The sequence below is a fragment of the Muricauda brasiliensis genome (assembly GCF_003057865.1).
GTDB classification, from domain to species: domain Bacteria; phylum Bacteroidota; class Bacteroidia; order Flavobacteriales; family Flavobacteriaceae; genus Flagellimonas; species Flagellimonas chongwuensis.
The window spans coordinates 1-57,671 of the sequence record NZ_QBTW01000032.1; the positions used below are offsets into that span (position 1 = coordinate 1).

The window sequence follows — 57,671 nt, forward strand, 5'->3', positions numbered from 1 at the left end:
TTTTTAACTCAGTTCTTTGTTGTAGTGCGTTTTTAAAAATCAAAAAACTCTACATATGTTTTATATTCTTCCAGTTCAGCTAAATTAATTACGCTAAGTCTTGGTTCAGATTTTGCATAATAAACTTTGAATTTCATTTTTAGCTTTTCTCCAGCTTTTTTGTCGGTGTTACGAGAGACTCCAACACTATTTTGGTATTTTTTTCCATTCACAGTGTATTCATAGAGTAGTGCATCATTTTGCCAGCCAGCTTCAAGATATTCAGTTACAATTCCTGTTGTTGTGCCTCTATCCTCAAATATTTGTTTCTGTTCCCAATATTGTTTTCCAATTCCGATTAGAATAATAACTGAGATTAAGCCAACAAATACCTTTCCAGATTTTTGTTCATTTTTAATGAAATCTATTATTTTTCTATAATTCATATGGTACTCGGAATGGATTTTAAATGCACTACAACTTGTTTATATAAGCATAAAATACATCTATATACACCCAATAGAGCTTATAATCGATGTATTGGATTATCCATTATTTTAAATTGAGTTATTCAATTTCAATCATCCAAAAGCTAATTTCACCGAAAATTCCCTCAAAATCAATAAGTTAATTTGCCGAGTTGTAAAAAAGTTATCAACCAGTCCCTGTTTTCGGTTTCGGGATAAAATGTATATTTGAAGCGTCAACACATTTTAATAATCTCGCAATGCGAAAATTTCAAAATCGGTTTAAACAGAAAAAACTGGGAAGGCATACGGGTGCAAGTCCCGAGACCTATCTGAGCATTGCTTGGAATGTGTTGACGGTGACCTTCCCTTTTTGTTTCATTAATAACCTACTTACTTATGTCAACACAAGATGGTCAAAAAAGCTGCCCTAATTGCGGTAACGCGAATGCGCAAAGCGTCCCCAAAATTTCCCAAATGCTCAGCCCGGCACAAACCCAATTATTGGACTACACCGATGCCTTGGATGGCCCCGATCTGGTACAATCTCTAAAACTGCTGCACAATATTGCGGTGTACCATTCCTCCGAACCTTTGGATGAGGCGGAAAAAGATGCACTCTACAGTATAAAAGTCCTGTGGGAGTGTATTGAGCGGATTATTGGTGATGGGGGTGAAGGGTTAAGGTGAAAGGTTAAGGGTGGGAGGGCCTTTATGGCCCTCCTTTCTTTTGTTTTATGCTGTGATTATTCTGTAATTGTCTTTAAATGCGTATTGGAGCCCGTCATTTGCCAATGTCCCAACGAAATAGGGATGTTGCCAATGCTGTTCAGCGTATCAAAAAAGTCCTTTGGGGCAAAGGGTTCGCCCTCCAGTTCTTGCAGTCGGGCATAATCGGCCAAGGCGGCTTCCAACAAATATTTACCGGTAATATAGCTAGATCCATACCCGGGTTGGCGCAAATAGAGGTGTTGCTCAAAAATGAGCAGTTCCTTTTCGGTCTTCATCCAACCACGCGGCGTATACTCGCTGTGGATGCCTCCGGCTTCTTCCATGGTCATTTCATTGGCGTGGGCGTACAATGAGCCCAAACCTCTGGCCGCACGCTGCGCGATCATAATGTATACGATCTCCTTGGTCCGTGGACTATCGTTGTACAGTCCGGCCTGCATAAACATTTCTTCCACGGCCGTGGCGGTTCCTTCGTTCCGGGAATCCCAAATGTTGTACAACAATGGGCCTTTCCGTATTTCACTTTGGTGGGGCTCCAAATCCATGCGCGCCAGTTCAAACCAATGGTAAAAATGGGAGTAGAGGGGCCGGGCATCGTAATGCTCTCCAATGGCGAAGAAATTACGTTTTTCCTTGGGGATAAATTCCCCTAAATGCTCGCGTAGGGCAGGGTCAAAATACGGTTTTACAGTAACGATGTTCTGTTGCTCCAAAAAGTTCATCAAGCTTTTCGCGGATGCATCGGCCATTTTATCATAGGTTTCCGGAGAGTCGGCATCCACCAGTTCCGGCAGGTTCCTGTTATTGTGCTCCACTAATTTTAAGGCGGTCCATGCACGGGCAAGTTCCCTTTTTAGGATCATTACCTCATCTTCCCATGTCAACGGCACCAGGTGTACATTTTGAATATACCAAGTGTAATTATCCTTGCCAATGCCCGAAGGGCCGGTTTTTGATTCGGATTCGGTCTCCAACCAACTAACAAGGTCGTCGGTGGCGGTTATGGCTTCATCAATAACTTTGACCAATTCGGCATCGTTGGTAACGGCATCGTTTTCTTTTAACTCGGTAAGCACTTCGCTCTGGTTTTGGATATCCCGAATACCTGTGATCCATAACTCACGAGCATTCCCTGTCAAGTTTTGCTTGGCTTGCGTGTAGAACGGGGCAATCACTTTTAAGTCGGACAGAAGCTTGGAACGTTCCTCTGTGGATAAAGGAAAAGTATAGGTCCAGAGTTCCGTAGTCCGATGATTGGTGGGTCCCTCGTGGGCGGGCACATCGCTTTTTGCGGTCCAAACCACTTTGTAATAGGCGGGATCGCGCACCCAAGGTTGTAAAACGCGCTGGTTGAAGTCGTAGCCGTTCATTTCGGCCCAAACGATCATCCAATCCACTTGGTTTTCCACGGACCAATTGGTGGTGTCGATGGCCTGTAGTTTGGATTGTAATTCTTTGAATGTTGGCCAGCGTTTCTCAAAGGTTGCTGCCCTGTAATCGGGAGCTCCATCCAACAGCGGAGGATTTTCGAACGTTCTCCATTCCTTGAACAAGGCCACAAGGTCTTGATAATCGTTAGAGGTGAAATTTTGAGTTGTGGTCGGGGATTCTGTGGCACCTTCTTTTTTATCGGTTTTGCAGCTCAGCAAGAGCACGAACAAAAAAGAAAGAATAAGGTTGGTTGTTTTCAAGGAGTTGAGTTTTTAATTGGCGTCCAATTTCGTTGAAATATCCTTGAAAAGCAAAAGTTACGGTGGGACTCAAACAAGTTTTGAAGAATAAAGTTAGTTTGGTTGCGGTGGAGGTGATATACAATCGTTTTTTTACAGTTTGACACGAATTTCCCGAACTCTCACGAATTATTGTAGCGCTGTCATGTCGAGCGCAGTCGAGACATCTGTTTTCTTGATTTCTCAATCCTCACTTCAATCCTCACTTCGTTCCTCATATCGAAATGACCATGATATTGTTTTGGTTATTCTGTAATGAAAAATGGTTTAGAAAAGTCTTCACGATATAGAACCCACTAACATTTATCGTTACGAAGCTGTAAACTTCAATACAATCCAAACAGCCAAGCAAACATGGCAAATCATCGCTATCCATTTCAATATTTTTCCATCAACAGGCTTTTAGGGGGCATTTCCCTGTGGTGCTTCACACTTTTCCCAAAGTAGCCACCATTCCAGATATGGCTACAAGGCCAAGTTTAGGAAGAAGGTGTAATCAATAGAAAAATCAATACTGTACATGGATAAGGGTTAGGTTGAACACCCAGTTGCACAGGTTTTTTGGTAATTGATTACGATGTTTGTTTAAAAGAGTATAAAAAAAAGACCGCGATAAGCGGTCTTTTGATTTCTAATGGGATGTATATTCTAAACATCCTGCATTTCCCAGCCTTCACGATAGGTGCGGGTAACAAACTGGTTGGCATCATCAAAATTGGTGATTTTCATGTTGTCACCGTCCCAGAGCAACTTTTTACGGCCATAAAATTCCATATTGCCCTCGGCATTTTCCTTGCGCAACATATAACTGCGTATCGCCAGGTTACCCATGAGAACGGTTTCCGTCATAGGTCCGGCGTAATCAAAAGAAGACGTAAGATCTAGATGTTCTGTACTTCCGAAACCGGCTTTACAGGCATCTACCCATTTGCGTTGGTGACCGTATTCAGGTTCTGGCATTTCCTCTACCTCTGGTCCAAATTCGGTAACGCCATTGTTCATGTATAATTTTGGAGTCAATGGCGAACTATCGTTGATGTTCGTGGAAATTACCCCATGCTCTCCATGGATCAACACACCGTTTTGACTTCCTGGCCCACCGATATCGCTATCCGCAGGTATGATCTCTGGGTGCGAAGGTCGGATTCCGCCATCGCTCCAAGTCATGGTCAACGGAGCTCCTCCGGTCTTGTCGGTAGCTTCGTAGTTCAGTGTAATAAACGATGATGGTGGACAGCCTTCCGGATGGTAATCAGGGTTCCACATTTGGGAGAATACGGTACCTACGCTACATTCGGCCGCGGTTGGATACTTAAGTTTCAGGGTTCGGTAAGGAATGTCTATTAAATGGCATCCTACATCGCCCAAAGCTCCGGTTCCATAATCCCACCAACCTCTCCAGTTGAACGGGTGCAGGTTCGGTGTATACGGTTTCATGGGGGCTGGGCCTAACCATAGGTCCCAGTTCAAATCTTTCGGTTTGCTAGAGGCGTCCGGTTCTGGCATGGCATTTCCTTGTGGCCAAACAGGACGGTTGGTCCAAATCTCAACCTTGGTGATTCTGCCCAGTGCTCCGGAATCTACCCATTTTTGCACCATGCCCAATAACGGGTTGGACGCTCCTTGGTTCCCCATTTGGGTCACTATTTTTTTATCACGGGCCATTTGAGTCAGCATACGTGCCTCTCGAATGTTGTGCGTCATCGGTTTTTGTACATACACGTGCTTGCCGCGCTGCATGGCATAAGCTGCTGCCGGACCGTGAACATGGTCTGGCGTACTGATGGTAACCGCATCGATATCCTTCATGGTATCGAGCATTTCGCGATAATCGCTAAAGAGCTTTGCCTTGGGAAAACGCTCCACGGATTTTTTGGCCGATCCGGAAAAATCGACATCACAAAGGGCCACTACATTTTCACGCCCGTTTACGGAGGCGTTGGCAATATCGCTGGCTCCTTTGCCACCGGCACCAATGGCAGCGATGTTCAAACGGTCGCTCGGGGCGAAAAAGCCCGGACCGCCCAGCACATGGCGGGGCACAATAAAAATACTGGACGCCAGCGCAGTGTTTTTCACAAAATTTCTTCTGCTTTGGGAATTGGTTGTTTTTTTCATTTTTCGTTATACGATGTTTAGTTTCTAATTGCTAAACAAGATAGGAAAAAATGAACTGAACGCTCGGAGGGATTTTGTGATATGTGTAAAATGGGGAGGGTTTGTTGGTCTAGGATATGAGTAGTTGCGTGGTTTACCGGTTAACTTTGCAAGTACATACCAAACTGAAAATCCGCGAGGGCTATAAAGAATCAGTGAGCACTACTGCTTATATAGAGCCATCTTTGTTATCAATAGCTATTTATCTTCTTCTGTTTGATTTGGCGATATTAATTTTATTATTTCTTTTTCCAACAAACTAGATTTCTCCTCATCAGGGAAATTCTCCACTATTTCAGCTCCCATTTTAGGTGAAGGCAAAAATTTTATTTCTTTTCGCAATAATTCCGAGATTGTCGTTACTGCTAATTTTAGTCTACCAACTTTTGTAATATCATTAGAAGTATCGATATCCTTTTTTGCCTCTTCTATTTCCTTTTCAATTATTTCATCTATTAATTTCTTTTGAGCCTCCAAAATTGTCTGATTCATTTCGTTACTTAATTTTAAACTCTTAGCATAATTGGCAAAAATTTTTCCTTTTTGAATTTCAATATTTGCTTTGGTAGCAATCCTTATTATTTTTCCAATTATTGAAATTGCTGCGCTTGTCGTAAATGCGACTATAAGCCAAATTGAACCTGGTTCAGCTGAAATAATTCTCGATGAACCACCAACGTCTAGGGCTGGAAGTTCGATAGCTTTTTTTAAGTCCTTCGACAAGGATTCAAAATCTGAAAAGGTGTATTGATTCGGCAAATATATATTTAAGACAAATTCCTCATTTGTCTCGCTCTTCAAGTTTATATATTCATTAATTCCTTGGCTAGCGGTTCTGATAAAATCAATAAATTGAGTTATCTGAGAGTTCTCGGTACTAGAAATGTTCAATTGGTCTTCGAATCCAGAAAACCAACTTGAATTTTTAAGTCGATCTATTTGATTTTGAAATAATTTTGTTTTGTCTAATTCTTTTACTGACTTTCTAAGATTGGTCAAACCACTCACAGAATATTTGGTATAATCACTATGTGCCTTTGATTCAAAAGTAAATAGGTTTTTAGCAATTTCAAGCTGTTTGATTATTTCTACTGAGTTCATTGTTTGTATTTAATTATTGCTAATATTTAAAATATATAAATCGTTTTAAATGGCTTTATATCAAGCGACAACGAAGTTCGTAGAAAAAACCTTTGAACACAATAGGCTAAGTTATTGACTTATGAGGAGTTGTCAACACTAAAAATAATAGCAGCGTGTCATTTCGAACGAATGTGAGAAATCTAAAGATGGTAAAGAGATTTCTCAATCGTCGGTGCTCTCCTCATTTCGAAATGACAATCGGATTACTTTTTGGCCTCCACCAATTCCAATTGGTCCACGCTCACATTGGTGGTGAACATACCGTAGTTGACCACCGCTTTGCCCTTTTCCAGTATATCGATGCTGCCCACGGCCTTACCATCCATCAAACGGACACGGTCACCGATTTTAAAAACAGGTCTGGGTTTGTTCTTTTCGGCCTGGATTTCTTTTTTCTTTTGGATTTTCTTCTCGACCCGTACCTTTTTGATTTTTTGTTCCAGCTCTTCAGCCACTTGTTTTTTCTCTTGCTGTTTGGCCTTGGCCTTTTTTGCAGTGGTCTTTTTGCGCTTGCTGTTCTCGGTTTCCACAATACGCAGCATTTCGGAGATCAAAGGACGCTTTTTCTTGTCCATGAAGTATTTTTCCGCAGCCGTGTTCACCTTGTTGCCCAATTGGATCATACGCTGGTTGTGGTCGTACATTTCTTGGTAGCTCTCCAGTTTGGATTTGATCTTGGAATTCAGTTGTTCCAAACGTTCATTTTCCTCACGTGCCTTATTTTCCTCCTCTTTAAGTTTGGAGCCGGTCTCTACCATTTTGCTGCGCTCTTTCTGCAGCTTGGCAATCGTGGCATCAAAACGGACCTTACCGCGTTCAATCTTTTTCTTGGCCTTATTGATCAAGGAGTAGGGGATGCCGTTCTTTTGGGCGACCTCAAATGTAAAGGAGCTTCCCGCTTCGCCCAATACCAATTGAAAGGTGGGTTCCAGCGTTTTGGAATTGAACAGCATGTTGGCGTTGGTGGCATGCGGCAATTCATTGGCCAAAGCCTTCAAATTGGCGTAGTGCGTTGTGATGACCCCATAAGCTTCTCGTTCGTAGAACACTTCCAAGAAAGCTTCGGCCAGGGCACCGCCCAATTCGGGGTCACTTCCCGTTCCAAATTCATCAATTAAGAACAATGTTTTGTCGTTGCACTTTTTAAGAAAGTGGTTCATGTTCTTCAATCGATAACTGTACGTACTTAAATGATTTTCAATGGATTGATTATCTCCTATGTCCGTCAAAATCTTATCAAAAAAGCAAACGGAACTACGCTCGTGCACAGGAATCAACATACCACTTTGAAGCATTACTTGAAGCAGTCCAATGGTCTTTAACGTGATACTTTTACCCCCTGCATTGGGTCCAGAAATCACAATAATCCGATTCTCCCGATGCAGTTTTATGGTCTGCGGCCATGTTTTTTCGTTCTTTCGCTTGTTGGATAAGTAGAGTAGTGGATGAAAGGCATCTCGGAGAAACATCTCACGCTCATCATTGATTTCTGGCAATATGCCGTTCATATCGTTGGCATAACGTGCCTTTGCTGCCGTAATATCGGTTTCGGCCAAATACGTTTGATACGATTTCAACACTTCCAAGTAAGGACGGATTTGGTCCGTCAACTTGTTCAAAATACGTTGTACCTCTTCTTTCTCGTCAAATTCCAGATTGCTCAACTCTCTGGTGTAGGCCAGCGTAGCTTCCGGCACAATGTAAACGATACTTCCTGTCTTGGAAGTGCCCATCACGGTGCCCTTTACTTTTTTGCGGTGCATGGCCTTAACAGCCAAAACCCGACGGTTTTCAACCACGGATTCACGGATTTCATCCAAAAAATCGGACGATTGATAACGCCCCAATGCAACACTAAAACTCTGGTTTATCTTGCTACGTACTTCGTTGATTTGATTCCTGATGTACCGAAGTTCATCCGACGCGGAATCCTTGATTTCCCCAAACTTATCGATAACATCATCAATGGCATCGGGAATTTCAGGATGTAGCTCCAAAGCATCCACTTTAATAAAAAGTAAGGGATAATACTCCTTAAACTTTTTGAAGAATTTATGATGAATGGCAACCGTTTTGCAAATCCCGCCAATTTTTCGAAAACCGCTAATCTCCAAGGTGCTGTTGTCAATCTTGAGCAGTCCGAGTTCACTATTGATGTGGTCGAAACCGTGATTGGGAATACGGTTATCGTTGGAAAACGAAGCCAGATACTCCGAAGTCTGTCCCAAAACACCCATCAATTCATCTTTGTGGCGGTATGGCTGAATGGTCAATGCCTTTTCCTTTCCCAGCGCCGTATTGCATCGTGCAGCAATCTGCGTCAATACGGTTGGAAACTCTAGGTCTTGAAGTGTTTTGGGGTGAATGTTTCGCATCTTTTTCGACTAGCAGGGCAAATATAGGATTTTGAAGTCTTTTAGCAGATGTGCTGTCTAGTAAAAACTGTCTGCATTATGTACTTTTGGGTGAAACTTGAAATTCCCATCAAAACCATCATATGGAGGTAAACATTGAACCCAGTTGGAAAACGCAATTATCTGACGAATTTGAAAAACCCTATTTCCAACAATTAGCCGCTTTTGTGAAGCAGGAATATCAACAACATACCTGCTATCCCAAAGGAACGGATATTTTTTCGGCGTTCGACCATTGCCCTTTTCAAGAAACCAAAGTGGTAATTATTGGACAAGACCCGTACCACGGCCCAAACCAGGCCAACGGATTGTGCTTTTCCGTAAAAGATGGGATTCCACATCCACCATCCTTGGTCAATATTTTTAAAGAAATTAAAACGGATGTTGAAAAGCCTTACCCTAAAAGCGGTAATCTTGAGCGTTGGGCCGACCAAGGCGTACTCTTGTTGAACGCGACGCTGACGGTTCGGGCACATCAGGCCGGAAGCCATCAGAAAAAGGGTTGGGAGCAATTTACGGATGCGGTGATCCAAACAGTTTCCAACGAATTGGAAGGTGTGGTTTTTCTGCTTTGGGGCGGATTCGCCAAAAAAAAATCATCTTTGATTGATAAAACCAAGCACCATATTCTTACCTCTGGGCATCCTTCGCCCTTGAGTGCCAATAGAGGACTGTGGTTTGGCAATCAGCATTTCAGCAAAACAAATGATTTGTTGAACCGCATGGGTAAAGAGGCTATTGACTGGTAGGTTGAATTCGAATGTTGGATTATTGGATTTTTTTGATTCGCGGACTTTGGTTTATTTCCAAAGAAAGGTTTCAATAGACTTGACTTCATCGACTAAGTTAAGGTCGTGCAATCTCGATTGGACTTCGTTCACGGTTGCTGAGGAAAGTTGTTCCTGTCCCCAAGTTGTTTTGGATAACCATGCTTTTATGTCCTCCAGTTTTTGCTCATATCTGTTGGACAGGGTTCTGTCAATACTTGGAATTTGTTTGAATTCCGATGTATAAGTGTTGATAACCTCCAAAACATGTTTGAGCACGCCTTCGTTATCCTGAATAAATGAGTCTGAAACAGTAATCACAAAACAAGGCCAAGGGGTAGGGCAGTCGCCCACTCTTTTAAAAGTACCGTTGTCGACCAAAGGTTTAGTAGTGAAATGCTCCCACATAAAATAGGCGCCGGAACCGCCAGTTAGACTTTCGATGGCGCCATCCAAATTGTTGATGATCTCAAATTCCAGTTTTTCCGTGTCCCACCCTTGGTTTTGCGCATTAACGTAGGCCATTAAGTGGCTTCCACTTCCCATTCGGCTAATGGCTACTTTATCATCCCTAAGGTCGGAAATAGATGTGCGGCTACTGTTAGCGTCCACATGAATGCCCCAAAGCAACGGAGAGGAAATGAATCCCTGAACAATTTTACTAGAATTTCCCTGCGATATGCTTTTGATAATGCCTTCGGTAAGAATAATGCCCATATCCGCTTCTCCATCTTGTAGCATTTGTGTCATTTTACCGGTTCCTTCTGGAACATCGGTCCATTCCAATTGAATGCCCCTGTCTTCAAAAGCACCATCTTCCATGGCCAGATGCCAAGGGAGGTTAAAATGTTCTGGGACACCAATTATTTTTACCGTTTTCATAGGACTTGTTGCTTTGTGGTATTAAAATTATGATTCCGTTCGGTATCCGTCAAAAAAAGTAGCGTAAAATTATGACAGGTCACTACTTGCGATAGCATTTAAAGTGTACTTGATCAGTTCTTCGACGGTTTTATGTCCTTGCTCGGAAAACTCTCCGGTGGCCCTGTTCGCCAATATCGCATTGAGCGAAACCGCTCGATGTCCAAGGAGTTTGGCAAGACCATAAATACCTGCGGTTTCCATTTCCAGATTTGTTATCCTTGTATTTTGATGGGAAAAACCGGCTAATTTGTGGTTAAAATCTTGAATGGATGGCGCTAATCTCAACGTTCTTCCTTGTGGCCCATAAAAACCTGAATTTGTTCCTGTTACGCCATATCGTATACGATTTGATTCAAAAATTTTAGCTAATGACTCGTCAAAATCGATAACGTAGGGATGTATATGGTGGTCTGACCAACCCAAATAAGATGTAAGGGCAGATTCGAGTTCATGGTTCTTTACGTGCCCATGCTCATAAAAATGGAGTAAGTTGTCAAAACCTATTCCAGAACTGCTGATCAAAAACGAATCAACGGGAATATCTGGTTGTATGGAACCGGATGTACCAATCCGTATAAAACTGAGCTGTTTTTTTTTGAATTTAATTTCTCGGGAAACAAAATCGATGTTGGCAAGGGCGTCCAATTCATTAAAAACAATGTCGATATTGTCCGTTCCGATGCCTGTTGAGATAACTGTTATTCGTTTATGGGCATATTTACCTGTATGGGTGACAAATTCGCGTTTCCCTTTCTTTAATTCAATAGAATCAAAGTGTTTGGAAACTTCGGAAACACGTTCTGGGTCACCTACAGTTATAATACTATTGGCAAGATCTTCTGGAAGAAGGTTGAGATGGTAAATGCTCCCATCAGCATTCAGAATAAGCTCTGAATTGCTCAAAGAGGCTTTCATGTATTACAATTTCAGAATTCGTTCGGTATCCGTATTGTATAAAAAGTTATACTTTAAGGAACCTCCCAGATACATTTGACTATCACGTAGTTCTGAATAATAGTTAGCTTCTTGCTTTAGCACATGCAACCCTTTTTTGGTCAGTTTGACCGGGTCAAAAGAACTGAACAAAGGTTTTAGGGACGAAATCATTCGGTCATATTGCGTATCGCCAAAACCATAATAACCTTGATTGGTCAATAGTTTGCCCATAAGCTCATTTCTGGATTGTGGCTTTTCTTCTTTGGCTACTTCCAAAATATGGTTCTCCAAGTCGTTAAGACCATTTTTAATGGTAGGGTAGCGCTTCAAATGGGTTTTGAGTGCATCCGAAAGATATTCGAACTGGAAATCGTTATTGGCAATCTGGTTTTCCAAACGAATGGGATTGTCACTGCAATATAACTGCCAGATGTAATCCGCGTATTCAATATCGTCCTGTGAAAGGACTTTTTTATTGTCGTAAAGCTCAAGAAGTTTTTCGTCGTTGAGCTCGTTTAGGCCATAAAGCTTATTGGAGCCTTCAACTTTGCCACTACATACCAAATAAATTTCGGCATGTCTTCTGTGGGTTTTTAACCAGCTAAGTACGGCCAGCATATTTATTTGGCAAAATAGGTCATATTCAAACCATAGCACTATCTGGTCCTGCTGTTTGTGGTTACAAAGGGACCTATACTCTTTCAGGGTTTTTTCAATGAACCAAGATTTGGATACTTTGTAGTTCTTGTTAAGGAACTCGAACCTTGTTTTCCAAAAAGATTCGCTTCCCACGGAAGAGAGAGTTTTGCCTTCGCAAAGCATTTCTCTCCATGTAATTACGTCTCCTTTTAATTGCAAAGATTGTAATCTGGACGTGAAACTGTCCCCGTTGGTTATGTGCAACAGTGATTTCATTTTCAGCTCAGTTTTCGTTGGTTAGGAATAATAAAAGTACGGTTTAAAGCAGGAACACAAAAATTTTTTCACTAAACATTGCTTTAAACATCAAGTTTTTAACATCAATTAAAAACAGAATCGATTTTTTGTTAAATTTTATATTATCCACCAACACGCTTTACGGAAAATCCATTTTCCTTTAGGAAATCCATGATTTTATCGCGATAATCTCCCTGAATAATGATGGCTTCGTTCTTAAAACTGCCCCCGACACCCAAGAGTGTCTTTAAATCTTTGGCCAGTTTTTTGAAGTCACTGTCTGCGCCGTTGTATCCTTCAATTATAGTAACAGGTTTGCCTTTTCGCTTTTCGTATTTGCATATAATGGGGTCGTCCTGTAACCAGTAAGACGGTTCTTTTCCTTCATTGTCAGGCTCATCTTCCGGTTCATGGTCCGGGAACAGGTTTTTAAGTTGGTCTTTTAAGTCCATCTTTATTTTTTTACAAGCCCTAGCTCAATAAGTCTTTCATGCAGGTATTCTCCCGCGGTAATATCCTCAAATGCCTTGGGATTGTCCTCATCGATACAGTTTTCAAGGCAATTCAATGGCATATCGCTTACCGGGTGCATAAAGAAGGGAATGGAATAGCGAGATGTTCCCCATAGCTCTTTTGGCGGGTTCACTACTTGGTGAATGGTCGACTTTAACTTGTTATTGGACAAGCGGGACAACATATCGCCGACATTGATCATTAATTGATCGGGTTGGGCAATGGCGTCCACCCAATTACCTTGGTGGTCTTTTACTTGAAGTCCTTTACCGTGGGCCCCCATAAGCAATGTAATCAAATTGATATCGCCATGGGCAGCGGCTCTCACTGCGTTTTTTGGCTCTTCGGTAATGGGCGGATAGTGGATGGGCCTTAAAATGGAATTTCCATTTTTGATATAATCATCAAAATAGGTTTCTTCAAGGTTTAGATGCAATGCCAGGGCCCGTAGCACATATTTAGCGGTTTTCTCCAACATTTTATAGGTTTCTTCTCCAACGCGATTAAAGTCAGGGAGCTCATCAACGGTAACATTATCCGGGTATTCGGCCTGCAATTTTGGATTGTCCTCCACATATTGGCCAAAATGCCAAAACTCTTTTAGGTCGCCTTCCTTTTTTCCTTTGGCATGTTCTTTTCCAAAGGAAGTATATCCCCTTTGGCCACCTATACCTTCAATTTCGTATTTATCTTTCACCTCTTGCGGAAGGTTGAAGAACTTTTTAATCTCACTATAAAGGTCACCCACCAATTCATCAGACAAAAAATGTCCGCTCAGTGCCACAAAGCCAATATCTTCAAAGGCGGCACCTATTTCATTGACAAATTTTTCTTTTCTTTTTGCATCGCCCGAAACAAAGTCGTTCAGGTCCACACTTGGAATCGCACTCATATTGTCATCTTTGATATAAAACCAAAAATAAGGAAATAAGCTGAAGGTTTTTGAATTTTAAAGTGTTTTGAAGGGCTTTTTACTACTTTTAGCCAACAGAATTTTTACGATATGAGGTATCATGTTGGCAGCTTGGAACGCGAAAAGTTGCTGGAGTTGTACAAGGGCATGTTGAAGCCAAGGATGATAGAGGAAAAAATGCTGATTCTTCTTCGGCAGGGCAAAATTTCCAAGTGGTTTAGTGGAATTGGTCAGGAAGCTATTTCTGTCGGCGTTACACAGGCACTCAAGGAAAGTGAGTACATTCTCCCTATGCATAGAAATCTTGGAGTTTTTACCTCCAGGAACATTCCATTGAATCGTCTTTTCTCCCAATGGCAAGGAAAGCAAAGTGGTTTTACGCAGGGAAGGGACCGTAGTTTTCATTTTGGGACCCAAGAATATAAAATAATCGGTATGATTTCGCATCTGGGCCCCCAATTAGGGGTGGCAGATGGGATTGCCCTTGCGGACATGCTGCGCAGAAAAAAACGGGTTACCGCAGTTTTTACAGGGGAAGGAGCGACGAGCGAAGGGGATTTTCATGAAGCCTTGAACGTGGCTTCCGTTTGGAACCTTCCAGTGTTGTTCTGTATTGAAAACAACGGTTATGGGCTATCTACACCGACCAATGAACAATACCGATGTGAGAATTTAGCTGACCGTGCCAAGGGATATGGCATGGAATCGAGGATAATCGACGGCAACAATATTCTAGAGGTCTACACAAAAGTTGATGAATTGTGCAAGGCTATACGAAGGCGTCCAAGACCCGTTTTGTTGGAATTTAAGACCTTCCGCATGCGAGGACATGAAGAGGCAAGCGGCACCAAATATGTTCCAGAAAAGTTAATGAGGGAATGGGGCAAAAAAGACCCTATTTCCAATTATGAAGACTTTCTGCTGGCGGAAGGAGTGCTGACCCAAGCGTACATTGAGACCCTCAAAGAAGAAATCACCGAGGAAATCAACTCGAATTTACAGTTGGCTTTTGATGAAGATGAAGTGAGTTCAGTTGAAAGTAAAGAATTAAAAGAGGTATATCATGGTTTTGATTACCAACATATTGAAACAAAATTAGAGTCAAAAGAGAATATACGGTTTGTCGATGCCATCTCCCAAGGTTTAGAGCAATCTATGTATCGTCACAACGAACTCATCATTATGGGGCAAGATGTAGCAGATTATGGCGGAGTGTTTAAAATCACCGAAGGTTTTGTGCCCAAATTTGGCAAGAGCAGGGTTCGAAACACGCCTATTTGCGAATCGGCCATTGTCTCCACGGCTATGGGACTATCCATCAATGGCATGAAAGCAGTGGTTGAAATGCAGTTTGCCGATTTTGTGAGCTCCGGTTTCAACCCAATCGTAAATTATTTGGCGAAAGTAAATTATAGGTGGAACGAGAAAGCCGATGTCGTTATACGCATGCCCTGCGGTGGGGGTGTAGGGGCGGGGCCGTTCCATTCCCAGACCAACGAGGCCTGGTTTACGAAAACGCCCGGTTTAAAAGTCGTGTACCCAGCGTTCCCAGATGATGCCAAGGGATTATTGAACACGGCCATAAACGACCCTAATCCGGTTTTGTTTTTTGAACATAAAGGACTCTATCGAAGTATAAAAGGTGATGTTCCAACCGATTATTACACAGTGCCTTTTGGCAAGGCTAAGCTGTTAAAGGAAGGAAAAGCTTTGACCGTGGTCACCTACGGCGCTGGTGTTCACTGGGCTTTGGAAGTTTTGGAAAAACACCCGGAGATTGATGCCGATGTACTGGACTTAAGAACCCTCCAACCATTGGATTTGGAATCTATCTGCCAATCGGTGAAGAAAACAGGTAAATTGATTGTGCTGCAAGAAGATACTTTGTTCGGAGGTATTGCCAGCGATATTTCGGCCATGGTCATGGAGAATTGTTTTGAATATTTGGATGCTCCCGTCAAAAGGGTGGGGAGTTTGGAAACACCGGTTCCCTTTGCAAAATCACTTGAAACAAACTATTTGCCCAAAAATCGGTTCGAATCGGAATTAGTTGAACTGTATCAATATTAATATGTTGTTTATCCCATTTAAAGTAAGTTGATTAGCCATTTTTTTTATAATTTAACAACTATAAATGCGTCCCCAAACGTATATTCTTAAACATTAACTTAATTATCTATGATGAAACGATCACTCTTATTGATTACAGTGGTGGGACTTTTGCTCTCATCATGTTCGGTTTCCAAAAGTGCTAGAACACAGCGAGACTTGTTCAGCGGAACTTGGAATTTGGACAATGTTTATTACCAAAACGCTTCCGGAAACTTTAAATCCACCATCTTCAACGATGCAGAGGATATCTGCTTTGAGGATAGTGAGTGGTTTTTCAGGGACAACAATAGTACTGGACGCTACACCATCGCCCCAAGTTCGCTCTGTCAAGGAGGGGACCGTTTTTTCAGATGGTCCGTTGTGGAGCCGGAACAAAATTACCAGAGTCAATTACAGTTCAAGTTTATTGATGAAAACCGAAAGGACATCTCTGGAGGTTACGGGTACCGTTTGAACATTGTCAGTTTGTCCGAACAGTCCATGACCCTTAATTCCAATGTATCGGTTGACGGTCAAAGTGTGACCATTGTTTACGAATTCTCAAAAAAATAATTTCATGAAAAATATTCTATTGAAAGGTGCAACTGCTTTTTTAGCGTTGACCATGATTATTAGCTGTGATGCTGTCAAAAACGCGAACAACACCCAAAAAGGTGCCGCAATCGGTGCCGGTGGTGGTGCCGTTATCGGTGGTGTTATCGGTAACAATGTAGGTAAAGGAAACACTGCCCTTGGCGCCATTATCGGTGCTGTTGTAGGTGGTGCTGCCGGTGGGTACATTGGTAACCGTATGGACAGACAGGCCGAAAAAATTGAACAAGAAATCCCTGGTGCCGAAGTGCAAAGGGTAGGTGAAGGTATCAATGTGACCTTTAGCGGAGAAAATGGTGTTTATTTCGATACAAACAAGGCCGATATCAAAGGAGCTTCAGCTACTACATTGGATAAATTGGCCGGAATCTTTATGGAATATCCAAAAACCAACATATTGGTCGAAGGACATACCGATTCCGATGGTGCTGCCGAGTACAACATGAGCCTTTCTCAGCGTAGAGCACAATCCGTAACCAGTTATTTGGTGTCCAAAGGAATCTCCAGCGGACGTTTCACCACTAAATGGTATGGTGAGGACCAGCCTATCGAAAGCAACGAAACAGCTGCCGGTAAAGCTGCCAACCGCCGTGTGGAGTTGGCCATTATTGCCAGCGACGAACTTAAGGAAGAAGCTAAAGAACAGACTGAAAATTAAGAACTGCTTGCTTTTAAAAGATAAGGCCCGGATAAAACCGGGCTTTTTTTATGGCCAGATGTTAAATAAACTATTAAATGTGAGTTAAGCCGTTTTAGTATTGCAAGAATTGTTTTAACTTAATAGTGGACAACACGTTACACCATTAAAACCTTGTAAGCCATGCAACATATATCCCCAAATACCATTGAACATAAACAGGAACTTCTTGTAAGGGTGGAAAGAAACGAACGTATGGTGCAAAGACTATCGGAAAAATTAAATTCTTACACCTTTGAACCCAAATGTCCACAGCGGTTCGAAAAGTTTTATGAGCTCAATAGACACATTCAAGAGTTTAGGAAGCATCAAAATAGGTTGTTGTCCAAAATAAGAAATCAAAAGGTAGATTTACCGGAAACGGACACCCATGAAATCGAATCCCATTTGAATCGTTTCAAAGTATTGGAAAGCGAATTTGCGGCCTATCTCTTCGACCTTAAAAAGCCCTTGTAAGCGATTTTTTGTTCTAAATTTTCAACAAAACGGTTGTCACCCAATATTCATGCGTAATATTGCAGGATAATAACAGTATCCCGCAATGGCAAAATCCTCAAACTCCGTACTTGTCATCCTGGCATTTTTTGCCATTTACTTTATATGGGGCTCAACCTACCTGTTGAATAAAATCGCTGTCATGGAACTTGAACCGTTCATGTTGGCGAGCTGCAGATTCACCGTGGCTGGTCTTTGTATTTTTATCTTGGCCAAGATCATGGGGATTTCCCTAAGCATTACCAAAAAACAGCTTATAAACTCTGTATTGGCAGGCATACTCTTTCTAAGTGTTGGCAACGGTCTCGTGGTTTGGGCCTTACGCTATGTGGATACAGGCTTCGCGGCCCTAGAGATTTCTTCGCAACCGCTCATTATCCTTTTGATGATGCGTATACTCCAAGGGAAGAAAATACAGCCTATGTCCGTAGTGGGAGTGGTCTTGGGAATCGTAGGTATCTACTTGCTCGTAAGTCAAAAGCAGATTATAGCCCAAGAGGAATCCATTGTGGGAATGGCAATGATTTTCTTTTGTATGCTATGTTGGGCGTATGCAAGCCTTTTTGTAGCCAAAGCAGATTTACCGACCAATTACTTTGTAAATACCGGGTATCAAATGTTTTTTGCAGGCCTTATTTTAAGTTTGATGAGCCTTGGGTTTGGAGAAGAATGGTCGTCACCATTGGCTTGGAGCGGCGATGTGCAGATTTCGATGTTGTTGCTCATCTTTTTTGGAAGCATCTTGGCGTTTACCTCGTTCAACTATTTGCTCAAGACCGTTTCTCCGGAAAAAGTGGCTACATCAACCTACGTGAACCCTATTGTGGCCCTATTGTTGGGTTGGTATTTTTTGGATGAACAGATTACCCTTCAATCCATTCTGGCAGCTGCCATATTGTTGACCGGGGTCTATTTCATCAATACCAAAAAGACCTTGGCTATTTTTGAGCGCTTTAAACGTTAATACTCCGTTATTTATCTCGGAATTGGTTTGGCTTTTTCGTATTTTCTTTCGAATTAATTCTAAACCAATGAAGCATATTATAAAATTTGGAGCTTATCTTTTGCTATTAGCGTCCGTAGCCTGTGCATCTAGCAAAGACCAAGCATCCCCCGAAGCAATCGCTGCTTTGGACAAAATGATTTCCGACCAACAATTTGAAATCGATGCCAATTGGGCCCAACCCATGGCAAGTCAAGGATTGAATAGCATTGCCAATGCTGGGCTTTTGCCCTTTGGCAGTACCGCCAGCCGTATAGATATCAGCGGGTCGGGTGGTTATTTGCGTATGGTGGGCGACAGCGTTAAGGCAGATTTGCCCTTTTTCGGGGAGCGGCGCATGGGCGGATATTACAATCAGAACAAGGCGGGAATCAAGTTTGAAGGTGTCCCGAAAGACCTTTCCTTTTCATCTAACAAAAAGGATTCGGGGAAAACCATGCGCTTCAACATTACCGAAGATTCCGAGAGTTATCAAGTTATCGCTCAGCTATATCCCAACGGAAATGCCCGGCTCACGGTCTCCAGTAGCCAACGGACCAATATTTGGTACCAGGGCAACCTTTCCGAATACAAAAAGAAAGAATAGGAGAGGAGGGCGTCAAGTTTTGCCATTGCCAAGGGATATCTTTCCACTTTCCATCATTTTGTCATAGCTTTATTGATTCAGAAACTAAAACATCTAAACTAGTAAAATGAAAATGTACACTTTGACCCAACGGTCAATATTTATGTTGATGCTCTTGGGGGCTTTTGCAGCCTGTAAGGACAATAAGAAGAATCAAGAGGAATCAACCCAAGAAGAAGTAGCGGAAAACACCGAAACCACCACAGATTTGCCATTGGACCGCCTTAATCTGCCCGATGGTTTTAGCATAGATGTATATGCGGAAAATATTGAAGGAGCCCGTTCCATGGCCATGGGGGCCGATGGCACCCTTTTCGTGGGTACCCGTAACGAAGGAAAGGTCTATGCCCTAAAAGATACCGATGGTGATTACAGGGTTGACAAAACCTATACCATTGCATCCGATTTGGAGCAGCCCAATGGCGTTGCGTTCAAGGATGGCGCCCTCTACGTGGCCGCAGTGAGCAAAATGTTCAAGTATTCGGATATTGAGTCGCAGTTGGAAAACCCACAGGAACCCGAATTGATCTACGATGACTACCCGACCGAGTTCCACCACGGCTGGAAATACATCGCCTTTGGACCGGACGACAAACTCTACGTACCTGTTGGAGCACCTTGTAATATTTGTGATAGTGCCACTGTGGACAAGCGTTATGCTTCCATCACCCGAATGGATTTGGATGGCAGTAACCGTGAAATCGTGGCCAACGGGGTACGAAACACCGTAGGTTTCACTTGGCACCCAGAGACCAAGGAACTTTGGTTTACCGACAATAACCGGGATATGATGGGCGACGACCTTCCCCCGGGAGAATTGAATAAACTTACAGAGGTAGGCCAACATTTTGGATATCCGTTCTGCCATGGTGGAACCGTTAAGGACCCCGAGTATGGAGACCAGCGACCTTGTTCGGATTTTGTTGCTCCGGCACAGACATTACAGGCGCACGTAGCGGCTTTGGGCGTTAAGTTCGGAGAAGGCCCTATGTTCCCCGAGCAATATACCGGACAGGCATTTTTGGCCGAGCATGGTTCGTGGAACCGCTCCAAGAAAGTGGGTTATAGGATAAGCATGGTAAAACTGGAAAATGGCGAAGCCGTAAGCTACGAACCTTTTATAGATGGTTGGTTGGACGAAGAATCGCAAGAGGCCTTCGGTAGGCCAGTGGACCTTCTTTTCCTAAAAGACGGTTCGTTGCTCATCTCCGACGATGAGGGCAATGCCATTTACAGGGTCACTTACAAGGGATAACCCTTTTTTAAGATAATGATTCAAGGTACTTGGGGATGGGCAATTGTTCCATTTTCCAAGTACTTTTTTTTTGGTTCCTATCCGTGACCTCCACAAAATAGTAATTGGGCATCCCGTTTTTTTTGGGATGAATGTGCTCCACCGAAAATGTACTTTCCTCGTGAAGAAACACGTATTCCGTTGTCTCACCCTCGGCAGATTCCCTTATTTCCCCATTTCCAAGGATTAGGTTGGGCTTGGTGAGGATGCCGTTACGCTTGTTCCAGCACAGATAACGGATTTCGCCGCTGCGCAACCGATCTATTCGTATAATGTACTGCCCATCTCCTATATAGGCTAGAATGCTTTGAATGTTTGGGTCTCTCCAAAAAATGGCTAAGTAGGTTTAATTAGGTTTGGGTGTGTACGAACGGTTTAAAACCTGGTGTATTGCTTTAACATCTGTATTTTCTGGAAAATTCTGCTCCCAAAAGCCAACCCACCATAAATATGATGAATCCCAATACCACTAAGCAAAAAATCTGTAAGGCGTTTATCGTTTCAAGTGTAGTCATACTCTTAATTTTTTTCCAAACTACACAATATGCAATAATTCTACGTACTCAATTGACGGATGCCCCTTTTGAATTGAGGAATGGCCGTTTTGAGCCAACGGATTTTTAAGGAGGGGTGAAAAAGGTGAGGTGAGTGGTTGGATTTTTTGGAATGTTGGGGAAAGCTCTTTAGGGCTTTTTTATGGAAAACCTTTAAAATTTTTAAGGTTTTTGTGCAACCTATTAATGACTTAAATTTATATGTTTGAAAATCAATAGGTTAATTAGTAAAATCTTCCCCCGTTAATTCAGGTTAAACCTGAGAAAACAATAGTATAATCTTAATATTTAAATCATGAAAAAAATTATTTATGCTTTATTATTATTTGGTTATTTGGGAGGTGCTCAAACTGATTCAAAAACAGCTCCCTTGGAGAAAATTTTAACTATGTCAAAAGAAGTGATTGAAGAGGTTCAATCTAGAAGTGAAATTATTTTAGGAAGGAAAGGTGCGGATCCCTTAAATTATCAACCTAAGAGTATGGTTTTTAATTTCGAATCAGCTAATTCAAATTCGAGTAATGCTGGAATTAAAATTTTAATTTTTTCTATTGGACGAAAATGGACTAAATCAACTACTAACAATATTACATATACATATACTTATCCTGATTTAAATCCTATTGCAGAAGGAGAATCGAAACCTGATATTTTTAAGTATCAATTAAGTTCAACTATTATAAACGCTCTTAATGAAATTGAAGCCTTGGAAGATGAAGATAAGGAGCGGTTAAATGAATTTTCAGTCAAAATTACATTTGCTATAGAAAAAGAAACTGATGGTGGTGGTGAATACGAATTAGTTCCATTTACCATATCTGGAGGCAAAAAATGGAGTAAAAAAGCTACACATACAGTAACGGTAACATTTAAAAAATATGTTCCAGAGGTATTAAGATAACAATGTACATTTTAAATTAATTTAAAAAGCCCTAAAGGGCTTTTTTTAAGAGGTTACGGTTTGGTGTAATCGGTTACGTGTTAATATTTAGTATATTTAAATTCTCCCCCAAAGTACTATTTCACTCAAAATGATTTAATAACGAATATGATGACTTGGTCATATTCACAAAACTTTTTCTATGTCTAATAGGGTTAACGCTAAACTTTACAGGATTCAAGAAATCATAACGGAGGAAACAGAAAATATTGAAGAGTATATAACAAATATGGTTAATGCCTACTATAATAAAAGTGGACATCAATTCAATGAAGTTGAACTCAATGTTGATACTGAAAATGAAGATTATGAATCAAGATTATTTATCTACACAACCGAAGAAAAATCTCCAAATTGGTTAAATTTTTTAAATGAGATAGCAGAAAGAGAGGAGGATTTATTAGAGTTACAGACGAAATACTCAGCATTCATATTATTTGTATATAATGTCAATAGGATATACGCAGTTTCAAAAGGTTATTACGGTAGATTTTTAATTGAAGATGATATGGATAATTTTTTTGGATTGGAGGTATTATCAAGACTAGTGGATAAGAACGTGACGGAGATAAGGAAATTGGAAGAAAGAGCTGTTTTTGGTGCAGTATTAGGGGCAGAACGATATTTTAGAGAAGACTATAATCTTGTTTATGAAGATGATTTTGGAAAAATATACAAAACCATGCTAGCAAATATTGATGAGGAACATTTTGAAAGGCTAGGAATTGTTAAGAAAAGAGAAGACATAACCAAAGTGTCAATTTCAGGAAGTTCATCTTTTGAAGTATCAACCAATTTTGACTTTTCAGAATTAGTTCAAAGAATTAATAAAATTGAAGAATTACTAGAAACCGAAGGAATTCAATTTAATCAATTCTACAGATTGTCTCTTAGCGAATTAAGAGCAATTGGGAATAATTTAGATCAGGAGTTAATTAAAATGGCCTATGATGCTTATGTTGCAGGAGATTCTGTTGATTTTTATCATCCAGATATATTTAATTACATGAAGTCCGCACAAGTAAGATTTAATGTCGTGGGAGACTTCAAAGAAATTCCCCTTGGGCAATCTTTTGGTTTTATTGAACTGATAAATACTTTGGTTGATGAAGATATTATTGATTCAAGCTCGGAAAATAGCTTTATTCAAAGTATGACAGACTGTACCGGAGAATTCTCTTTAGACGAGGAAGGAGCTTTTTCTCGGGCTGCAAGTCTTGATCAATGGATCGGAGGCGAAATTGAGTATGATGGAAAAAGGTTTTTTAAATTAGACAATCAATGGTATAGATATCGAGAAGGATTCAATGAATATTTGAACAGTTATCTCGGAGGAATAAATTTTAGTTTGTTAATGCCTCCTGAAAATTTAGAAAATTGGGATTTCAATGAACATGAAACAGAGGGAGCTTACAATAGTCATTACACTGAAATCCCAAAATTCTTAGTTGCAGATAAAGCCTTGTTATACAATCTTGAGATTTGTGATTTAATCAGGATTACGGATGATACACTTTATTTATATCATGTAAAAAAGGGTCTTGGAAGAGATTTAAGAGTCTTAGCAAATCAAATAATAAGCGGGGCAAGAATTTTAACTAACGCTATAAGAGAAGATAATAATGAGTCCTTAGAAAAATATTATGATGTGATATCACATAAACAATATGAAGATGAAGCTCTTAGTTACTTTGAAAATGGTGCGCAGCAAAATTTAACTAAAGAGGAATTTGTTGAAATGTTTAAAAACAGGAAGATTACTTTCGTGTTTGCCTATTCTTCTGGTTCAGGTTTAGAAATGGGAGAAGAAATTGTGGCTACAAATTCAAGAATTGCAAAACTTTCCCTCCTTTACTGCATAAGGGATATGAAAACTACGGATTTTGAGTTTTTGATTGAAAGAATTACCGAGATAAACTAGCAATAAAAAATGATGCAGTAATCACACCCCCCCAATCACCTTCAAACTCAACCCCGTTAGTTCTTTTATGGTCACATTGTCGTAGCCTTTAGCTTTCATCTTCTTGGCAATACTAATCGCCTTTTCTTTTTTGGCCCGCTTTTTCTCGGTTTCCATCTTAAATTGTTCCAGTTCTTGCTTTTCGGGGCCCATAATCTCAAAAAGACCACTTTTTTGTAGTTCGTCCATAACTCCTTGGTCGGCAAAACTGGTGTAGTGGGTCTCGGTGATCACCAAATGGTCGAGCACTTCCACTTTTATGAGTTTCCCCACTTTTAGCATGTGGTCGGTAAAGGTAATGTCGGCATCGGTAACCTCGTGCGTGCCGCTGGGGTGGTTGTGCACCAAGATCAGTTTACTGGCCAGTTTGTAGATCGCCATGCGGAACACATCGGGCGGGTCGGCATTTACGCGGTTGCTGGCACCCAATCCAATAAGCTCCACAAACAGTATTTTGTTGTTGTGGTTGAGCCCCACTACCCAAAAATGCTCTTGGTTGCGGCGTATCTTGTTTTCGCGCAGCAATACCTGTTGCATGATCGCATATATGTCCGCAGAGTTGAGCACTTTTATCTTTTGGTCTTTGGTAAGCCGTACGTTCATGGTAGGTGTTTCTAATTTTTGGGTCTGGGAAAGGTAGTCCATGCCCGTGAAAAAAGCAAAAATGTGATTTGGGCATAAAAAAACCGCCCCAAACGCTGTTCGCAGGGGCGGTCTTGGCTTATTCAGGAGAAATCTATCTACTGCACAATACTGTTCAGTTTTTGCACCTGCGCATCAAAAGCTTTTAGGGTAGTGGCCAATACCCCAATTTGTTCCTGTGCTTCTTTCCATTCCTTCTGTTCAATGGCCTCGCGCACGCCTGGAAGTGTTTTTACCCCATACCCTGTGTAAAATCCAGGGGCATAGATTTGGTGCTTGAACCAATCTCTACGGGGCAGCCCTTTATCCTGCAACAATATTTGCTCCATGCCCATCAACTCTTGGTTCAGTTGTGCCTTTTTGGCTGGGGACAGGGCCAATGCATCTGCCTTGGAAAAGGTTTCGATACTTTTCTTCAATTCCGCTACCACATTTTGGATGGGAGAGAAGTCCAAATAAGGTACTTCGCCCTCCATTTTGGCGGGAGCGATAGGTTTTTTTGGGTCCATCACCAATCCGTAGGTATCCGCTTTTACCAATTTGTTATGTTTTTCCACATCGGAACGCATGGTTTCCAAAGTTTTCATCACTTCGCCCAAATAGGTTTCAATGGTGCTGTGCCATTGGGTCAATTCAAACGGCAAAACTTCGGCATTTGCCAAACGCAAAGAGATACGTCCAGCCGTATTGGCCAAGGCAACACCATATTGGAATCCGGGATCTTTAAAACGGGTGTAGTGGGTGTAGGTATCGTAAATGGTGTGGTATTCACCACCAGAACCTTCACCACCGTAGCCCAAGTTCAACGAGGCAATACCTGTGTGTTGGATAAACGGCGTATAATCCGAACCTGAACCCAATGCGGACAGTTTAAACGAGTTGTCCCCACCACGCATTACATTGGCCGCTTTGCGACGCTCCGCAACGGAAACTCCTTTTTGTGGGTCGGTCACCGCATTGGCCACTTGGCTCACCATGGCCTCCAAAGAGTGGGAACCTCCAGCGCCCAAATACCCACGGCTATTCCCGTCGGTATTGATGTAGGCCACGGCCTTTTCCTTTAATTCGGGAATGTGGTCCTCCACCCATTCGGTGGAACCTATCAATCCGGGTTCTTCGGCATCCCAAGCACAGTACACCAAGGTACGTTTGGGTTTGTTGCCTTCCTTAGCCAATTTGGCCACTACGCGGGCTTCTTCCATCAAAGCTACCATACCGCTCACGGGGTCACTGGCACCGTGTACCCAAGCATCGTGGTGGTTTCCACGGATCACCCACTCGTCCGGGAACTCGTCACCTTCCAACGTAGCGATCAAGTTGTGGGCAGGTTTCAATTGCCAGTCAAACTCCAATTTTAAGTGCACTTTGGCAGGTCCAGGGCCAATATGATAGGTAATCGGCAATCCACCTCTCCAGTTGGATGGTGCAACAGGGCCTTCCAAAGCAGCCAACAACGGCTGTGCATCTTCGTAGGAAATGGGCAATACCGGAATTTTAGTGATTGTAGGTGCATCTTCACGGTCCAAACGCTTTGCATCCTTGGTAGCGGCATAGCCGGGGGTCAGCACATCACCGGGATATAACGGCATGTCCATTACGGAACCACGCTGTACACCGGTTTTGTTCTTGTACGGACCTTTGGGGTACACATCCCCTTGGTAGTAGCCATCATCCATAGGGTCGGAGTAGATAATACAACCAATGGCACCCTTTTCTGCGGCCAGTTTCGGTTTGATGCCCCTCCACGAACCTTGGTACTTGGCAATCACGATTTTTCCTTTAACGTCGATGCCCAATTTTTCGAGCTCTTCGTAGTCGCTGGGGATTCCGTAGTTCACGAAGACCAAATCGGCCTCAACATCACCGTCGGTGGAGAAAGCATTGTAGCTGGGCAACAATTTGTCACCTTGGGCGGTGTATGGGTCGCCCTCAACGGCAATGGCTTCTAAGGAAGCGGTGTACTTGGTCGGTGCAGTCAATTCCAGCACGCGCACTTTCGGATACGGAAAAAGCACATGGTAGGTGTCAATCTTGGTTTTGTAGCCCCAAGATTTGAACTGCTTTTCCATCCATTTTACGTTCTTTTCACCATATTCGGTACCCACCCAGTGTGGTTCTGCCACCATGAGCTTCATCCATTCGTCCAAATTTTTAGTGGAAAGTTGTTTTTCGTACTCAGCTTCGAGTTGGGTCTGTGCTTCCGAAGCTTTTTCACTGAACCCAATGATCTTGTCCTGGGCCGAGACACTGACTACTCCTAACAGCAGGAGCAGGGGAAGTAATTTATTTTTCATTGTATTGAATTAGCTCCCTAAATTTAAGGGATTGTTTAAAGGTAATGAAGTAAAAAGGGTAGAAGTGATACCACATTTTCAAAGAATTTACATTTTCTTTGAAAGGAACCCTCAAAAATAAATATCATGAACCCAAAAGTTGATTTCTTTTTTGAAAAGCCATCCCAATGGCAAAATGCATTCAGGGAATTACGAAGAATTGCGCTCGACACGGGTTTGACCGAAGAGCTTAAATGGGGCAAGCCCTGCTATACCTTAAATGGCAACAATATTTTTTTGATGCATGGTTTTAAGGAATATTGTGCGTTGTTATTTCATAAAGGCGTTTTGTTGAAAGACACAGAACATATTTTGGTTCAGCAGACCGAGAATGTACAGTCCGCACGCCAGATTAGATTTACTGATGTTGAAGAAATTATAGATCAAGAAAGAATTCTAAAAGCTTATATCTATGAAGCTATTGAAGTGGAAAAAGCAGGTTTGGAAGTAAAACTAAAAAAGACCTCCGAGTTTGATATGCCTGAAGAGCTTCAGAAGAAAATGGATTCGGATATAGAGTTCAAATCAGCATTTAAGGCATTGACACCTGGTCGACAACGCGGGTATATGCTCCATATTTCCCAAGCCAAACAATCCAAGACCAGAATAGCCAGAATTGAAAAATCCATTCCCAAAATTTTTGAGGGTAAAGGGTATAACGAACAGTAGTTTTAAAATAAATCCTTGTAGCAATGCATAGAATTGTTCCCAACATCCATTCCAATGACCTCGAAGCAAGCAAATTGTTTTATATGGATTTCCTAGGGATGGAATTGGTGATGGATATTGGATGGGTCATAACATTTGCCTCCAAAGAAAATCCAACGGCGCAAATCAATATCTTTAAGAATGATAAGCCCATAGTTGACGAATCCTTTATATCCATCGAGGTGTCCAACGTGGATAAATTGTACGAGCAGGCCCAAGAAAATGAATTCGGTATAGTTTACGAATTGAGGAACGAGAGTTGGGGCGTACGTCGATTCTTTGTAAAAGATCCCAATGGGGCCACAATTAATCTTTTGACACACCTATGAATCCCGAAATTGACTCGTATTTACAAGAAGGTTGTGGAAGATGCTCCTTGGGGGGCACACCGCAGTGCAAAGTACATAGCTGGCAGCAAGAACTGAAATATCTCAGACAGCTTGTTTTGAGCTGTGGATTAACGGAGGAATTGAAATGGAGCGTGCCCTGTTACACCCATAATGGCCATGTGATAGCAATGGTGGCGGCCTTTAAAGAAAATGCAATCCTTAGTTTTTTTAAGGGAGCACTCTTAAAGGATGAAAATGGAATTTTGAAAAAACCGGGGAAAAATTCTCAAGCGGGCAGGGTAATCCGGTTTACTAATATTGAAGAGATAATTGCATTGGAGGATGTGTTGAAAACATACATTTTTGAAGCACTGGAAGTTAATGAACAGGGCAAAAAAGTGACTTATAAAAATATTAGGGATTATGAGGTGCCCGAAGAATTCCAAGAACGTTTGGATGCCGATGCAGATTTGAAAGAAGCATTCGAAGCATTGACTCCAGGCAGGCAAAAAGGGTATTTGCTCTATTTCGCCGGAGCGAAACAATCCAAGACCCGTGTATCGCGTGTGGAGAAGTATATACCCAAGATATTGAAAGGACTCGGTTTTCACGACTAACAAACAATGAACCATGTCAATGTTCAATCAACCAATAACCAAAAACCAACCCATATGTCACAACGTAGAAAATTTTTAAAACAAGGCACGGCAGCCATGATGTCGTTACCTTTTATTTCTTTTGACCCCCAAAAAGATTGGTCCATCGCAGAATTGAAAACCAATGCCCCCAAGGACGAGACATATTGGGCCATGGTACGAAAGCAATTTCCGCTCAAAGAAGGCCAAACCTATTTTAACAATGGAACCATGGGGCCTACGCCTGGATATGTGCTAGACAAAATGTTCGACCATATGATGCATTGGAACGTGGAAGCCGCTACCGTGGACTATAAAAATGGTTCGGGACCGGAGTTGTTGACCGGTTATTTTCCGTATGAAGAGCTTCGTACCAAATTGGGCAAGATCATCAATTGCGATTTTAAGGAAATTTCTCTGATCCAAAACGCTACATTCGGTATGAACTACGTTGGCATGGGACTCAATCTAAAAAAAGGAGACGAGCTGCTCAATACCAATCAAGAACACGGTGGTGGTTTTGGGGCTTGGCAATTGTTGGCCAAACGAAAAGGCTGTGTATACAAGCAGGCCACTATGCCAGAGCCTGCCAACGACCCGCAGGAAATCGTGGATGCCATTTTCAAGGAGGTCACCCCAAGGACGAAGGTGATTGCAGTACCGCATATAATTTCAGGATTTGGAACGGTAATGCCAGTCAAGGAAATCTGTGCAGAAGCTAAAAAACGTGGTATTTTCACGGTTTTGGACGGAGCACAATGCGTTGGTCAAATTCCTGTGGATGTCAAGGACATCGGTTGCGATGCGTATTACTCCAGTTTGCACAAATGGTTGTTGGCTCCTTCGGGAAGTGGGTTGTTGTACATCAACAAAGATGTGGTAAGCGATATCTGGACCACCATTGCCAGCTATAATTGGGACAATCAAGACGATCATGGTTTCCGTTTGATGCAGAACGGAACGGGAAATGCAGGACTAATGGCTGGGTATGAAGCAGCTGTGGATTTCTTCAACACTATTGGCCATGATGTGTGGTTGGGCCGTGTAAAGGAATTGGGCAAACACCTGCGTGACGGGCTCAAGGAAATGGACCATGTTACATTCTATTCGTCCACCAATGAGGATATGGCCGCAGGGATCACCACCTATGGTGTGGCCGGCATGTCTGGACCTGAACTTCAAAAATACATGTGGGATAAGGAACGTTTGCAGCCCCGTTCGGTGGGCAACGAAATGATACGGCATTCCGTACATATTTATAATTCCAAAGAAGAAATCGATAGGGCATTGCAGTTGGTTGAAGGTTTGGGGTAGTTTACAAAGTAAGCACCATAATTGATTCATTATTGGTATCTTTCCATCAACCATTAACGAAAACATGTCTTTTTTTAAAAGCAAACTCAATATCTGGCTATTGGTCAGCTCTCTTATTGCTGGGCTGTTGTCACTTTGGCTTTATTTTAAGTTCACCCAACATGTTGGTGATATTTCCTTTGATGGTACTGTTGATTCTTCAGACTTTGAACTTTGTGGCGATTATCGAGTTTTACAGTATTACCAAGTTGGCACTTATTTTCAAGGAGGTAAAAAAGCCATTAAAGAGAAACTGTTACCCAATGTAAATGCTGATGGCCTACCTTCAAATGGTTTGTTGACCATTCGATTTGTGGTCAATTGCCATGGGGAAACTGGATATTTTCGTGCTCATATGATTGATTCAAATTTGAGTAGAGTTGAAGTGCCGAAACAAGGTTTGGAACATTTTGGAACCTTAATTACCAAGCTAGATGGTTGGGTACCGGGTAAAATACAGGATGACCCTATGGATAGTTATGCTCAGATTGTATTTAAGATCGAGAATGGTACAATCACCGATATTTTTTAGGATATGAAAGTTTTTTTGAAAACCATAAAAATAATCCTTGCCTCCATCTTCACTTTTTATATTGGGTTGGTGGCCTATGAATTAGTTTTTAAGTCTAAAGAAAAACGTTTTAATATTGCTGGAAACATGCAGGGCTATGAATTGTCTCAGGCGATGTTCGATGTCCTCAATTGGCAACACCCGGAGTATGCCTCGGCATACTTTGAACGTTCTGTAGCCTTTAATAAAAGAGGAGATTATGCCACGGGATTTCGTTATTTGAATCAAGCGGTTGAACTTAACTCTTTGGAGCATTTGGGCTATCGAGGATATATGAAACTTCGTTTTCTCAGGGATTATCAAGCAGCCTTGGAGGATTTTGACAGATTGGACACCATGACTCCAGAGGTAGTGGATGCCCCATGGGGCGAGGACATTGATTTTTTACGTGGGGAATGCTATTATGGATTGGGAGATTATCAACTGGCATTGCAGCATTTTGAAAAGAGTGTGGTAAACCAAGGTGCCGATTGGGTAGATGTGCAGGCATTTGTCTATCAAGGTCTTTGTCATTATCAATTGGAAAATTATGAAGACGCCATAGAGGCATATAAAAAAGGTCTGGTTCAATATGATACAACTTGTGAAGCTTATTTCGGCTTGGCCGAGACCTATTTAAAGGTAGGTGATACCATCAACGCAAAAAATAATTTAAAGAAAGCCCAAGAATCCCTGAAATACAAAAGAAATGACCCGTACAAGGAATTTTTAAACGAAATCTATGAGGAGGATTTAGTTGAGCTGTCCAATAAAATGCTTGGTAAGCTTTAAAAATTTACTGGCTGATTTTCTGGGGTTTTTCAACGGTATTTTATGATTTTTTTAAAACATTCCAGTAGCAATGGTGCTTCTTATTTGGCTACCTTGTTGCAAATTAACCAACCCTATGAAATACTCAATAACAATGGCCCTCGCGGGCATGCTGTTGCTATCTTGTCAACAGGAAAAAAAGCAAGAAGAAGAACCCTCCAAAATTGCGTTTACAGGAATTACAGAGTCCATAAAACCGGGCGATAATTTTTTTGACCATGTGAACAAAACATGGTACGATACCATCCAAATTGCCGATGATCAGGTCGGTGTAGGTTCCTACAGCTTCTTGAACATACCTCAGCGCCAATTGCTGCAGAATATTTTGGAAGAAGTTTCATCCTCCGAGCACGAAAAAGGCACCGTGGAACAAAAAGTGGGGGATTTCTTTGCATCAGGAATGGACACGGCCACCCTTAACCAGCGTGGATATGAACCCATAAAGCCTATTTTGGAAGAAATCGATGCCATTTCCAACAAAAAGGAGTTGATTGATTTTGTCACTGAACAAATTTCTAAAGGAAATAACTCCATCATGGGGCTACGTGTGGCACCCGATAACAAAAACAGTCAGATCAATATTTTACATGCCGGCCAATCAGGACTGGGCCTGCCGGACAGGGATTATTATTTTAAGACGGATGAATCAACAGTTGGCATTCAGGAAGCCTACAAAACCTATTTGGCAACCTTGTTCGATTTAACGGATATTGAAGATGGTGCCGAAAAGGCAGAAACGGTGTACGATATAGAAAAACAACTGGCGGAATCGCATAAAACCCGTATCGAAAGGAGAGACCCACAGACCAACTATCATAAATTGGCGGTTTCCTCTATTACTGCATCAAACCCAAACATTGATTGGGCATCGATGCTATCAAAATTGGAGCTAGAGGCAGATTCCATCAATGTGAGACAGCCCGAGTATTACGATAAATTGAACAGTATGTTGGGCAGTGTTTCTGTGAATGATTGGAAAACCTATCTAAAGGCACATACCCTGGACAATTACTCCAGATTTTTAAGCATACCTTTTGAGGATGCCCTATTTGAATACAACAAAATTTTGTTGGGGCAGTCCGAACAACAACCAAGAGCACAGATCATGGCCCAACAGGTAGATAGGAACCTAGGCTTTGCCTTGGGGCAATTGTACGTGAAACGATATTTTGATGAAGCCGCGAAACAACGTGTCTTGGATTTGGTGAACAACCTTCAAAAAGCTTTCGAGAACAGAATGTCCGAACTGGATTGGATGAGCGATAGCACCAAAACCAAGGCCAAGGAAAAACTGTATGCCATCACCAAGAAAATTGCATATCCAGATGTTTGGAGAGAATATGATGTTGAAATTGCAAGAGACCAATACTTTGAAAATGTGGTAGCCCTACAGGAAAACAATTACGAATATAACGTACAATATTTGAACAAACCACCGAATAAGGATGCTTGGGGCACAACGCCATCAACCGTAACCGCGTATTACAATGCTTCTTTAAATGAGATTGTTTTCCCTGCTGGGATTCTACAGTTCCCTTATTTTGACATGGCCGCCGATGATGCAGTGAATTATGGCGGAATCGGAATGGTCATCGGTCACGAGCTTACCCATGCGTTCGATGATAATGGTTCGCAATACGATGGCGAAGGAAACCTGAAAAACTGGTGGACCAAATCAGATTTGGAAAAATTCAAGGGCAAGACCCAACAATTAATAGATAGATATAGCTCGTTTACCGTGTTGGATACCGTGCACTTGAAAGGTGCCATGACCATTGGTGAGAACACGGCAGACAACGGTGGAATTTCAATTGCGTATGATGCCTTTAAAATGACGGAACAAGGGCAGGATACCGTTAAAATTGGCGGATATACCCCGGACCAGCGGTTCTTTATGTCCATTGCCCGTATTTGGCGCGTAAAAGTACGTGATGAGTTTATGAGGAACTACGTGAATACCAATTCACACTCTCCGGCCATCTGGAGGGTAAACGGTCCTTTAATGAATTTTACCCCGTTCTATGAGGCCTTTGAAGTGAAGGAGGGCGAAGAAAATTATAAATCCGAAGAAGAACGTATCAAAATCTGGTAAAAAGAACACTTCTCGACAAAAAAGGCGCACTAATCAGTGCGCCTTTTTTGTTACTGAAAATTTATTTCTTCATTCCAGGAATACCCTCTGGCTTTTTCGTTTGCCAATGGAATGTCTCCGCTTCTTTTTTAACAGGAGCCACCTCATCTAACGTATCGGCATCGTAGACCCTTCCGTTTTTGATGACATGGGTAATTGTGTTGGTATTTCGAATATCTTCCAACGGATTTTTATCCAAGATCAAAATATCCGCCAACTTGCCTTCCTCGATACTTCCCAAATCACCATCCAAACCAAGCGATTCCGCACCAAGGATGGTCGCAACTTTAAGGGCGTCCATTGTCTGCATTCCGCCACTTGCTACCGACCACAGTTCCCAATGATAGCCTAATCCCTGTAACTGACCATGGCTTCCAATGCCACCGAGTCCATCAGCTTCGACCAAATCTTTCATAAACTCGGCATGCTTTTTAAACACATGTTCTTCGGGCATAAACCAAGCTCCTCTTCGTCTTGATTTTTGAGCCAATTCTTCATAAGGAGTAAAGTATTGTAGCTTTTTATTGTGGTACACGTCTTCGGTGGCGTAATAATAGTTCTCTGCCCATGGTCCGCCATAGGACACCAAAAGGGTAGGGGTGACCGCCATTTTGGATTCTGCAACGGAGTGTACCACATCTTTGTAAATAGGATAAATCGGGAATGAATGTTCGTGACCGGGATAACCGTCCAACAATTGGGTCATGTTCAATTTAAAATCCAATCCACCTTCGGTAGTGGGCATCAATTTTAGTTCTTTGGCTGCCATAATGATCCATTGACGCATCTGTCGGTTCCCCACCAAATACATTTTTATGCTCTTGGTATCGTAGTACTCGCTGTATTGCTTCAGCACTTCCTTGGCATGTTCCAATGATTTTATTTTGTACGACCAATAACCAACGCCGGGCCCGGTACTATAGACCCGTGGTCCGTGCATCATTCCGGCATCAACCATATCGGAATATGTAAGAACGTCGGTTGTGGCCGTCTGAGGGTCCCTGGTGGTTGTAACACCGTACGCCAAATTGGCGGAATAAATCCAAATCTGATTTTTATGAATGCCCCAGTTAGGCCACATGTGCGCGTGGGTATCCACAAAACCGGGGGTAATTGTTTTGCCAGCAGCATCAATTTCCACGGTTCCTTTTGGAACAGTTAAAGAACCTGACGCACCAACTGCTTTAATTCGATTGTTTTCGATAAGGATGTCACCGTTTTCAATAATTTCATCATCTTTCATTGTGATGATGCGTGCACCTTTTATTAGCACCATTCCTTCAGGAATATCTTTGGTATAACTAACCTTTACTTTGATTTCTTTGGCTTGATATCCTTTGTCCTCCTTTTTGTCATCATCCTTCTCATCTTCTTCCTCGTCATCTTCGCTCTCCTTTTTTAGTTTTTCGGCTTCCTTTTTAGCAATTGCCACACTGTCGGCATATGCTTTGGCGGCCGGAAGATTGTAAATAAAGTGACTGGCGCCCAAAGACCAGTGCACATCTTTGCTATTTCCCGACCATGCAGCAAACTCTCCGCCCAGCAATGTCAACTTTATGGCAGGGAAGGCCGCTTTATCGGCATCAGCTACGGATACTTTTGGCGTTTTCCCATATTTAGGTATGGTAACCGTATAAATATCATTGTTGATTTTGGCCAAGGCCGTGGTGCCGTCCGGTGAAATCTTGATTTCTGATGGAGCAGATGACTTATCCTCTGGAGCTTTATTTTGTTCTGACCCTGGCAAAATACTATGTCCTCCGTTTTCATCATGGAATCCAAAAGAAGAGGAGCCGAATGTAGTAATACCGCTAAGCGTAAGGTGTTCCTTTTGATCAGTACCGTCCCATCGAATTGAAAGCAAATCTTTGCCTTTGCTCAAATAAATTCGGTCGCCCACTTTGGTAAAATGTGGATTGGAACGACCTTCGGATTTATCTATCACCGTAATTTTTCCACCTTCGGATGGAATCCATGCCAAATCTTCCTCGGCACCACTCGCACGAGGGCCAATTGCATCGCGATACACTTGCGCGGAACCTTTGGTAAAGGCAATTCTATTGCTTTGGTAAGACCAGGCCGGATTGCTATAGATGGCCGATTCCTCCGTTAGTTTTTTGGAGCCTCCGCGTCCGTTAGCATTTACTTTATACAAATAACCGCCATCGGTTTCCCAAGATGTGAAAACAATGCTTTCGCCATCAGGGGACCAAGCGGGTTGTGCTTCGGTGAAATCGTTTTTTGTCAAACGTTTTGGTGTGCCGTTGGGCAAATCCATAACATACAGCCTGTTTAACGCGGTAAAGGCAAGTTTGCTTCCATCGGGTGACGGGACACCATCCCGGATTTGTGTCACAAAAGCCTCTTTGGTATCCTCAATGGGATATTTAAAAGATAATTGTGGGCCTAATTCGAGATTGACATCTACTTCAAAAGGTATCTCAACCGATGAATTCGAGTCGATATTTATACGGTATATTTTTCCTCCATAGCTTGCCACCAAGTTTTTACTATCAGGAGTAAAGGCCATTCCGGGCAGTACGCCAAGTGGTGCAATGGATTCTTGCTCATCCCGCTGTACTGGATAGGCCAACCAACGTTCGTCACCATTTTCCAAATTACGCAATACCAGTCCCGTCTCGGTTTCAAAGCGGCTTCCATATACCAGCCATTTGCCATTGGGCGAAAGCGTAGGGGTAAATGCCGAACCATATCTGGAAGTTACCGTAGAAACCCCACCATCCTCGGTGTTGTAAGTTCCTAGTTGATATTGAGGCAATTGGGCGTTATAGTTCCATGCTCCCGTACGTATCGAAAAATAGATGAGTTTTCCATCTGGTGAGAACTCAGGGTCAATCGCTTTAAGTTTTTCCGGTTCGGAGATAAGTTGAGCACCACCTCCACCATCTTTGTGGTACATGTGCAGTTTGATGTTCCTACGGCCTTTGGCACCAACAATATAATCTCCGTCCGGACTCCAGTCGGCCGAAAAGAAATTCTGATCACTGTCCTTGGTAATTTGTTTGGTTTCTTCTGACTCCAATTCCATGGTCCAGATATTATCGGACCCACTTTTATCGGAAATAAAAACGATGGATTTTCCATCGGGGCTGAACCTCGGGTGGACATCATAGGCCATTCCTTTGGTAATCTGAGTTGCTTTGCCCCCTTGAATGGGAATGGTGTATAGGTCGCCCATCAAATCAAAAATGATGGTTTTGCCATCAGGGCTTACGTCCAAGGAAATCCAAGTTCCCTCTTTGGTGGTGAAAGAAATGGTTCTCTCCGGTTCTAAGGGTAGTTCTTCGGTTGCCTTTTTTGTGCTGTCCGCAACCTGCTCTTTATCCTGAGCAAAAGAAGAAGTACTCATAAATACTATGGCACATGCCAACAGGTAGTAATTTTTTCTCATTGAGTTAGTTTATTGATGAATCAAGAGAACAAGGTATGAAAAAAAAGAAAGGATTTATTTATTTTTAAAGCAGTTACGGTGTTTGCAAAAGTAGACTGGATAAGCAGTTTGATAGAATTTTCCTTTGAGCCTTAATAACCGTTCAATAAATAACGGGTATATCCATCAATATCGTAAAACCATTGACCATCTCGTCCATATACCCCTTTCGGAACGTATTTAAATGGACGATTCGACTAACACTAGATTACTCCATGATACAGCCTTCCAAAAAGCGGCTTTTTTCTGTATTTCTATTTTTGATGCTTTCGCTTCAGACCTTTGGGCAAGAACGAAAAACATATGAAGGACCACTAAAAGTAGGACCTTATACGGGAAAAGCAGTTTATCAATTCGTTATTTCTGACCTCGATACCATTTTTGACGGTGATTTTCAATTACAACAATCCAATTTGGAGACATTAGTAGAGAACGAAGATATATCCTTTCGTTTTTCGGGCAAGTTTGATAAAGGCGTTGCCAACGGACCATGGGAATTTGAATTTGGAGAATACAAGACCAATAGTCAGAGTCAGGTGGTGGGCTACGAATACCGGGTTTTGGTCAGTGGTGTGCAAGAAATAGGTGAGGGGAACCTAATAGATGGTAAACCCGATGGTGATTGGAACTACACCATTAACCAGATAAAGGACTCCGAGGTTGAAAAAATCATATTTAAAAGCACCATTTCTTTTGACAAAGGAGTACCGCGTCAAAACTTTCAAATAGAGAACGATAGCAGCGTGCTGGTGGGTCGATTTTTAAGGGACGGTCTTGCGCACGATGAATGGTCGTACTATGGAACAGAGGCCGTGGAGGATATCGAGGATTGGTTCTTCGAGGATGGATTACTGAGAACCATAAAAATAAAGTCCGAGGGTAAATCACAGGATATAAACGTATTCACCAAGAGCGTTGCATCCTATAAAACCGTTCAGTTGAACGAGGGTTATATTACTTTGCTTGAATCGCTTATCCGTTTACAAGGCGGGGAAAGCCAAATAGTACGTTTGTTGGGCCAGAACATGGATTATTATCAAAAGGTCAACAATGTGCTAAACCATTTGGGAACTTCTGATTTTAAGCCCAACATGAAAGTCAGGGTACCTTATTTTCCTTTGGATTCCCTTCAAAATAAAGCCTTGGACAAAATTGTTTCGGAATATAAAGACGCAGAAGAAATGAGCTCCATGATTTTGGAAAACAGTCATCTGAACATTGTAAAGCGTACGGATTCCGAAGCACTTTTTTACTACAATGCCGCTCAAAAAATAAACAACGACTTCTTGATTCCGTTATCCACATTGGTTTCACATAGGGAACTGGAAATTGTACAGTACCAAGAAATTCCTTTGCTATTGAAAATGCTTTGGCCCAATGGCAAACCTAGCACGGAGATTTTGGTGGTCGCCGACGAAGAAGGTGGCACCAGGACGTTTAAGTTGCCAAGTTCTGAGGAATTTGAATATGAAAGCAATGACCTGTTAGCGGTCGAAGCTTTGGCCACGTACGCAAAAATGAGTTTGGAATACATAAAGGGTTCCCTTGCATCACGATTGACCAATGAGGAACAGCTTCAAATGTTGAACGGACTTGAAGAAGAGCTTATTGAGCTGAACAATGATCTAGAGCACAAATTAGATTCTGTTCCAGGACTTTCATCAGAATATACAAATGCATTAACACAGTTGAAAAACATAGCAGATAGTTCCTTGACCCGGTATGCGGATATCAAAAATCCTCAGGAAAAACTAGAATATGGCAAAGGGGCAAAAACATGTCTTATGCAGCTGAGCGAATTGGCAACAGGCATTAAAGCACTTCCGAACCGTGTTGAAGCTGTGGAAAAGGAATATACCGATGCCGTATGGAATCCATTTATGGCCAATGTGATGGAGGAGGAGGTAAAAAAACGAATTGTATCGGCCTATAGGGATATCCTGATTCCTTATTTCTTGAACACGGCAACAGAAGAATTAACATGTGACAATACAGGGACATTGAACGACCAGATGATGAACACTCACCAAAGCATATTGGATTTACGAAATAAGGACACCCGTAAATTGGAGCGCAAACTTCGTCGTGAAAAACGGCCAGCGGAAGTTTTGGCACTGATACTTGAACAATCAACTTCCCAAAACCAATAAGCATGAAGAATAGTAGAAATAGCTTTTTGGCGGTTGTTGTTTTATTATTTGGATGTACGGTTTTTGCACAAGAATCGGAACCCGAAGTGCTTCCGGAGACCTCACAGTACAAGGACCCAAAGACGAAAGTCTGGGTCAACACCTATGGGAACATAAGAATAGGTAAACGATTCTTCTGGGATGCCCAGACCCATTTTAGGTTTCAGGAAACCAAAAGCACCCCGTTTATTGGACAGATCGGTCAAATTTATAACCGACATGCCATTGGTTATATTTTCAACAAAAAGACCAATTTTAGATTGGGTGGGGTAGTGCGTATCAATTTTAATACCGATGAAGATTCGGAAGGTAAAAATGTGGTTCCCGAATGGCGTATCTGGCACCAATATCAGTTTGCCATGCCGTTTTATTCGGCCATGTTCTATCATCGAATTCGAATAGAGCACCGTTGGAGCAAAGGCTTTACGGAGAACAGCGACTATATTTTCAGAAACCGTTGGCGATACATGTTCAGGGCAAAAATCCCTTTGAACAATAATAAACTCAGCCCCAAAACCATTTATGTGGCACCAGAGGCGGAATTGATCATGCAGAGCGGCAAGGAGGTGGTCGCAAGTCCAATGGAAGACCTTCGGTTAACCACTACTATTGGATATATTGTTACCCCACGGCTCACATTCGCCGCAGGCCTTTTGTACAACCAAGGACAGGAAAGGTACAATGGAGGTTATTATCAACAAGGTTGGACATTGCGATTCCATATGTATTATTCTCCTGACTTTAGAAGAGTTAAAAAAAAGTTACCGGACGTCCATTTGACCGATTAACCACGTATGTAATAGTGAACCAAGCAATTAACGCATGAAAATAAAAAAATACGCTCCCTATATACTTTTAGCACTTTTTGCCGTGGCAATGTTTTTCTTTGCATCCCGTTCGGTTCAACTTCAAAAAGACCTTGCGCAGGTCAAAGAAGAAAACAAGGTTATTTCAGAAAAAATAAATGCCTATGAGCAACTGAACCGAATAGATTCTTTGTTGCTCCAAGAAGATTATGATACTGCAATTTCATCATACCATGCTTCCATGAATTCCAGCAAGGAAAACAATATGGTGATTCCTTTACGCATAGCCTTGGCGGAAAAGTTAAAGCAAAACAAAATAGTTGTCAGCCCCATGCCCGACAGCGTAACTGCAAGACAAGATACCATCCAAGAATCAAACTGGGCCGAAGAGGAAGCCGTTAGAAAATATGATTCCATCAACTTTTCCTTGGAAAAAGCCAAAGTACAATTGACCCGTCTTAAAAAACAGTTGCAGCAAAAATCGTTCGGGGAATATCTTACGTTCAAAAGCAAGAAAGGTAACCAGCTGCACTATATCGGTCAAGTGAAAGATGGCAAGGCCCACGGTTTTGGCGTTGCACTTTTAGAGACCGGAAGTAGGTACGAAGGTGATTGGAAAAACAACCAGCGCCATGGTGAGGGTACCTTTTACTGGGCCGATGGCGAATATTATGTAGGAAGCTATCAAGATGACAAGCGTAATGGATACGGCACCTACTACTGGCCCAATGGAGAAAAGTACACCGGTGAGTGGAAGAACGACAAGCGAAACGGAGCTGGTAGGTTCTACGATGCCGAGGGAGATGTGGTCGCAGGCGGTGAATGGAACGATGATAAATTGGTAGAAGTTAACGAAAAGTAATTTCTATAATCAATCAATCATCATTAAAAAACAACCATTCTTACATAGATAATATCATTCCATACATAATCATTGCTGTTTTGTTACATGTTTAGAGTAATCTGCTTTTTTTTGTTAAATTTAGTTAAAATCAAAACTCTGGTTTACTAGATTAACTTAAAAATTGAGAACATGATTACGAGAAACCTCACAAAATCTTTCCGCAATTCTTTATCATTTACAGCAGCCGCGGGAATGCTGATTTTTTCCTCTTGCTCCAACGATGTTGGTATGGACGAAGATGTAAACTCCATCCAAAAGTCCGAACCTACGTTGGTTACACTTGCAGCACGCACAGGAGAGCCCATTATTTTGGATGATTTGATCACTACGGATATTTCGACCGCAAGGGCAACAGGTGCCGCAGGTACCGATAACGGACGCTTTAATATCAGCCTAAAGTTTTTATTGCCACCTACCGAAAGACAGCAAGAAGTATTTGATCAAGCTGCAGCCCGATGGGAGCGAATTATTATAAAGGACGTTCCGTCCATAACAGGAACCATTCCATCGGCATTTACCGGTTTTCCACCTGCTGTTGATGGAACCTTGGACGATATAGTGATAGAAGTGGCATTGGCACCCATCGATGGTCCCGGCGGTGTATTAGGACAGGCAGGGCCCAACTTTGTCCGCACAAGTGATTTCTTGCCCATTTCGGGAGTTATGTATTTTGACGTAGAGGACCTGGACTTTTTGGAAAGCCTGGACTTGTTCGAAGATGTGATCGTACACGAAATGGGGCACGTTTTGGGCATTGGTACACTTTGGAACACGGCTGATTTTGGATTTGACAGAACCTTGATGCTAGGTGGCGAGACCACCCCATATTTTGCAGGACACAAAGCGAACGTATTCTGGAATGCAGAAGGAGGAACAGGGGAACTGCCCATAGAAAGCCTTTATGGACCAGGAACGGCATTTGGCCACTGGCAAGAGTCCACATTGAACAATGAATTGATGACCGGGTTCTTGAACTTGGGTGAAAATCCATTGAGCAGGATTACGGCTGGTTCCATGAAAGACTTGGGCTATGGTGCAGCAAGCGTAGGGGAGCAGTACGACCTACCACGAGGAACACCGGGTGTTGATTTAAGCACCTTAGAGGAAGGCGATACCTCCGAAGGGCTCAACATTGCATCCAAAGAAATATTGTTGATGCCCGTGGGTTTCGTAAATACGGGTAATAAAAAGTAAAACTTTTACCCATGCATAAAGAAAAGCTTGTACCGGTGAGGTACGAGCTTTTGTGCTTTTGAATGCCCCAGTGGGCCATAAATTTCTATCGTTCAGAGCAGTTTTTTTTCTTTCAAAGTCTCTTCAAGTCGGTTATGGTTGTCCCAAAATCTATTCGCTATTTTTTTTATCACGTTTTGGTATTCTGGGTGTACTTCGAGCTTCTCTAGGTTAGGGTCCAATCCCATAAACAATACAATCCAATACTGAAAATGATTTTTGGCGGCAAATGCTTCCAATTGTTCAATGGCCTGATCAAATTTGTTCTCATAGGCATATTTTACCGCCATACTTGCAGGTTGGTATATAGATTTATCATTTACACAGTAATCGGTATAGGCTGCAAATAGTTCATCAGCTTCTTTTTGATACCCCATTTTTTCATAGGTTACCCCGATTTTGATATTCTCTTGAGGATAAATATTCAATCCACGGGCCTTTTTCATCTCATTATATGACTTGTAATATCTGTAAGCACTGTCATATTCTTTTTGAAAGTAGTGCAGTTTGGCCACTTCCTGTAAAATGTCCAAGCGGGTAGTATCCTTCTGAAGCTCCCGTTTTATGGCATTCAAAGTCTGCTTAATGTCCTGGTTCTTGGCATAACGGATATAGGCCTTAAGATATGGGGCATAAGGGTTTTGCGGAAATAGCTCAATTGCTTTGTCAATGTATTCCAAGGCTTCTTCGGTAAACCCCGATTGTATAAGGGCGTTGCTCAAATGAAGATAAATATAGCTCTTGGCCGTATCGTTGTCCGCCACATCCAATTGAATGCCTCTTAGCGCATATTCCAAATATTTTCCGGTATTGGGCAGTTTGTTGGCATAAAGAGTGGACAACATATTTACCACCCCCGAAGAATTGGGGTTGTATTCCAACGCTTTTTCCAAATGGGGGACAGCCAATCTATAGTCCCCAATATGTTCATAATACAAAGCTTTGGCAATCAAACTTTCGGTTAATTTTGAATCGTGCAACAAGGCTTTGTCAGCATAGTTGTTGATGATCTCGGTATGCTGTTTTTCTTTCTTATAAAGGTCAAGATAGTAGTATGCAATTGCCAGGTCTGCATATACCAAGGCAAATTCAGAATCTTCCCCAATGGCTTTTTCAAACAATGGAATGGCTTCCAAAAGACCTTCTTCCGTTTGCCGGTTAAAGGGTTCTTGGGCCTGCAGATAATAATCGTATGCGGCTAGGTTATCGGTTGGTTTCTTATCGATTAGTTCCAATTCGGATGGAGTTACCTTGGCCTTGATGGCATCGGCAATTTTTTTTGCGACTTCGTTCTGCACTGCGAAAATATCGATCACCTTGTGTGTGTATTGTTCGCCCCAGATTCGTGTATCCGTAGCGGCATCGATCAATTGGATATTGAGCATAACTTGGTCGCCCACTTTTTGGCCACTTCCTTCCACGACATAGTTCACGTTCAGTTCATAGGCGATTTCACCTATATTCTGGTTGGAATTGCGGTATTTTTCTACCGATGTCCGACTGATCACACGTAAATCCTCAATTTTTTGAAGGTTCCCTAACGACGCTTCCATCAAACCATTGACAAAATACAGGTTGGTGGAATCACTGCTTTCATTTTTGAACGGAAGTACCGCAATGGATTTTTCCAAGTTTGTTTTTTGTGATGCATCGGCAGTAGTAGGGGAGGAAGGCAAAAGTAGGTAAGCAACACCACTGATAACAAGAATGGTCAAGGCCATAATGGCCCATTTGTATTTTATCCAAAATGGAGTGGATGTGTTCTCCCGTTCAGCTTCAAAATCAGGTTTACCAACTTCTCCGGGAGGGTGGCCGTAGTGTTCCCGAAAACATTTGATAAAATAAGAAGTACTGCCAAACCCTACCCGATAGGACACTTCCGAAACCGTAAGGTCGGATTCCCTGAGCAATTCCATGGCCTCTTCCAATCGGATTTGTCGAATAAACTGACTGGCGGATAATTGTGTCTGCTTTTTGCATTTACGGAGCAGGCTGGAGCGGCTCATATGCATGGCATCTGCCAATTCCGATACGCCAAAATGTTCATCGCCCAGATGTTCCAGTACGATGGCTTTGACCTCATAGGTAAATTTCTGCCCTTTTGGTTTGTCTAGCATGGTGGCTTGCAGATTGATAGCTGCATGGGTTTAACAAATATAAGCGATTCCTTTCCATGGAGAAAATGCAGGTATTGCCGCATAATTTATATCCATGCACCATAATTTTTATGGACTGCGCAAGACTTACATACAACGCGGCATAGCTGATTAGTACTGCATCAGGCTTTGGGGAATCTTTGTAACGTAAAATTTATTGTTCAATACTTAAAACTAAAAGTCATGAAAAATTTTAAAAACAATTCAATGAAACATCTAAAGTACGCATTGCTTATTGTAATGGTAAGCCTATCCGCCTGCGGACAAAAAAAGTCAACCTCCGATAAGGAAGAAACTGCCAAAACAGAGGTAAAAGCCCCTGATGTGGCTCTTTCTGCTGCCGTGGTCGCTGGAAATCTGGAAGCGGTGGAACAGCATATCAAAGCTGGGACCGACATCAATGAAAAGGACGCCCTTAGCGGTTCCACTCCATTAATCACAGCTATTACTTTTGATAAGAAGGACATTGCACAAACCTTGATAGATGCGGGAGCAGATTTGTCCATTAAAAACAATGATGGTTCCACTGCACTGCATGTGGCCGCTTTCTTCTGTAAAATCGAAGCTGTTCAAATGCTATTGGATTCGGGCGCGGACAAAAAAATAAAAAACAACTACGGTGCAACACCGCGCGAAACCGTTGTGGGCCCGTTTGCCGATGTAAAGCCCATTTACGAAATGATGCAGCAACAATTGGGGCCTATTGGTTTGCAATTGGATTTGGAGGAGGTTGAAGAGACCCGTCCTACTATTGCCGTAATGCTACAATAATCCATCAAAAAACAACAGTCATCATGAAAACAGCACGTAGACACGATATTGATTGGTTGCGGGTAATTACCATTGCCCTGTTACTGATCTATCATATTGCCATTATTTTTCAACCTTGGGCCATGTTTGTTGGTTTTGTAAGGAGCGAACAATCCCTTGAAGGGCTATGGACCCCGATGACATTGCTCAATGTGTGGCGTATCCCTATTCTGTTCTTTGTATCGGGCATGGGGCTCTTTTTCGCCATGCGCAGACGTAACTGGAAACAATTGATAGGGGAGCGGACCAGACGTATTTTGTTGCCGTTGTTGTTCGGGATAGTGGCCATTGCACCGTTGCATATGTTTATTTTTCAAAAATTCTATAAACTGCCTTTGGGATACTATCCGCATATGGGGCATCTATGGTTCTTGGGAAATATTTTTGTCTACGTGCTGTTGTTTTTACCTGTTTTTTATCTCTTAAAGCAAAGAGAAGGAGGGGTATTTCAACAAGTATTGGGCTCACTGATGTCCAACCCTGTTGGCCCCTTGTTGGTTTCGTTGTTCTTTATGTTGGAAGCCATTTTAGTAGAACCACAGGTGTATTCCATTTATGCGGAAACATGGCATGGGTTCTTTTTAGGGGCATTGGCCTTCTTTTTTGGGTATTTGTTCGTTTACAGTGGCCAACATTTTTGGGATACCGTAAAAAAATGGCACTGGGGCTATTTGGCACTTGCCTTGAGCCTGTATGCAGTACGGTATTTGGAGTTCCAGTTGGAAGCTCCCGGATACCTCATGGCCTTGGAATCCAATTGTTGGATTTTAGGAATCCTTGGTCTTGGCTATCGGTACTTGAACAGGCCCAGCGGGCTGTTGCAATATTTGAGCCAGGCGGCCTATCCTGTTTATATCATCCATATGTTTGTGATGTATTTGGGGGCCCTGTTGATTTTGCCGTTAAAGATTCACCCGTTTTTACAGTTTGTAGCCATAACGGTGTTCACTTTTATAGTGTGTTATTTGTTGTTCGAATTCCTTATTCGTAGGATATGGTTTTTGCGGCCTCTGTTTGGTCTAAAGGGGAAGGTGGGCAAAGAGGTTGCAAAAAAAATCATGGCTAGCGATGCTTAAATCCAATTTTTAAGGAGGTTTTGGCAAAACGAATCCAGAACTTTTCGTTGAACCATTTTATACCTCATATATTTGCAACGTTTTGATTTTAAAACTATAAACAAAAATTATGAGTAAAGTAAAAGAGAATGACACTGTAAAGGTGCACTACACAGGTAAATTGACCAACGGACAGGTTTTTGACAGTTCATTGGAGCGCGAACCTATGGAGGTAGCCTTGGGGCAGGGTCAACTTATACCAGGTTTTGAAAAAGGGCTTATTGACATGGAGGTCAATGAAAAGAAAACCATCACCATAGATAAGCAAGACGCCTATGGAGAGGTGAACGAGGCACTTTTTCAGAAAATCTCTAAAACACAATTGCCCGAAGACCTAAAACCTGAGGTAGGCATGGGCTTGGTAGGCTCCAATGCCCAAGGGCAAGAGCAACAGTTTAGAGTGGCCAAGGTAGAAGAAGAAGATATTATCATAGATGCCAACCATCCGTTGGCAGGCCACGATTTGGTGTTCGACCTTGAAGTGGTTGAGATACTGTAAATACACGATTTTCACACTATATTGTTAAAGCCACCCTTTGGGTGGTTTTTTTGTTTGTGCCTTGTAGAAGGTTTAAACCATTTTGCAAGTTGAGCATTTTAGGCACGATTTATTTTGCTCAATATGGATTTTTAAAACTACTTCCTTTAGTTCCATAAGCACATGACAAACATTTTGGCGCTCCACTTCTGAAAAAGTATCCGACGGTAGGTAATGGAACATATAAACCGTTTTATCCAACCATTGGGTAAAGGAAAGTAAACTTCCCTCATGACATTCTTCAAAGTAGGTGAGGAGGGGGAGTAGGTTATTTTGTTTTAAGCTCATTATGGGATAAATCTATTTGTATTTACGATGGAAACACTGGTAATAACTATATAAACATAGGTTTTATTTATATAAATGAAAACAAAATTCATTGTTTTAACATATATAAATATAGTTTTAAACAATGTTTATATTGTTTTAATAAACACTGGTTAAAATCCAACATTGTCTTAAAACTTGATTATGCCTAGCTTTAGACTATGTCTGAGCGAATAAACAGAATTAAAGAAGTACTCGTTATCAAGGGAATGAGCCAAAAGGAATTGGCGGTTAAACTTGACCGTAATCCAAATACAATTACTTCAATTTGTAATAACAAATCCCAGCCGCATTTAAAAGATCTAAAAAAGATTGCTGAAATTCTTGATGTTGATATACGAGATCTGTTAATACCAACAAAAGTTTAATGGATGGCAGTTTACAATACATCTTCTGATTCGGCTAACACTGCGATTAGAGCATTTTTAACTAAAGTTGGTGAACATTATTGGGGAAAAAGTTTCAATACAAGTTCAGGAAAATCTAAAAAGATTTTCGAGAGAATTAAAAATGAAGTCTTTGAAGGTAAATGTGCTTATTGTGGCAATCAATCAGATAAACTTCAGATTGAACACCTAATTATGTTTAATAGAGCCCAGTATGGATTACATCATCCAGGGAATGTCGTTCCCGCTTGTCAATCCTGTAATAAACGAAGAAGGGATCAACATAGTAATTATTTAAACTGGGAAGATCATTTAGAGCAAATCTGTCGGGAAAAGAATGATTTGAACTCCTTTTTTGATAGAAAGAAAAAAATTCATAACCATATGTGGAAAGGAGAATATAAATATCCTGAATTAAATGAAGCGGAACAACATGCCATAAGGGTAATTGCTGGTTCACTATATGATAATATCAAAACAGAGAATGATAAAGCTCTAATGATGTATCAGGAATTAGACCGCGCATTCGTGAAAAAATAGATTTGAATTTTTGTATCATAATTTACATTATGTAAAATAGAATGTTTCAAAACCAGCATAACCCCACCCGACAGCTTATTTGGGCAAAATCAATAACGGTACTTTGGTTTTTCGGATAATTGCCTTGATTGGATTGTTTTTAAGCATAATACGTTTGCCTGCTTTTTTAGGAACACACAACAATTGTGTATTGGTGTGCGAAACATAATTCACCAAACCATCCAAAGCGTTGACACCTTTCGAAAATTTGTATGAAACTGTCTTGTGCCAAGGAAATTCGGTTTTTTGTGGTTGATCTTGGGAAATATCAAAATGCCGGACAGGTTTTTCACTATTGCGGGTTAAGTCCTTGATTACTTCTAAATTTGAAGCCTTGAGTTCATTTCCAAAAAAACCAAGGTTAATATCTTTGAACGTGTGAAATTTGTCGTCCTCACCCAAAATAAGCACATTCGTATGGCTTGTTTGGTTGATTACAAAATCGGTTATGCTTTCCGAGAAAATCCCAAATCTGGGCCTACGCTTGCCCAAAACCAAAATATCTGGTCTATGTAGTGCCAAATAGTCCCTTATTCTATGTTTTACCCTGCCATGCTCCATTTTATAGGTAACGGGCAAATGCTCTTGTTTCCCCATATTTATGATCAGCTCTTTAATTTGAGCCTGTGAAGAATCATAATCTTTGGTCATTGAGCTCCTTTTTCCATTCCGCGTATTGTAGGGGTTTACGTGGAAAACCTCCAAAGCGCCATCGATTTGCTTGGCCAGCTCCAAAGCGCTGGTGAGCACAAATGCGGAACTTTTGGACATGTCCAGCAATACGGAAATACGATACTTCTTTGCTGCTGCTTCCATAGGCTTTTGTTTATGACTGATACTCTTAAAGTTAGCATCAAAAAACCTATGAATCAGGTGTTTAACTTTCATTTAATAATAAAATGAGATTCTTTTAAATGAACGCATCTAAAATTGTTGTTTCATTAATTATTTATAACAAATACTTTATTTTTTTAATCAAATTCATTGAAAAAGTATAAGGAGCATAACGCAAAGGTACATCTAACCAAGTGCCTCTTTTTACAATGGATTTATGGTGCGAGAACAGGTCAAAAGTATGTTTACCATGGTATCCCCCTATCCCGGATTGCCCTACTCCACCAAATGGTAAATCTTTGTTGCTGATATGGATTACAGTATCGTTTATGGTGCCACCGCCAAATGAATAGCTGCTCATTAAGCGTTTTTGGAACTTTTTGTCGCTGGAGAACACATAGAATGCCAATGGGTTTGGGTATTTGGAAATATAGCTGTCCAGTTCGCTTTCATCCGTATAGGAAATCAAGGGCAGAATGGGGCCAAATATTTCCCCTTGCATGATAGCGCTGTCCATTTCGGGTTCATCCACTAAAGTTGGGGCCAAATATTGGTCGGCATCCACGAACTTGCCTCCAAAAATTATTTTCTGCCCTTCAAGCATTCCTTTAAGTTCATTGTAATGCTTATCGGTGGCGATTCTGGCAAAATCACCTGATGTTTCCATATCTTTTCCATAAAACTCGGTGAGGGAATTTTTAAGGTTATCTACGAGAGCATCTTTCACATTTTTATGCACCAAAATGTAGTCCGGGGCTATACAAGTTTGCCCGGCATTGATGAATTTTCCCCAAGCTATTCGCTTGGCAGCCAGTTTTATGGAAGCTGTTTCATCCACAATGCAAGGATTTTTACCGCTTAGCTCCAGTGTTACCGGGGTAAGATGTTCCGCGGCACTTTTGTATATAATCTTGCCCACTTGGGTACTACCGGTAAAAAATATGTATTCCCACTTCTCGGCCAATAATTGAGTGGACACCTCTACTCCACCCTCCACCACGGTCACATATTCGGGCGGAAAAACTTTGCGGATTATTTGCGAAATGATCTTGGAGGTATGCACACTGTACTCCGATGGCTTCAATATAGCTGTATTGCCAGCTGCCAAAGCACCTATCAGCGGTGAAATGGCCAGCATAAAGGGATAGTTCCAAGGTGAAATAATAAGCACTTTGCCGTATGGCTCCGGCTGTATCCATTCCTTTGACGGAAAATTGGACCAAGAGCCGGAAACCCTTTCGGGTTCGCTCCATGTATCTATGTTTTTTATGGCATGTTTTAGCTCCGCAAGTGCCAATTGGGTCTCTGTGGCCAGACTTTCGAACTTTGGCTTTTTAAAATCCGAATAGAGCGCATCAGAAATAGCATCCTCTTGATCCACAATCTCTTGTTGTAGTTTTTTTAGATACTGTTTTCTATAGCCTATATCCTTGGTTTTCTGTGTGGCAAAAAAGTCATTCTGAGCAGCTACCAATTGCTTTACCATAAAACTGATTGTTTCTTTAAATATAGGCAAACTTGTGAACAGCATCTTCCATAAAACAAAAAAGCACCGGGCTTACCGATGCTTTTTCATTATGTTGTGTAGTGTGTTTAAAGAGAAATCTCTTCGGTAGCCCCATTCGGATAAATAAGTGTGGCTACGTCGTCGCATTCGCCATTTCCAAAATCCACGGTAACGGCCAATCCATTTTTGGAAACCACCATGGTTCCTGTGGTCATATGTTCGCAGGCAGCGCTCCCTTGGAGGTCTTCCAAAGTTTCAACGGCATAAACGTTCCCATCGGCTTCTACGTTCCAACTTCCGGAGATGGAAATCATGGTTCCTTCCAAGCTGTCACCAAAAGCAATGGTAAACGTTTTGGTACCGTTTTCGGAAATCACGGAGCCATCTTCCATTTCTATGGACATATCGCTGATAATGGAGAACGATACCGAGGTTTGCTCCGTACTTGAGGAAATCTCAAATGTTCTGGTTCCATTTACTTTGATGTTCCCAACATAAAAATCTTCGTATGTGGCGGTAAAAGTGGTCATTTCGCTCCCTACTTCGTAAGTGGCAGTAACGGTTCCGTTTATGTTATCGGTACCATTGAGCACACAATTATTGAAGGTTGCGACAAAACCTGTTTCGGTATATTCAGTGGAATAGCATTCGCCTTCCTTGCCAACGGTGACACTTTCGTCCGAATTCCCGCCAATTATTTCCGCTAGGGCCGTATCAACAGCTCCGGCAATATCGTCGGTATTCAAAATAGTCTGTAATTCTGCTTGTGAAAGGGTTTCTCCATCACCGGACATCCCATCTTCGCTACACGATTGAAAGCCAAGAAAGGCAATGGTCAAAAAGGCGATGCTTAAATTTCGTAGATTAAGTTTCTTCATGTTATTTGGTTATAGATGTGTTGGTAGAACAACGAAACACGTTCATTTTTAGTGTAAAGGAGCTTATTCAATTCGATGAAATGCAGGGTAGATTGAACCTTTTTCCTTGAAATTGTCTTAATTTCATCGAGCTAAAACAATCTCATGAAAGAAATCAAACTATCTATCTTATTGATGTTTACACTTGTATTGATGATGTCCTGCAGTGAGGATGGTGACGATGGTCAATCTGGATTTTCCAATGCAGAACTTGTAGGCACTTGGGTATTGGTAGAGGTTAATTTAAGTAGCGGAGTCGATGTGGATGGTGATGGCGAATCCTCCACTAATTTGATGGAAGAAGAGGATTGTGTGTCGGGCAGCATAGTTTTTAATGCAGATACCACCTACCAGTTTGAGCAATCTAGTTTTACTATCAATTCCATCACCAATAACAGGTATTATGTGGATTGTACCGGAACCAATCTTGCTACAGGTGCCTGGGCAAGCGATGGTTCCAACGTAGCTTTTCAAGGAAGTAGCATTTTGAACAGCAATTTTGAATTGATGGGAAACCAGCTCATTTGGAACAAGGATGAAGAACTGCCAGGAGTGTCATCTTATATCTATGAAAAACAATAGTGTTGACTTGCTGCCCTAAGAAACACTAACCTTTGCGTATGGCTAAGTTGTCGGCTTTAAGAGATAAGATCAAAGAACATTTATTGCAGCAGATTCAAAATGGGGAATTGTTGGTGGGCAAGACGATTAATTTGGCGGCTCTCTCCCGGGCAACGGGCATTAGTGTAACGCCCATTCGTGAAGCATTGACCCAATTGGAGCAAGCCCAAGTAATTCAGGCAATACCCAACCGCGGTTTTGTGGTAGGCAAGCTTTCCAAACAAGAAGTCAAGAACTTAATCGAAATTGTGGCTCAATTGGAAGTGATGGCCTTGGAGAATACGAAGTTTGAACCTGAAGAAATGGAAGCCTTGGCCAAAATGCAGTCCGAACTTGAAGCAACCACCACTATTACTGAAGGATTACGGGCCAGATTCAATTTTCACAATCATTTGGTACAGCATTGTCCAAATAAAGTGCTCTTACAAATTTTAAAGGACTTGAAAGTTAGGCTTCATTTTTATGAACACGATTTTATTAAAGATCATGGATTCTTCAAAAAACTAAGCACACAGACGCGTTCCGTGATAGATGCCATACAAGAAGACAATGTGCCAACCGCTGCATTGATTCTACGTATGCACTGGATGTCCATTTTGGAACATATTGAAGCTCAAATCAGTGTTAAAAATGGTTAATCTTCTGATTGTCACACTAAAATAATTCTAATTTCGTTTTTAGGTAAAATAATTCACCATGAATTACTTGAACAAAGAAATAGAATCACGTACCAAAAGAAAGAAATCTAAATCACTAGTGAAAAGACAGATTTCTTGTGGAACTTTCCAAGATTTTGAAACCTTAGATCTGGACAATCATAAAAGGGCATTTCCAAAAAACTAGCCCCGCTCCTGCTCTTTCAGCTTACTTTTTACAAAATCATAGTCCGATAATGAGTTGGCATTGAACAACGCTTGCTCATTTTTAGGCTGAACAAGTAAAATCTCAGCATCCATTAGAAATTGTTTTGGGCTTGGATAATCGGAATTTTTGAGAAAATTCTTAGCTTCTTCCAACCCATTAGGCTCCCAAATACAACATAACGGTTCAGGATTGCCCGTATCAGGATTTTTAAAGGCGGTCGCAGATTTCCCAGAATTTCTTTCCCCAACCAATTGCTGTAACGATGGTAGGTTCATAAACGGTAAGTCACAGGCAATTACCAACCACCCAACGTTTGGGTGGGCATCAAAAGCGCTCATTATACCATTAAAGGGACCGTTGTATTTATCTTGATCCACAACGGTCTTAAAGCTTGTTGGAGTTTCTAGTAACTGTTCTTGCCGTATACTTAGAAAGACGCTATCGCAGACCTCTTTTAACAGGTGGTACAAATATTCCCGCTGAGGAGTTCCATGGTAATCTACCAGCCCTTTATCCCTTCCCATTCTTGAACCTTTACCACCGGACAGCACCAGCCCAAATAATTTGGGAGAATGTTTTGTTGCTATTTTTTTGTGTTCTGTGTTCAAAGGTTTGTATTAGGAATCATACCTGTGGCGGAGGTATCAGTGCAATTTCGTCATATGAATTGATCCTGTCACCATCCGATGCGTAATTTTGATTCACGGCAATGGTTACCTGTGGTATGGATTTGAGTTCTGGATATGTATTTTCCAAAAATTTTTTGAGTTCACCTACCGTATTGGGTATTTTTTTTCCGGACAAGCTTGCCGTGGGTACCGACAATGTTGGAGTCCCAATAATATCTTTGGTAGCTCCGAACAATAGTATAGTCATAATATCAACCTATTAGCGTTATTGTTTGTTTTGAATCTTGGTTAGATAGGCTGGTAGGTTATATTAAAAGGTGAAAATATTAAAAATTGCCCGAACGCCTATCATTTTAACAAGCAGGAATTTCTTTTAACTTTTCTTTAATTTAATTCTGGTTATCATGCATACTTTTCCTTTAAATTCGGCGTTTTGCATGCAGAACCTTAACTTATATGAAAATGAAAAATATACTTCGATTTACTTTCCTCGTATCCCTTGGACTTATTTTATTCTCTTGTGGAAATGCTGACGATGATGTGAGTTTTGACATTGATGACAGGGAGCTTGGTCTTGGAGAAGAGCCGGATGATTGTCTAGGTTTTGATGAAAATGAGATTCTATTATCCATTCAGGACGAATATACCACCCAACCCGGCAAGGTCTCTGTTCTTTTTAGAGTGTCCGACCTTATGGGCAATCCTATTTCAGGTCTATCCGCCGACCAATTCTCGATTTATGAGCAAGGTAGGAACGATGATTGCTTTAACTCCATATCATCATCAGAATCTTTTGCACGAATTTCCCCTAATTCACAGGTCTTCAACAACAATACCCTCTTGGTATTGGATTTGAGCAACAGTGTTTTGGAAAGTAGCTTGGATGAATTAAAGGTAGCTACCACAAGTTTTATCAATAATGTAATGCCCTCACCTGGTTCAGAATCCTTCAGAATGGCCATTTATTGGTTTGATGGAGAGGATGAGCTTCACCTTTTGAACCCATTGACGTTTTCTATTGAAGAACTAACCGCTTCTGTGGATGGAATCACAGCGGACATCAGTAGTGACCCATCAACAGATTTGTACGGTGCGGTAATCAAATCAACAAACATTGCAGAAGATTTATTGGATGAAAATTCTGATGTGATCAATGCTGCTTCCGTAGTATTGTTCACCGATGGTACCGACCAAGCATCCCGTTACAGGGAGTCCGATGCGCTACGCGTGGTCGAGGAAGCGGACAGAAACATCTCTTTCTTCTCTATTGGACTTGGTGCCGAAATCGATACCGAAGTTTTGGAGCAAATTGGGAAAACAGCCAGTGTGTTTGCAAGCAATTCCGAAGAGTTGGAAAATACTTTCAACGATATATCCGAACGTGTGGAGGAACAAGCGGGAAGCTATTACCTGTTCGAATATTGTACACCAAAACGTGATGGTAGTGGTGAAAGCAACCTAGTGATTCAACTTACCCACAATGGATTACAGGGAGCCGTTCAGACCAAATTCAGTGCCAAAGGGTTTATAGGAGGTTGCGAATAAGTCAGCATACTCGTTAAACTAGTTAAATTTGGGATTATACCGTATCTTGTTCAGCAATTAAACTGAACATAACTATGATTAACCCTAGAAAAACAATTTACACTTTTATTTGCACCCTATTTTTAGGATTTGCCAGCAGTCTTTATGCCCAACACATCAGTCCGTTAGAGGGCAGATGGGATTTGGAAATGGATTTTATGGGCAAGCCCTCCCCTTCTTGGTTGGAAATAAAACATTCTGGAAATGCTACGTTATTGGGACGCTTTGTGTTTGCTTTTGGTAGCGCAAGACCCATTGCCGAAGTGGAAACTTATGGGGAGAACAATTTTACCTTTAGTATTCCCAATCAATGGGAGCCCAAAGGCAGCGATATGATCTTCCATGGCGAATTGGATGGTGAAGAATTGAAAGGTACAATGATCTATACTGATGGTTCCATTATTCATTGGACCGGGGTGAAAGCACCTGAACTGCCTTACACCGAAAATCCAAAATGGGGGAAAACCATTGAGGTGTTCAATGGTAAAGATCTTACTGGTTGGCACGTAGATGGCGAAAAGAACCAATGGGTGGTAAAAGATGGCATTTTGACCAGTCCTGAATCAGGATCTAATTTGATTACGGATGAAAAATTCCAAGACTTTAAAGTGCACGTAGAGTTCCGTTACCCCGAGGGCAGTAATAGCGGTGTTTATTTACGTGGTCGTTATGAGGTTCAAATTGTGGATAGTGAAGGTTTGGAACCTGCCGATATCTATTTGGGAGGTGTTTATGGCTTTTTGGAACCTAATCAGAATGCGTCCAAACCTGCTGGCGAATGGCAGACGTATGATATTATATTGATAGGACGACGGGTAACGGTAACGCTTAACGGCAAAACCGTTATTTCTGATGCCACTATTCCCGGGATTACGGGAGGAGCTTTGGACAGTAAAGAAGGTGAGCCTGGACCATTCATGATTCAGGGAGACCACGGACCTATTGAATACAGAGCTTTTGAAGTTACTCCTTTAAAGAATTAAAGATTCATAATTCAAATAAAAAAAGCCCGATTATAGCAATCGGGCTTTTCTTTTTTCTTAATCCAAAGGGATAAGTTCTATGTTTCGCCATTTTACGCGAATACCTCCTCCATCATGGATCTGTAATGCGATGGCGCCTTCGCCCTCTCCAATTTTTTCATCTTCCAGATGAACCATTTCAACCCCATTGAGCCAAGAAGTTACCTTGGGACCTTCCACACGGATTTTCATAGTGTTCCACTCCCCCATTTTTAGGGCTTTGTCTTTTTCAGGGTCTGGTTTTATCAACCAACCTCGCCCGTAAGATTCGTAGATTCCACCCGTATCTTTTCCTGGAGGGGCAACCTCTACTTGCCAACCGGTTACTTTGGTGCCTTCAAAAGTAGAACGGATAAAAACACCGCTGTTACCATCGGCCTCTTGTTTAAACTCCAAGGTCAATTCAAAATCTTTATAGAATTTATCTGTGGACAAATAGCCATATTCACCTTTTGGACCACTTTCGCAGATGAGTTCACCATCTTCTACAAACCATTTTTCCTCTCCGTGGTTTACCCAACCATCCAAGTTTTTACCGTTAAAAAGAGTAATAGACTCTTGTGCAAAAGTCAATTGTGCTGCCAAAAGGCATAATCCTACTAAAATCTGTTTCTTCATTTTTATGTGCTAAAGGGTTATTTACTGTTTCTAAAATCTATTTACCATTAATCAGACCGTTTCCTGTATTTTGTTGTTCCAAAGGCTTGGAAAGATCTATCAAAAAACCATTGATGACGGCGTGCGTCAATTTCCCATCTTTCTTTAGAAAAAATGTCGGGTTTGCTCCCGGTTGCATACTAAAACTTTTTAATTCAAATTTCTCATCTACCAATATCAATGGAAAGTGTACAAAAGTGCTTTTTTCTGGCTTCTCCGTTTTTACATAGGCCACCCCATCCTGCAATAACTGCATGGGATTATCAATTCGAGTCACCTTGGCCACCTTTGGCTGAACGATGCTGTAACCCTTCGCATCAAAGGTTTTGTAAGCATAATATGTGGATAGGTCCCCTTGGTCGGCAACCGAACTTTTGTAATAGAACTCGTTGTGATCTTTTAAATCTACCTCGTAGTTGATTATTCCCAAATCAATAATATAGTCATTGCCCAAAAGCTCATAAGTGACGTTTTCTATCTTTAAATCGAACAACATACGATTGTTGTGGGGAATTTTTTCATAATCCTCAATGGGAATGTCCTTGTACGATTGGTTGGCAATAGTGTACAAGGCCGAAAGAATGGAAACGTAGTTGAGTTTACGGATTTCTTGTTTCTCAGGGTCACCGGGATAACCTCCGGATTCGATTAAAATAAGGCTAGTTCCCCATTTGGCAATATTGTCACCAAATGCACGTGGTTCAAAGTCATCACTGTAACGCCCTACCTGTCCCGGTGCATAGTTTTGAATGATCTTATCCATATAAACAATAACCTTCATTGCATTGGCCCTTACCTCATTAATGTCTTTTTCGTAATTGTAGGCCGTGGCCAAATAGGAAATGGTAGCAGGTTTCTCTGTCCGTTCTGCATTATAGTACTTGCTCTGGTCGTGAAGGTTAAAACCAAAATCGGCATCAAGGCTATCACGAAGACGCTTTAAAGTTTGCCCTTCGGGCGATTGTAATCGTAAAGCATCCCGATTGATATCTATACCAAGGGCATTTCTTCTCGTAAATACTTCGGCGCCATCTGGGTTGAGCATTGGTAAAAAGTGAAGTTTTAACTTGGATAGGATTGCTTCCTTCTCTTCTTTGAATTCAGGAGCATCCAAAAAATTAAGGATGTCAAAAATAGCTTGGGTGGCC

53 protein-coding genes (1 of these 53 running past the window's edge) are annotated in these 57,671 nt (G+C 41.6%); 31 read left to right on the forward strand and 22 right to left on the reverse strand.

The annotated features are described in order from the left end of the window. Window positions 1–32: 32 nt before the first annotated feature. Entirely contained in the window at window positions 33–425 is a 393-nt protein-coding gene (locus DCK90_RS16515) for a hypothetical protein (protein ID WP_108247305.1), read from the reverse strand. A gap of 420 nt (window positions 426–845) precedes the next feature. On the opposite strand from DCK90_RS16515, the gene DCK90_RS16520 reads away from it, so the two are divergent. Then, entirely contained in the window at window positions 846–1,136 is a 291-nt protein-coding gene (locus tag DCK90_RS16520) for a hypothetical protein (protein ID WP_108247306.1), read from the forward strand. Window positions 1,137–1,192: 56 nt separating this feature from the next. On the opposite strand, the gene DCK90_RS16525 is transcribed toward DCK90_RS16520, so the two are convergent. The 4 genes from DCK90_RS16525 to DCK90_RS16540 form a co-directional block, all read right to left on the reverse strand. Further along, window positions 1,193–2,869: a hypothetical protein gene (locus DCK90_RS16525; RefSeq protein WP_108247307.1), complete on the reverse strand. Its 1,677-nt coding sequence runs from the start codon at window positions 2,867–2,869 to the stop codon at window positions 1,193–1,195. 687 nt (window positions 2,870–3,556) lie between these two features. Beyond that, window positions 3,557–5,026: a Gfo/Idh/MocA family protein gene (locus tag DCK90_RS16530; protein WP_108247308.1), complete on the reverse strand. Its 1,470-nt coding sequence runs from the start codon at window positions 5,024–5,026 to the stop codon at window positions 3,557–3,559. 237 nt (window positions 5,027–5,263) lie between these two features. Beyond that, window positions 5,264–6,166, reverse strand: a complete 903-nt coding sequence (locus tag DCK90_RS16535) for a hypothetical protein (RefSeq protein WP_108247309.1) — start codon at window positions 6,164–6,166, stop codon at window positions 5,264–5,266. 245 nt (window positions 6,167–6,411) lie between these two features. Next, on the reverse strand, window positions 6,412–8,583 hold the full coding sequence (locus tag DCK90_RS16540; RefSeq protein WP_108247310.1) for an endonuclease MutS2: 2,172 nt from the start codon (window positions 8,581–8,583) through the stop codon (window positions 6,412–6,414). 122 nt (window positions 8,584–8,705) lie between these two features. Here DCK90_RS16540 and DCK90_RS16545 point away from each other — a divergent pair, with 122 nt between their 5' ends. Then, the gene (locus tag DCK90_RS16545; protein WP_108247311.1) at window positions 8,706–9,371 is read left to right on the forward strand and encodes a uracil-DNA glycosylase; all 666 of its coding nucleotides are present in this window, start codon (window positions 8,706–8,708) and stop codon (window positions 9,369–9,371) included. A 51-nt stretch (window positions 9,372–9,422) separates the two neighbouring features. On the opposite strand, the gene DCK90_RS16550 is transcribed toward DCK90_RS16545, so the two are convergent. From DCK90_RS16550 to DCK90_RS16570, 5 genes are all read right to left on the reverse strand, one after another. Then, window positions 9,423–10,271: a substrate-binding domain-containing protein gene (locus DCK90_RS16550; protein WP_108247312.1), complete on the reverse strand. Its 849-nt coding sequence runs from the start codon at window positions 10,269–10,271 to the stop codon at window positions 9,423–9,425. A 69-nt stretch (window positions 10,272–10,340) separates the two neighbouring features. Beyond that, entirely contained in the window at window positions 10,341–11,228 is an 888-nt protein-coding gene (locus DCK90_RS16555) for a nucleoside phosphorylase (RefSeq protein ID WP_108247313.1), read from the reverse strand. Window positions 11,229–11,231: 3 nt separating this feature from the next. Next, complete coding sequence (locus tag DCK90_RS16560) at window positions 11,232–12,164, reverse strand: DUF1835 domain-containing protein (RefSeq protein WP_108247314.1); 933 nt, start codon at window positions 12,162–12,164, stop codon at window positions 11,232–11,234. A 143-nt stretch (window positions 12,165–12,307) separates the two neighbouring features. After that, window positions 12,308–12,637 carry a translation initiation factor gene (locus DCK90_RS16565; RefSeq protein WP_108247315.1) on the reverse strand — a complete coding sequence of 110 codons (330 nt, stop codon included), beginning with the start codon at window positions 12,635–12,637 and terminating at the stop codon, window positions 12,308–12,310. A 2-nt stretch (window positions 12,638–12,639) separates the two neighbouring features. After that, the gene (locus DCK90_RS16570; RefSeq protein WP_108247316.1) at window positions 12,640–13,590 is read right to left on the reverse strand and encodes an isopenicillin N synthase family dioxygenase; all 951 of its coding nucleotides are present in this window, start codon (window positions 13,588–13,590) and stop codon (window positions 12,640–12,642) included. 111 nt (window positions 13,591–13,701) lie between these two features. Between DCK90_RS16570 and DCK90_RS16575 the strand changes: the two genes are divergently transcribed. The 7 genes from DCK90_RS16575 (at window position 13,702) to DCK90_RS16605 (ending at window position 20,389) form a co-directional block, all read left to right on the forward strand. Beyond that, window positions 13,702–15,681 carry an alpha-ketoacid dehydrogenase subunit alpha/beta gene (locus tag DCK90_RS16575; protein WP_108247317.1) on the forward strand — a complete coding sequence of 660 codons (1,980 nt, stop codon included), beginning with the start codon at window positions 13,702–13,704 and terminating at the stop codon, window positions 15,679–15,681. A gap of 108 nt (window positions 15,682–15,789) precedes the next feature. Beyond that, a complete protein-coding gene (locus tag DCK90_RS16580) occupies window positions 15,790–16,275 on the forward strand; it encodes a lipocalin-like domain-containing protein (RefSeq protein ID WP_108247318.1) in 486 nt (161 codons plus the stop codon). A 4-nt stretch (window positions 16,276–16,279) separates the two neighbouring features. Further along, the gene (locus DCK90_RS16585; RefSeq protein WP_108247319.1) at window positions 16,280–16,972 is read left to right on the forward strand and encodes an OmpA family protein; all 693 of its coding nucleotides are present in this window, start codon (window positions 16,280–16,282) and stop codon (window positions 16,970–16,972) included. 162 nt (window positions 16,973–17,134) lie between these two features. Then, window positions 17,135–17,467, forward strand: a complete 333-nt coding sequence (locus DCK90_RS16590) for a P-loop NTPase family protein (protein WP_108247320.1) — start codon at window positions 17,135–17,137, stop codon at window positions 17,465–17,467. Between the two features lie 85 nt (window positions 17,468–17,552). Next, complete coding sequence (locus tag DCK90_RS16595; RefSeq protein ID WP_108247321.1) at window positions 17,553–18,470, forward strand: EamA family transporter; 918 nt, start codon at window positions 17,553–17,555, stop codon at window positions 18,468–18,470. Between the two features lie 67 nt (window positions 18,471–18,537). Further along, window positions 18,538–19,095: a DUF4251 domain-containing protein gene (locus tag DCK90_RS16600; protein WP_108247322.1), complete on the forward strand. Its 558-nt coding sequence runs from the start codon at window positions 18,538–18,540 to the stop codon at window positions 19,093–19,095. A 106-nt stretch (window positions 19,096–19,201) separates the two neighbouring features. Continuing rightward, window positions 19,202–20,389 carry a PQQ-dependent sugar dehydrogenase gene (locus tag DCK90_RS16605; RefSeq protein WP_108247323.1) on the forward strand — a complete coding sequence of 396 codons (1,188 nt, stop codon included), beginning with the start codon at window positions 19,202–19,204 and terminating at the stop codon, window positions 20,387–20,389. Between the two features lie 7 nt (window positions 20,390–20,396). On the opposite strand, the gene DCK90_RS16610 is transcribed toward DCK90_RS16605, so the two are convergent. Beyond that, complete coding sequence (locus DCK90_RS16610) at window positions 20,397–20,684, reverse strand: hypothetical protein (protein WP_108247324.1); 288 nt, start codon at window positions 20,682–20,684, stop codon at window positions 20,397–20,399. 593 nt (window positions 20,685–21,277) lie between these two features. Between DCK90_RS16610 and DCK90_RS16615 the strand changes: the two genes are divergently transcribed. Beyond that, window positions 21,278–21,883 carry a trypco2 family protein gene (locus DCK90_RS16615; protein ID WP_108247325.1) on the forward strand — a complete coding sequence of 202 codons (606 nt, stop codon included), beginning with the start codon at window positions 21,278–21,280 and terminating at the stop codon, window positions 21,881–21,883. Between the two features lie 181 nt (window positions 21,884–22,064). Further along, complete coding sequence (locus tag DCK90_RS16620; protein ID WP_108247326.1) at window positions 22,065–23,843, forward strand: DUF6119 family protein; 1,779 nt, start codon at window positions 22,065–22,067, stop codon at window positions 23,841–23,843. A gap of 21 nt (window positions 23,844–23,864) precedes the next feature. Here DCK90_RS16620 and DCK90_RS16625 read toward each other — a convergent pair whose 3' ends face one another. Next, window positions 23,865–24,527 (reverse strand): JAB domain-containing protein, encoded by a 663-nt coding sequence (locus DCK90_RS16625; protein WP_234414776.1) that lies wholly within the window; start codon window positions 24,525–24,527, stop codon window positions 23,865–23,867. A 95-nt stretch (window positions 24,528–24,622) separates the two neighbouring features. After that, entirely contained in the window at window positions 24,623–26,818 is a 2,196-nt protein-coding gene (locus DCK90_RS16630; protein WP_108247327.1) for a transferrin receptor-like dimerization domain-containing protein, read from the reverse strand. 126 nt (window positions 26,819–26,944) lie between these two features. On the opposite strand from DCK90_RS16630, the gene DCK90_RS16635 reads away from it, so the two are divergent. The 7 genes from DCK90_RS16635 (at window position 26,945) to DCK90_RS16665 (ending at window position 33,355) form a co-directional block, all read left to right on the forward strand. After that, entirely contained in the window at window positions 26,945–27,526 is a 582-nt protein-coding gene (locus tag DCK90_RS16635; RefSeq protein ID WP_108247328.1) for a YdeI/OmpD-associated family protein, read from the forward strand. 23 nt (window positions 27,527–27,549) lie between these two features. Next, a complete protein-coding gene (locus DCK90_RS16640) occupies window positions 27,550–27,894 on the forward strand; it encodes a VOC family protein (protein WP_108247329.1) in 345 nt (114 codons plus the stop codon). Then, a complete protein-coding gene (locus tag DCK90_RS16645) occupies window positions 27,891–28,511 on the forward strand; it encodes a YdeI/OmpD-associated family protein (protein WP_108247330.1) in 621 nt (206 codons plus the stop codon). The genes DCK90_RS16640 and DCK90_RS16645 overlap by 4 nt, the downstream gene beginning before the upstream one ends. A gap of 54 nt (window positions 28,512–28,565) precedes the next feature. Beyond that, window positions 28,566–29,843: an aminotransferase class V-fold PLP-dependent enzyme gene (locus DCK90_RS16650; RefSeq protein WP_159075872.1), complete on the forward strand. Its 1,278-nt coding sequence runs from the start codon at window positions 28,566–28,568 to the stop codon at window positions 29,841–29,843. A 64-nt stretch (window positions 29,844–29,907) separates the two neighbouring features. Next, window positions 29,908–30,414 carry a hypothetical protein gene (locus DCK90_RS16655; RefSeq protein WP_108247332.1) on the forward strand — a complete coding sequence of 169 codons (507 nt, stop codon included), beginning with the start codon at window positions 29,908–29,910 and terminating at the stop codon, window positions 30,412–30,414. A 3-nt stretch (window positions 30,415–30,417) separates the two neighbouring features. Further along, window positions 30,418–31,224, forward strand: coding sequence for a tetratricopeptide repeat protein (locus tag DCK90_RS16660; RefSeq protein WP_108247333.1), 807 nt, complete (start codon window positions 30,418–30,420; stop codon window positions 31,222–31,224). A 115-nt stretch (window positions 31,225–31,339) separates the two neighbouring features. After that, the gene (locus DCK90_RS16665; protein ID WP_108247334.1) at window positions 31,340–33,355 is read left to right on the forward strand and encodes a M13 family metallopeptidase; all 2,016 of its coding nucleotides are present in this window, start codon (window positions 31,340–31,342) and stop codon (window positions 33,353–33,355) included. A gap of 61 nt (window positions 33,356–33,416) precedes the next feature. On the opposite strand, the gene DCK90_RS16670 is transcribed toward DCK90_RS16665, so the two are convergent. Then, on the reverse strand, window positions 33,417–36,806 hold the full coding sequence (locus DCK90_RS16670; protein ID WP_108247335.1) for an amidohydrolase family protein: 3,390 nt from the start codon (window positions 36,804–36,806) through the stop codon (window positions 33,417–33,419). A gap of 254 nt (window positions 36,807–37,060) precedes the next feature. On the opposite strand from DCK90_RS16670, the gene DCK90_RS16675 reads away from it, so the two are divergent. The 4 genes from DCK90_RS16675 (at window position 37,061) to DCK90_RS16690 (ending at window position 41,938) form a co-directional block, all read left to right on the forward strand. Then, the gene (locus DCK90_RS16675) at window positions 37,061–38,995 is read left to right on the forward strand and encodes a hypothetical protein (protein WP_108247336.1); all 1,935 of its coding nucleotides are present in this window, start codon (window positions 37,061–37,063) and stop codon (window positions 38,993–38,995) included. Window positions 38,996–38,997: 2 nt separating this feature from the next. Further along, entirely contained in the window at window positions 38,998–39,822 is an 825-nt protein-coding gene (locus tag DCK90_RS16680; RefSeq protein ID WP_108247337.1) for a DUF2490 domain-containing protein, read from the forward strand. Window positions 39,823–39,856: 34 nt separating this feature from the next. After that, window positions 39,857–40,702, forward strand: a complete 846-nt coding sequence (locus DCK90_RS16685) for an MORN repeat-containing protein (RefSeq protein WP_108247338.1) — start codon at window positions 39,857–39,859, stop codon at window positions 40,700–40,702. Between the two features lie 171 nt (window positions 40,703–40,873). Further along, window positions 40,874–41,938, forward strand: a complete 1,065-nt coding sequence (locus DCK90_RS16690; RefSeq protein WP_108247339.1) for a leishmanolysin-related zinc metalloendopeptidase — start codon at window positions 40,874–40,876, stop codon at window positions 41,936–41,938. Window positions 41,939–42,030: 92 nt separating this feature from the next. Here DCK90_RS16690 and DCK90_RS16695 read toward each other — a convergent pair whose 3' ends face one another. After that, window positions 42,031–44,094: a helix-turn-helix domain-containing protein gene (locus DCK90_RS16695; RefSeq protein ID WP_108247340.1), complete on the reverse strand. Its 2,064-nt coding sequence runs from the start codon at window positions 44,092–44,094 to the stop codon at window positions 42,031–42,033. Window positions 44,095–44,340: 246 nt separating this feature from the next. Between DCK90_RS16695 and DCK90_RS16700 the strand changes: the two genes are divergently transcribed. The 5 genes from DCK90_RS16700 to DCK90_RS16720 all read left to right on the forward strand — a co-directional run bounded on the left by DCK90_RS16700 (window position 44,341) and on the right by DCK90_RS16720 (window position 47,849). Continuing rightward, a complete protein-coding gene (locus tag DCK90_RS16700) occupies window positions 44,341–44,904 on the forward strand; it encodes an ankyrin repeat domain-containing protein (protein ID WP_199912704.1) in 564 nt (187 codons plus the stop codon). A gap of 23 nt (window positions 44,905–44,927) precedes the next feature. Beyond that, the gene (locus tag DCK90_RS16705) at window positions 44,928–46,019 is read left to right on the forward strand and encodes an acyltransferase family protein (protein ID WP_108247342.1); all 1,092 of its coding nucleotides are present in this window, start codon (window positions 44,928–44,930) and stop codon (window positions 46,017–46,019) included. 109 nt (window positions 46,020–46,128) lie between these two features. After that, complete coding sequence (locus DCK90_RS16710; protein ID WP_108247343.1) at window positions 46,129–46,557, forward strand: FKBP-type peptidyl-prolyl cis-trans isomerase; 429 nt, start codon at window positions 46,129–46,131, stop codon at window positions 46,555–46,557. A 527-nt stretch (window positions 46,558–47,084) separates the two neighbouring features. After that, on the forward strand, window positions 47,085–47,291 hold the full coding sequence (locus DCK90_RS16715; RefSeq protein ID WP_108247344.1) for a helix-turn-helix transcriptional regulator: 207 nt from the start codon (window positions 47,085–47,087) through the stop codon (window positions 47,289–47,291). 3 nt (window positions 47,292–47,294) lie between these two features. Beyond that, complete coding sequence (locus DCK90_RS16720) at window positions 47,295–47,849, forward strand: HNH endonuclease (protein WP_108247345.1); 555 nt, start codon at window positions 47,295–47,297, stop codon at window positions 47,847–47,849. Window positions 47,850–47,924: 75 nt separating this feature from the next. Here the strand turns inward: DCK90_RS16720 and DCK90_RS16725 are convergent, their stop codons facing one another. The 3 genes from DCK90_RS16725 to DCK90_RS16735 form a co-directional block, all read right to left on the reverse strand. Further along, on the reverse strand, window positions 47,925–48,704 hold the full coding sequence (locus DCK90_RS16725) for a universal stress protein (protein WP_159075873.1): 780 nt from the start codon (window positions 48,702–48,704) through the stop codon (window positions 47,925–47,927). Window positions 48,705–48,837: 133 nt separating this feature from the next. After that, a complete protein-coding gene (locus DCK90_RS16730; RefSeq protein WP_108247360.1) occupies window positions 48,838–50,208 on the reverse strand; it encodes an aldehyde dehydrogenase in 1,371 nt (456 codons plus the stop codon). 107 nt (window positions 50,209–50,315) lie between these two features. Beyond that, window positions 50,316–51,107, reverse strand: a complete 792-nt coding sequence (locus tag DCK90_RS16735) for a hypothetical protein (RefSeq protein WP_108247347.1) — start codon at window positions 51,105–51,107, stop codon at window positions 50,316–50,318. A 144-nt stretch (window positions 51,108–51,251) separates the two neighbouring features. Between DCK90_RS16735 and DCK90_RS16740 the strand changes: the two genes are divergently transcribed. Then, complete coding sequence (locus tag DCK90_RS16740) at window positions 51,252–51,728, forward strand: DUF5004 domain-containing protein (RefSeq protein WP_108247348.1); 477 nt, start codon at window positions 51,252–51,254, stop codon at window positions 51,726–51,728. A gap of 38 nt (window positions 51,729–51,766) precedes the next feature. After that, window positions 51,767–52,405, forward strand: a complete 639-nt coding sequence (locus tag DCK90_RS16745; RefSeq protein WP_108247349.1) for a GntR family transcriptional regulator — start codon at window positions 51,767–51,769, stop codon at window positions 52,403–52,405. 201 nt (window positions 52,406–52,606) lie between these two features. On the opposite strand, the gene DCK90_RS16750 is transcribed toward DCK90_RS16745, so the two are convergent. Next, entirely contained in the window at window positions 52,607–53,239 is a 633-nt protein-coding gene (locus DCK90_RS16750; protein ID WP_234414777.1) for an NTP transferase domain-containing protein, read from the reverse strand. Between the two features lie 16 nt (window positions 53,240–53,255). After that, window positions 53,256–53,507 (reverse strand): MoaD/ThiS family protein, encoded by a 252-nt coding sequence (locus DCK90_RS16755; protein WP_108247351.1) that lies wholly within the window; start codon window positions 53,505–53,507, stop codon window positions 53,256–53,258. A 215-nt stretch (window positions 53,508–53,722) separates the two neighbouring features. On the opposite strand from DCK90_RS16755, the gene DCK90_RS16760 reads away from it, so the two are divergent. Further along, complete coding sequence (locus tag DCK90_RS16760; protein WP_108247361.1) at window positions 53,723–54,805, forward strand: vWA domain-containing protein; 1,083 nt, start codon at window positions 53,723–53,725, stop codon at window positions 54,803–54,805. 74 nt (window positions 54,806–54,879) lie between these two features. Further along, the gene (locus DCK90_RS16765; protein WP_108247352.1) at window positions 54,880–55,827 is read left to right on the forward strand and encodes a 3-keto-disaccharide hydrolase; all 948 of its coding nucleotides are present in this window, start codon (window positions 54,880–54,882) and stop codon (window positions 55,825–55,827) included. A gap of 57 nt (window positions 55,828–55,884) precedes the next feature. On the opposite strand, the gene DCK90_RS16770 is transcribed toward DCK90_RS16765, so the two are convergent. Further along, on the reverse strand, window positions 55,885–56,484 hold the full coding sequence (locus DCK90_RS16770) for a 3-keto-disaccharide hydrolase (RefSeq protein ID WP_108247353.1): 600 nt from the start codon (window positions 56,482–56,484) through the stop codon (window positions 55,885–55,887). A 37-nt stretch (window positions 56,485–56,521) separates the two neighbouring features. Continuing rightward, window positions 56,522–57,671: the 3' portion of a M14 family zinc carboxypeptidase gene (locus DCK90_RS16775; protein ID WP_108247354.1), read on the reverse strand. Its footprint extends 299 nt past the window's final position; only the last 1,150 of its 1,449 coding nucleotides appear in the window; its start codon lies beyond the right edge, outside the window — the gene reads right to left on this strand; the stop codon is at window positions 56,522–56,524.

Excerpts from the sequence above, each read along its gene's own strand:
- DCK90_RS16515 (WP_108247305.1), bottom strand. The coding sequence starts at position 425 with ATGAATTATAGAAAAATAATAGATTTCATTAAAAATGAACAAAAATCT.
- DCK90_RS16520 (WP_108247306.1), top strand. The coding sequence starts at position 846 with ATGTCAACACAAGATGGTCAAAAAAGCTGCCCTAATTGCGGTAACGCG.
- DCK90_RS16530 (WP_108247308.1), bottom strand. The coding sequence starts at position 5,026 with ATGAAAAAAACAACCAATTCCCAAAGCAGAAGAAATTTTGTGAAAAAC.
- DCK90_RS16535 (WP_108247309.1), bottom strand. The coding sequence starts at position 6,166 with ATGAACTCAGTAGAAATAATCAAACAGCTTGAAATTGCTAAAAACCTA.
- DCK90_RS16540 (WP_108247310.1), bottom strand. The coding sequence starts at position 8,583 with ATGCGAAACATTCACCCCAAAACACTTCAAGACCTAGAGTTTCCAACC.
- DCK90_RS16545 (WP_108247311.1), top strand. The coding sequence starts at position 8,706 with ATGGAGGTAAACATTGAACCCAGTTGGAAAACGCAATTATCTGACGAA.
- DCK90_RS16550 (WP_108247312.1), bottom strand. The coding sequence starts at position 10,271 with ATGAAAACGGTAAAAATAATTGGTGTCCCAGAACATTTTAACCTCCCT.
- DCK90_RS16555 (WP_108247313.1), bottom strand. The coding sequence starts at position 11,228 with ATGAAAGCCTCTTTGAGCAATTCAGAGCTTATTCTGAATGCTGATGGG.
- DCK90_RS16560 (WP_108247314.1), bottom strand. The coding sequence starts at position 12,164 with ATGAAATCACTGTTGCACATAACCAACGGGGACAGTTTCACGTCCAGA.
- DCK90_RS16565 (WP_108247315.1), bottom strand. The coding sequence starts at position 12,637 with ATGGACTTAAAAGACCAACTTAAAAACCTGTTCCCGGACCATGAACCG.
- DCK90_RS16570 (WP_108247316.1), bottom strand. The coding sequence starts at position 13,590 with ATGAGTGCGATTCCAAGTGTGGACCTGAACGACTTTGTTTCGGGCGAT.
- DCK90_RS16575 (WP_108247317.1), top strand. The coding sequence starts at position 13,702 with ATGAGGTATCATGTTGGCAGCTTGGAACGCGAAAAGTTGCTGGAGTTG.
- DCK90_RS16580 (WP_108247318.1), top strand. The coding sequence starts at position 15,790 with ATGATGAAACGATCACTCTTATTGATTACAGTGGTGGGACTTTTGCTC.
- DCK90_RS16585 (WP_108247319.1), top strand. The coding sequence starts at position 16,280 with ATGAAAAATATTCTATTGAAAGGTGCAACTGCTTTTTTAGCGTTGACC.
- DCK90_RS16590 (WP_108247320.1), top strand. The coding sequence starts at position 17,135 with ATGCAACATATATCCCCAAATACCATTGAACATAAACAGGAACTTCTT.
- DCK90_RS16595 (WP_108247321.1), top strand. The coding sequence starts at position 17,553 with ATGGCAAAATCCTCAAACTCCGTACTTGTCATCCTGGCATTTTTTGCC.
- DCK90_RS16600 (WP_108247322.1), top strand. The coding sequence starts at position 18,538 with ATGAAGCATATTATAAAATTTGGAGCTTATCTTTTGCTATTAGCGTCC.
- DCK90_RS16605 (WP_108247323.1), top strand. The coding sequence starts at position 19,202 with ATGAAAATGTACACTTTGACCCAACGGTCAATATTTATGTTGATGCTC.
- DCK90_RS16615 (WP_108247325.1), top strand. The coding sequence starts at position 21,278 with ATGAAAAAAATTATTTATGCTTTATTATTATTTGGTTATTTGGGAGGT.
- DCK90_RS16620 (WP_108247326.1), top strand. The coding sequence starts at position 22,065 with ATGTCTAATAGGGTTAACGCTAAACTTTACAGGATTCAAGAAATCATA.
- DCK90_RS16625 (WP_234414776.1), bottom strand. The coding sequence starts at position 24,527 with ATGGACTACCTTTCCCAGACCCAAAAATTAGAAACACCTACCATGAAC.
- DCK90_RS16630 (WP_108247327.1), bottom strand. The coding sequence starts at position 26,818 with ATGAAAAATAAATTACTTCCCCTGCTCCTGCTGTTAGGAGTAGTCAGT.
- DCK90_RS16635 (WP_108247328.1), top strand. The coding sequence starts at position 26,945 with ATGAACCCAAAAGTTGATTTCTTTTTTGAAAAGCCATCCCAATGGCAA.
- DCK90_RS16640 (WP_108247329.1), top strand. The coding sequence starts at position 27,550 with ATGCATAGAATTGTTCCCAACATCCATTCCAATGACCTCGAAGCAAGC.
- DCK90_RS16645 (WP_108247330.1), top strand. The coding sequence starts at position 27,891 with ATGAATCCCGAAATTGACTCGTATTTACAAGAAGGTTGTGGAAGATGC.
- DCK90_RS16650 (WP_159075872.1), top strand. The coding sequence starts at position 28,566 with ATGTCACAACGTAGAAAATTTTTAAAACAAGGCACGGCAGCCATGATG.
- DCK90_RS16655 (WP_108247332.1), top strand. The coding sequence starts at position 29,908 with ATGTCTTTTTTTAAAAGCAAACTCAATATCTGGCTATTGGTCAGCTCT.
- DCK90_RS16660 (WP_108247333.1), top strand. The coding sequence starts at position 30,418 with ATGAAAGTTTTTTTGAAAACCATAAAAATAATCCTTGCCTCCATCTTC.
- DCK90_RS16665 (WP_108247334.1), top strand. The coding sequence starts at position 31,340 with ATGAAATACTCAATAACAATGGCCCTCGCGGGCATGCTGTTGCTATCT.
- DCK90_RS16670 (WP_108247335.1), bottom strand. The coding sequence starts at position 36,806 with ATGAGAAAAAATTACTACCTGTTGGCATGTGCCATAGTATTTATGAGT.
- DCK90_RS16675 (WP_108247336.1), top strand. The coding sequence starts at position 37,061 with ATGATACAGCCTTCCAAAAAGCGGCTTTTTTCTGTATTTCTATTTTTG.
- DCK90_RS16680 (WP_108247337.1), top strand. The coding sequence starts at position 38,998 with ATGAAGAATAGTAGAAATAGCTTTTTGGCGGTTGTTGTTTTATTATTT.
- DCK90_RS16685 (WP_108247338.1), top strand. The coding sequence starts at position 39,857 with ATGAAAATAAAAAAATACGCTCCCTATATACTTTTAGCACTTTTTGCC.
- DCK90_RS16690 (WP_108247339.1), top strand. The coding sequence starts at position 40,874 with ATGATTACGAGAAACCTCACAAAATCTTTCCGCAATTCTTTATCATTT.
- DCK90_RS16695 (WP_108247340.1), bottom strand. The coding sequence starts at position 44,094 with ATGCTAGACAAACCAAAAGGGCAGAAATTTACCTATGAGGTCAAAGCC.
- DCK90_RS16700 (WP_199912704.1), top strand. The coding sequence starts at position 44,341 with ATGAAACATCTAAAGTACGCATTGCTTATTGTAATGGTAAGCCTATCC.
- DCK90_RS16705 (WP_108247342.1), top strand. The coding sequence starts at position 44,928 with ATGAAAACAGCACGTAGACACGATATTGATTGGTTGCGGGTAATTACC.
- DCK90_RS16710 (WP_108247343.1), top strand. The coding sequence starts at position 46,129 with ATGAGTAAAGTAAAAGAGAATGACACTGTAAAGGTGCACTACACAGGT.
- DCK90_RS16715 (WP_108247344.1), top strand. The coding sequence starts at position 47,085 with ATGTCTGAGCGAATAAACAGAATTAAAGAAGTACTCGTTATCAAGGGA.
- DCK90_RS16720 (WP_108247345.1), top strand. The coding sequence starts at position 47,295 with ATGGCAGTTTACAATACATCTTCTGATTCGGCTAACACTGCGATTAGA.
- DCK90_RS16725 (WP_159075873.1), bottom strand. The coding sequence starts at position 48,704 with ATGGAAGCAGCAGCAAAGAAGTATCGTATTTCCGTATTGCTGGACATG.
- DCK90_RS16730 (WP_108247360.1), bottom strand. The coding sequence starts at position 50,208 with ATGGTAAAGCAATTGGTAGCTGCTCAGAATGACTTTTTTGCCACACAG.
- DCK90_RS16735 (WP_108247347.1), bottom strand. The coding sequence starts at position 51,107 with ATGAAGAAACTTAATCTACGAAATTTAAGCATCGCCTTTTTGACCATT.
- DCK90_RS16740 (WP_108247348.1), top strand. The coding sequence starts at position 51,252 with ATGAAAGAAATCAAACTATCTATCTTATTGATGTTTACACTTGTATTG.
- DCK90_RS16745 (WP_108247349.1), top strand. The coding sequence starts at position 51,767 with ATGGCTAAGTTGTCGGCTTTAAGAGATAAGATCAAAGAACATTTATTG.
- DCK90_RS16755 (WP_108247351.1), bottom strand. The coding sequence starts at position 53,507 with ATGACTATACTATTGTTCGGAGCTACCAAAGATATTATTGGGACTCCA.
- DCK90_RS16760 (WP_108247361.1), top strand. The coding sequence starts at position 53,723 with ATGAAAAATATACTTCGATTTACTTTCCTCGTATCCCTTGGACTTATT.
- DCK90_RS16765 (WP_108247352.1), top strand. The coding sequence starts at position 54,880 with ATGATTAACCCTAGAAAAACAATTTACACTTTTATTTGCACCCTATTT.
- DCK90_RS16770 (WP_108247353.1), bottom strand. The coding sequence starts at position 56,484 with ATGAAGAAACAGATTTTAGTAGGATTATGCCTTTTGGCAGCACAATTG.